The organism is Pseudomonas sp. LD120 (assembly GCF_009861525.1).
Taxonomy (GTDB): Bacteria; Pseudomonadota; Gammaproteobacteria; order Pseudomonadales; family Pseudomonadaceae; genus Aquipseudomonas.
The window spans coordinates 573,581-631,251 of sequence record NZ_WVHL01000002.1; the positions used below are offsets into that span (position 1 = coordinate 573,581).

The 57,671-nt window shown below is 62.7% G+C and carries 46 protein-coding genes and 2 pseudogenes (2 of these 48 running past the window's edge); 19 read left to right on the forward strand and 29 right to left on the reverse strand.

Annotated elements, in window-relative coordinates; translation table 11 throughout:
* A protein-coding gene (locus tag PLD_RS05560) for a lipase family protein (RefSeq protein ID WP_159890609.1) crosses the window boundary here: on the forward strand, window positions 1-1,560 show its 3' portion. It extends 747 nt beyond the left edge of the window; 1,560 of the gene's 2,307 nt are visible here — the last part of the coding sequence; its start codon lies beyond the left edge, outside the window; it ends in the stop codon at window positions 1,558-1,560.
* Window positions 1,561-1,648: 88 nt separating this feature from the next.
* On the opposite strand, the gene PLD_RS05565 is transcribed toward PLD_RS05560, so the two are convergent.
* The 7 genes from PLD_RS05565 to PLD_RS05595 all read right to left on the reverse strand — a co-directional run bounded on the left by PLD_RS05565 (window position 1,649) and on the right by PLD_RS05595 (window position 12,932).
* The gene (locus PLD_RS05565) at window positions 1,649-3,142 is read right to left on the reverse strand and encodes an efflux transporter outer membrane subunit (protein WP_159890611.1); all 1,494 of its coding nucleotides are present in this window, start codon (window positions 3,140-3,142) and stop codon (window positions 1,649-1,651) included.
* Complete coding sequence (locus PLD_RS05570; RefSeq protein WP_159890613.1) at window positions 3,139-6,246, reverse strand: efflux RND transporter permease subunit; 3,108 nt, start codon at window positions 6,244-6,246, stop codon at window positions 3,139-3,141. The genes PLD_RS05565 and PLD_RS05570 overlap by 4 nt, the downstream gene beginning before the upstream one ends.
* Window positions 6,247-6,361: 115 nt before the next feature.
* The gene (locus tag PLD_RS05575; RefSeq protein ID WP_159890615.1) at window positions 6,362-9,460 is read right to left on the reverse strand and encodes an MdtB/MuxB family multidrug efflux RND transporter permease subunit; all 3,099 of its coding nucleotides are present in this window, start codon (window positions 9,458-9,460) and stop codon (window positions 6,362-6,364) included.
* Window positions 9,457-10,764, reverse strand: a complete 1,308-nt coding sequence (locus PLD_RS05580) for an MdtA/MuxA family multidrug efflux RND transporter periplasmic adaptor subunit (protein ID WP_159890617.1) — start codon at window positions 10,762-10,764, stop codon at window positions 9,457-9,459. Before PLD_RS05580 ends, PLD_RS05575 begins: the two co-directional genes overlap by 4 nt.
* Before the next feature lie 178 nt (window positions 10,765-10,942).
* Window positions 10,943-11,443, reverse strand: a complete 501-nt coding sequence (gene tpx, locus PLD_RS05585) for a thiol peroxidase (RefSeq protein WP_159890619.1) — start codon at window positions 11,441-11,443, stop codon at window positions 10,943-10,945.
* Between the two features lie 312 nt (window positions 11,444-11,755).
* Window positions 11,756-12,433 carry a type 1 glutamine amidotransferase domain-containing protein gene (locus tag PLD_RS05590; protein ID WP_159890621.1) on the reverse strand — a complete coding sequence of 226 codons (678 nt, stop codon included), beginning with the start codon at window positions 12,431-12,433 and terminating at the stop codon, window positions 11,756-11,758.
* Between the two features lie 55 nt (window positions 12,434-12,488).
* Window positions 12,489-12,932: a polyketide cyclase gene (locus PLD_RS05595; RefSeq protein ID WP_159890623.1), complete on the reverse strand. Its 444-nt coding sequence runs from the start codon at window positions 12,930-12,932 to the stop codon at window positions 12,489-12,491.
* Window positions 12,933-13,322: 390 nt separating this feature from the next.
* Between PLD_RS05595 and PLD_RS05600 the strand changes: the two genes are divergently transcribed.
* Both PLD_RS05600 and PLD_RS05605 read left to right on the forward strand, forming a co-directional pair.
* The gene (locus tag PLD_RS05600) at window positions 13,323-14,948 is read left to right on the forward strand and encodes a J domain-containing protein (protein ID WP_159890625.1); all 1,626 of its coding nucleotides are present in this window, start codon (window positions 13,323-13,325) and stop codon (window positions 14,946-14,948) included.
* Complete coding sequence (locus PLD_RS05605; protein WP_159890627.1) at window positions 14,945-15,925, forward strand: DUF3829 domain-containing protein; 981 nt, start codon at window positions 14,945-14,947, stop codon at window positions 15,923-15,925. Before PLD_RS05600 ends, PLD_RS05605 begins: the two co-directional genes overlap by 4 nt.
* Before the next feature lie 42 nt (window positions 15,926-15,967).
* On the opposite strand, the gene PLD_RS05610 is transcribed toward PLD_RS05605, so the two are convergent.
* From PLD_RS05610 to PLD_RS05620, 3 genes are all read right to left on the reverse strand, one after another.
* Entirely contained in the window at window positions 15,968-16,639 is a 672-nt protein-coding gene (locus tag PLD_RS05610; RefSeq protein WP_159890629.1) for a DUF3313 domain-containing protein, read from the reverse strand.
* A 163-nt stretch (window positions 16,640-16,802) separates the two neighbouring features.
* On the reverse strand, window positions 16,803-17,297 hold the full coding sequence (locus tag PLD_RS05615) for a DUF934 domain-containing protein (RefSeq protein WP_159890631.1): 495 nt from the start codon (window positions 17,295-17,297) through the stop codon (window positions 16,803-16,805).
* Window positions 17,294-18,967 (reverse strand): nitrite/sulfite reductase, encoded by a 1,674-nt coding sequence (locus PLD_RS05620; RefSeq protein WP_159890633.1) that lies wholly within the window; start codon window positions 18,965-18,967, stop codon window positions 17,294-17,296. Before PLD_RS05620 ends, PLD_RS05615 begins: the two co-directional genes overlap by 4 nt.
* Before the next feature lie 267 nt (window positions 18,968-19,234).
* Here PLD_RS05620 and ccoN point away from each other — a divergent pair, with 267 nt between their 5' ends.
* Both ccoN and PLD_RS05630 read left to right on the forward strand, forming a co-directional pair.
* On the forward strand, window positions 19,235-20,662 hold the full coding sequence (ccoN, locus tag PLD_RS05625; RefSeq protein ID WP_159890635.1) for a cytochrome-c oxidase, cbb3-type subunit I: 1,428 nt from the start codon (window positions 19,235-19,237) through the stop codon (window positions 20,660-20,662).
* Between the two features lie 63 nt (window positions 20,663-20,725).
* Window positions 20,726-20,944 (forward strand): cbb3-type cytochrome c oxidase subunit 3, encoded by a 219-nt coding sequence (locus PLD_RS05630; RefSeq protein WP_159890637.1) that lies wholly within the window; start codon window positions 20,726-20,728, stop codon window positions 20,942-20,944.
* 123 nt (window positions 20,945-21,067) lie between these two features.
* Here the strand turns inward: PLD_RS05630 and PLD_RS05635 are convergent, their stop codons facing one another.
* The 6 genes from PLD_RS05635 to PLD_RS05660 form a co-directional block, all read right to left on the reverse strand.
* The gene (locus PLD_RS05635) at window positions 21,068-21,559 is read right to left on the reverse strand and encodes a hypothetical protein (protein ID WP_159890639.1); all 492 of its coding nucleotides are present in this window, start codon (window positions 21,557-21,559) and stop codon (window positions 21,068-21,070) included.
* Window positions 21,560-21,896: 337 nt separating this feature from the next.
* The gene (locus PLD_RS05640; RefSeq protein WP_159890641.1) at window positions 21,897-22,274 is read right to left on the reverse strand and encodes a response regulator; all 378 of its coding nucleotides are present in this window, start codon (window positions 22,272-22,274) and stop codon (window positions 21,897-21,899) included.
* Between the two features lie 73 nt (window positions 22,275-22,347).
* On the reverse strand, window positions 22,348-23,532 hold the full coding sequence (locus PLD_RS05645) for a hybrid sensor histidine kinase/response regulator (protein ID WP_159890643.1): 1,185 nt from the start codon (window positions 23,530-23,532) through the stop codon (window positions 22,348-22,350).
* Window positions 23,526-24,131 carry a chemotaxis protein CheB gene (locus PLD_RS05650; RefSeq protein ID WP_159890645.1) on the reverse strand — a complete coding sequence of 202 codons (606 nt, stop codon included), beginning with the start codon at window positions 24,129-24,131 and terminating at the stop codon, window positions 23,526-23,528. Before PLD_RS05650 ends, PLD_RS05645 begins: the two co-directional genes overlap by 7 nt.
* A complete protein-coding gene (locus PLD_RS05655; RefSeq protein WP_159890647.1) occupies window positions 24,128-24,943 on the reverse strand; it encodes a protein-glutamate O-methyltransferase CheR in 816 nt (271 codons plus the stop codon). The genes PLD_RS05650 and PLD_RS05655 overlap by 4 nt, the downstream gene beginning before the upstream one ends.
* Entirely contained in the window at window positions 24,943-28,437 is a 3,495-nt protein-coding gene (locus tag PLD_RS05660; protein ID WP_159890649.1) for a response regulator, read from the reverse strand. Before PLD_RS05660 ends, PLD_RS05655 begins: the two co-directional genes overlap by 1 nt.
* A gap of 253 nt (window positions 28,438-28,690) precedes the next feature.
* Between PLD_RS05660 and PLD_RS05665 the strand changes: the two genes are divergently transcribed.
* The 8 genes and pseudogenes from PLD_RS05665 (at window position 28,691) to PLD_RS05695 (ending at window position 36,491) form a co-directional block, all read left to right on the forward strand.
* Complete coding sequence (locus PLD_RS05665; RefSeq protein ID WP_159890651.1) at window positions 28,691-29,050, forward strand: response regulator; 360 nt, start codon at window positions 28,691-28,693, stop codon at window positions 29,048-29,050.
* An 83-nt stretch (window positions 29,051-29,133) separates the two neighbouring features.
* The gene (locus tag PLD_RS05670) at window positions 29,134-30,432 is read left to right on the forward strand and encodes a glycosyltransferase (protein ID WP_159890653.1); all 1,299 of its coding nucleotides are present in this window, start codon (window positions 29,134-29,136) and stop codon (window positions 30,430-30,432) included.
* Between the two features lie 33 nt (window positions 30,433-30,465).
* A pseudogene (locus tag PLD_RS31030) lies at window positions 30,466-30,585 on the forward strand (AraC family transcriptional regulator); the annotation flags it as partial.
* A 247-nt stretch (window positions 30,586-30,832) separates the two neighbouring features.
* On the forward strand, window positions 30,833-31,681 hold the full coding sequence (gene efeU / locus PLD_RS05675) for an iron uptake transporter permease EfeU (protein ID WP_159890654.1): 849 nt from the start codon (window positions 30,833-30,835) through the stop codon (window positions 31,679-31,681).
* Window positions 31,682-31,689: 8 nt separating this feature from the next.
* Window positions 31,690-32,889, forward strand: coding sequence for an iron uptake system protein EfeO (efeO, locus tag PLD_RS05680; RefSeq protein WP_159890656.1), 1,200 nt, complete (start codon window positions 31,690-31,692; stop codon window positions 32,887-32,889).
* A 15-nt stretch (window positions 32,890-32,904) separates the two neighbouring features.
* On the forward strand, window positions 32,905-34,215 hold the full coding sequence (gene efeB / locus PLD_RS05685; RefSeq protein WP_159890658.1) for an iron uptake transporter deferrochelatase/peroxidase subunit: 1,311 nt from the start codon (window positions 32,905-32,907) through the stop codon (window positions 34,213-34,215).
* 33 nt (window positions 34,216-34,248) lie between these two features.
* Window positions 34,249-35,073 carry an iron uptake system protein EfeO gene (efeO, locus tag PLD_RS05690; RefSeq protein ID WP_159890660.1) on the forward strand — a complete coding sequence of 275 codons (825 nt, stop codon included), beginning with the start codon at window positions 34,249-34,251 and terminating at the stop codon, window positions 35,071-35,073.
* Window positions 35,074-35,294: 221 nt separating this feature from the next.
* Window positions 35,295-36,491, forward strand: a complete 1,197-nt coding sequence (locus tag PLD_RS05695; RefSeq protein WP_159890662.1) for an MFS transporter — start codon at window positions 35,295-35,297, stop codon at window positions 36,489-36,491.
* A 266-nt stretch (window positions 36,492-36,757) separates the two neighbouring features.
* Here the strand turns inward: PLD_RS05695 and pssA are convergent, their stop codons facing one another.
* Window positions 36,758-38,101, reverse strand: a complete 1,344-nt coding sequence (gene pssA, locus PLD_RS05700) for a CDP-diacylglycerol--serine O-phosphatidyltransferase (RefSeq protein WP_159890664.1) — start codon at window positions 38,099-38,101, stop codon at window positions 36,758-36,760.
* A gap of 235 nt (window positions 38,102-38,336) precedes the next feature.
* Here pssA and PLD_RS05705 point away from each other — a divergent pair, with 235 nt between their 5' ends.
* On the forward strand, window positions 38,337-38,900 hold the full coding sequence (locus PLD_RS05705; RefSeq protein ID WP_102865197.1) for a TetR/AcrR family transcriptional regulator: 564 nt from the start codon (window positions 38,337-38,339) through the stop codon (window positions 38,898-38,900).
* A 58-nt stretch (window positions 38,901-38,958) separates the two neighbouring features.
* Complete coding sequence (locus PLD_RS05710) at window positions 38,959-39,438, forward strand: nuclear transport factor 2 family protein (protein ID WP_159890666.1); 480 nt, start codon at window positions 38,959-38,961, stop codon at window positions 39,436-39,438.
* A 137-nt stretch (window positions 39,439-39,575) separates the two neighbouring features.
* Here the strand turns inward: PLD_RS05710 and PLD_RS30600 are convergent.
* Window positions 39,576-39,769, reverse strand: a pseudogene (locus tag PLD_RS30600) (dimethyl sulfone monooxygenase SfnG); the annotation flags it as partial.
* Between the two features lie 485 nt (window positions 39,770-40,254).
* Between PLD_RS30600 and PLD_RS05715 the strand changes: the two are divergent.
* The gene (locus PLD_RS05715) at window positions 40,255-41,034 is read left to right on the forward strand and encodes a TSUP family transporter (protein WP_159890668.1); all 780 of its coding nucleotides are present in this window, start codon (window positions 40,255-40,257) and stop codon (window positions 41,032-41,034) included.
* Here the strand turns inward: PLD_RS05715 and nudC are convergent.
* The 4 genes from nudC to PLD_RS05735 form a co-directional block, all read right to left on the reverse strand.
* Window positions 41,002-41,832 (reverse strand): NAD(+) diphosphatase, encoded by an 831-nt coding sequence (gene nudC, locus PLD_RS05720; protein ID WP_159890670.1) that lies wholly within the window; start codon window positions 41,830-41,832, stop codon window positions 41,002-41,004. The two genes, PLD_RS05715 and nudC, sit on opposite strands and share 33 nt — an antisense overlap.
* Window positions 41,833-41,838: 6 nt before the next feature.
* Window positions 41,839-42,651 (reverse strand): crotonase/enoyl-CoA hydratase family protein, encoded by an 813-nt coding sequence (locus PLD_RS05725; protein WP_159890672.1) that lies wholly within the window; start codon window positions 42,649-42,651, stop codon window positions 41,839-41,841.
* A gap of 246 nt (window positions 42,652-42,897) precedes the next feature.
* On the reverse strand, window positions 42,898-44,202 hold the full coding sequence (locus tag PLD_RS05730) for an ATP-binding protein (RefSeq protein WP_159890674.1): 1,305 nt from the start codon (window positions 44,200-44,202) through the stop codon (window positions 42,898-42,900).
* A gap of 4 nt (window positions 44,203-44,206) precedes the next feature.
* Window positions 44,207-44,908, reverse strand: coding sequence for a response regulator transcription factor (locus PLD_RS05735; RefSeq protein WP_159890676.1), 702 nt, complete (start codon window positions 44,906-44,908; stop codon window positions 44,207-44,209).
* A 203-nt stretch (window positions 44,909-45,111) separates the two neighbouring features.
* Here PLD_RS05735 and PLD_RS05740 point away from each other — a divergent pair, with 203 nt between their 5' ends.
* Together PLD_RS05740 and PLD_RS05745 are read left to right on the forward strand one after the other, a co-directional pair.
* Entirely contained in the window at window positions 45,112-46,266 is a 1,155-nt protein-coding gene (locus tag PLD_RS05740; protein WP_159890678.1) for an efflux RND transporter periplasmic adaptor subunit, read from the forward strand.
* A gap of 10 nt (window positions 46,267-46,276) precedes the next feature.
* Window positions 46,277-49,375, forward strand: a complete 3,099-nt coding sequence (locus tag PLD_RS05745) for an efflux RND transporter permease subunit (RefSeq protein ID WP_159890680.1) — start codon at window positions 46,277-46,279, stop codon at window positions 49,373-49,375.
* Between the two features lie 55 nt (window positions 49,376-49,430).
* Here the strand turns inward: PLD_RS05745 and PLD_RS30605 are convergent, their stop codons facing one another.
* The 7 genes from PLD_RS30605 to PLD_RS05775 form a co-directional block, all read right to left on the reverse strand.
* Window positions 49,431-49,556, reverse strand: coding sequence for a hypothetical protein (locus PLD_RS30605; protein ID WP_256674552.1), 126 nt, complete (start codon window positions 49,554-49,556; stop codon window positions 49,431-49,433).
* Window positions 49,557-49,778: 222 nt separating this feature from the next.
* Complete coding sequence (locus PLD_RS05750; RefSeq protein ID WP_159890682.1) at window positions 49,779-51,098, reverse strand: transposase; 1,320 nt, start codon at window positions 51,096-51,098, stop codon at window positions 49,779-49,781.
* 441 nt (window positions 51,099-51,539) lie between these two features.
* Window positions 51,540-51,719 (reverse strand): hypothetical protein, encoded by a 180-nt coding sequence (locus PLD_RS05755; protein WP_159890684.1) that lies wholly within the window; start codon window positions 51,717-51,719, stop codon window positions 51,540-51,542.
* 155 nt (window positions 51,720-51,874) lie between these two features.
* A complete protein-coding gene (locus PLD_RS05760) occupies window positions 51,875-53,050 on the reverse strand; it encodes a lactonase family protein (RefSeq protein ID WP_159890686.1) in 1,176 nt (391 codons plus the stop codon).
* On the reverse strand, window positions 53,037-53,330 hold the full coding sequence (locus PLD_RS05765) for a DUF5629 family protein (protein WP_159890688.1): 294 nt from the start codon (window positions 53,328-53,330) through the stop codon (window positions 53,037-53,039). Before PLD_RS05765 ends, PLD_RS05760 begins: the two co-directional genes overlap by 14 nt.
* A gap of 215 nt (window positions 53,331-53,545) precedes the next feature.
* Entirely contained in the window at window positions 53,546-55,921 is a 2,376-nt protein-coding gene (locus tag PLD_RS05770) for an RND family transporter (RefSeq protein ID WP_159890689.1), read from the reverse strand.
* A gap of 32 nt (window positions 55,922-55,953) precedes the next feature.
* The gene (locus PLD_RS05775) at window positions 55,954-57,003 is read right to left on the reverse strand and encodes a YCF48-related protein (RefSeq protein ID WP_159890691.1); all 1,050 of its coding nucleotides are present in this window, start codon (window positions 57,001-57,003) and stop codon (window positions 55,954-55,956) included.
* Window positions 57,004-57,434: 431 nt separating this feature from the next.
* On the opposite strand from PLD_RS05775, the gene PLD_RS05780 reads away from it, so the two are divergent.
* A protein-coding gene (locus tag PLD_RS05780; RefSeq protein WP_159890693.1) for a SulP family inorganic anion transporter crosses the window boundary here: on the forward strand, window positions 57,435-57,671 show its 5' end (the start). The gene runs 1,395 nt beyond the window's last position; the window shows 237 of its 1,632 coding nt (coding positions 1-237); the start codon lies at window positions 57,435-57,437; its stop codon lies beyond the right edge, outside the window.

Genomic DNA, 57,671 nt, shown 5'->3' on the forward strand with positions numbered 1-57,671 from the left:
TCGACCTTGAGTTACAGCGAGTTTGGTCAAGAGCCGCGCTTTCACCCGGTGGATAGCCCGCGAGTGAGTTTTCCGGGGCAACCCAGCAGCGGCAACTGGTTTGGCGCCGTGCTGCCGAGCTTTGCCGAGTTGTGGCAGGTCGATGCCGACCAGGCCGGCGGCAAGGCCTATTACCCGCTGTATGAAGAGGTGCCTTACTCCAGGCGCCTGGAAATTGTCCCGTTCGACCCACAGCTGTACCCCGAGGTCAATCACCCGAGCCTGGGGGAAGCCCAGGAAAACCCGGCCAACATCCATTTCTTTGATGACAGCCAAGATAAGGACGGTACGGACACCCAGGCCTATATCACCCATCACGAAGAGTTGATTCTGATCGCCGTACGCGGCACGGCGGAAAAGGCCGATGCATTGCGTGATATGGACGCCGAGCAAGTGCCCTTCGAGGAAGGCGAAGGCAAGGTGCATAACGGCTTTTATGGTGCGGCCAAAGCGCTTCAGGGTTTTGTTACCAACTACCTGGACAAGTTCTACAGCGGGCAAAAGCTTGTGATCACCGGGCACAGCCTGGGCGGGGCCGTGGCGCTGATACTCTCCGAGATGCTGCGGCGCAGGGATGGGTTTACTTTTGACATTCTGCTCTACACCTATGGCAGCCCAAGGGTCGGCGATACGCACTTTGTCAACGGCGCCGAAGCCCTGGTGCACCACCGTTTCGTCAATCATAACGATCCGGTACCGAGTGTCCCCGCCACCTGGATGAGCACTTCCAAGCCCAAGGTGCTGGCGGCGCGTGGGGCGGTAACGGTGTTCAATGCTCCGGTGGGCTTGGCGTTGTTCATTACCGGGTTGATCAATTTTACCGGCGAGCCCTACGCCCATCACGGCACGTTACGCCACTTCCTGCCAGTGGATTTTGGCGCCGGGCGCAAATCAGCGATTCTCTGGGCGCCGGGTTGTAGCACCATTCTCGATCAGGGCTGTGCCAGGGTCTTGCAGGCAATCGACGGCCTGCCAGTGCGTGGCTCGCTCCTGCGGCAACTGCTGGATAATGCCGATCACAAGATGGTCGTCAGCTATATCCCTCACTGCTGGGCCACCCTGCGCCGTTGGCAGGAGTCACAGGCGTTCAAACGCCCCTTGGTGACCGAGCGGGAGCTCAATCGGGTCGACGGGGCATTGGCCAGTATCACCCAGCAATTGCGTGATTTGGACCGCAGCCTATGGGGGCGTCCGGATGCCTACCTGCGTTCTCAACAGAGCGTGCTCGCTGTTGACCGGCTGCGCAATGAAATCAATGCACTGGACATGACTCGTCAACGTCTGCGTGATTTGAGCGTTACCAGGGTCGATGAAAACGATGTGTACGGTGCTTTCGCCGGTCAAGCGCAATTGGTGGCCGAAGGCCTGCCGCGCTGGCTGGATCACCCGGAAAACACGGCGCAGGAGCAATTGGCGATGACTCCACCGCCAATTGTCGACCCTGACCAAAGCATCGCCGCGTTGATGGGGAACTATGTCGCGGGGGCCTCTTATGATTTTGATATTGACTCGATCATTTAAAGCCCATGGCAATCGGCAAGGTAGTGCTCGTCGCAGGGCCTTGTCTTGCAAGGGTGGCAGGAAGCGGGATCGCTAGCTTCCCCCGGGCCTATTTCTGCTCGCCGACCTGCAACTGGCCGTCCCAGCCGCCCCCCAATGCGGCAATCAATTGCACGCTGGCAATCAAGCGGCTCTGCAGCAGGCTCAGGACGCTGCGTTCGTTGCTCAGGGCGGTGGTCTGGCTATTGACCACATCCAGGTAGCCGATCAACCCGGCCTTGTATTGGTTCTCGGTCAGGCGCAGGGCTTCACGGGCCGAGTCCAAGGCTTGCTGACGGACCCTCGCCTCGTCCTCCAGAACCTTGAGCTGGACCATGTAGTTTTCCACTTCGCGGAAACCATCGAGCACCGTCTGCCGGTACTTGGCCACGGTCTGGTCATACACCGCCTCGGTGCGATCCACCTCCGCCGAGCGCTGGCCGCCGTCGAACAGGGTCATGGCCAGCTTGGGGCCCACCGACCAGAAACGGTTCGGCAGACTGATCCAGTCAGCGTAGGTACTGCTGCTGTAGCCACCGGCCAGACTCAGAGTCAGGTCTGGGTAATAAGCGGCCTTGGCCACACCGATCTTGGCGTTGGCGGCCATCACCGAGCGCTCCGCCGAGGCGATGTCCGGGCGTCGCTCCAGCAGTTGCGAGGGCAGCGCCAGGGGCACTTGGGGCAACCCGGGAATACGAGGATTTTCCACCAGGTTGAACTGCGCCGGCGGCACGCCGATCAACACCGCGATGGCGTTCTCGAACTGCGCTCGCTGCCAGATCAGGTCGATCAGGTCGGCCTGGGTACTTTTGAGCTGGGTTTGCGCCTGGGCCACCGCGTCCTTGCCGGACACCCCGGCCTGATACTGGTTCTGGGTCATGGTCAAGGAGCGCTGATAGGCCGCCACCGTGGCCTCCAGCAGGCGCTTTTGCTCATCGATCACGCGCAATTGCAGGTAGTTCTGCACCAGTTCCGACTGCTGGCTCAGACGCATCGCCGACAAGTCGGCAAAGCTCGCCTCGGCGCTGGCTTCATTGGCCTCCAGGCTGCGACGCAACTTGCCCCAGACATCCGCTTCCCAACTGACCCCCAACTGGGTGTTGTAGGTATCGCGAATACCACTGCTGGAACTGCTGAGCGCGGAACTGCTGCTGCCAGTGCCCTGGCTGGCGCGGGTTTTCCCGGCGCTGAGGTCGACACTGGGAAAAAAACCACCGCGGGCGCTACGCACCAAGGCCTGGGCCTGACGGTATTGCGCCTCGGCCTGGGCAACGGTCTGGTTGGCGTTGTTGAGCTGATCGATCAGGCCATTGAGCTGGGCGTCGCCATACAGCTCCCACCAGGCGCCACGGGCCATGGCGTCGCTGGGGCTGGCTTGGCGCCAGCCCTGGGCTGCCTTGTACTGCGGCGGCTCGGCCACCTGCGGACGCTGGTAGTCAGGACCGATGGCGCAAGCGCTGAGCAGCAGCACGCACAGGCTCAGGCTCAAGGTCCGGGAGCCCCGGGCCATGGCCAGGCGCGAAGCGGACAGCGAAGAAACGGGACGGGAGCAACGGTCAGTCATAGCGGCGTTTCCAAAGCAGCATCGGTACGGACCCCACGCCAGTGGTTGAACTTATGGCGCAGGCGATCGAGATAGAGGTAAACCACCGGAGTGGTGTAGAGGGTCAGGATCTGGCTGAAGACCAGACCGCCGATGATGGTCAGGCCCAGGGGCTGGCGCATTTCCGAACCTTCGGCATTGCCCAGCAACAACGGCAAGGCCCCCAGAATCGCTGCCAGAGTAGTCATGAGGATCGGCCGCAGGCGCTGCAAGCAAGCACTGCGGATCGATTGCAGCGGATCGAGGCCCTGCTGGCGCTCCAACTGCAAGGCCAGGTCGATCATCAGGATCGCGTTCTTTTTCACCACGCCGATCAGCAGGAACAGCCCCAGCAGAGAGATCAGGCTGAACTCGCCCCCCAGCACATAGATCGAGAGCAAGGCGCCAACGCCGGCCGAGGGCAAGGTGGACAGAATGGTCAGCGGGTGAATGTAGCTTTCATAGAGCACCCCAAGCACCAGGTACACCGCCAGCAACGCTCCGAGAATCATGAACGGCTGGCTCTTCTGGGTGGCGGCGAAGGCGTCGGCAGTGCCGGCCATCTTGATGATCACGTCCTCGGGCATGCCGAGCTTGGCGATCGCCCGCTCGATGGCGGCGGTGCCCTGCTCCACGGTCACGCCTTCGGCCATGTCGAAGGAGATGCTTTCCGAGGCGAACTGCCCTTCGTGGCTGACCCGGTCGTCTTCCAGGCTGTTTTCGTAGTGCGCGATGGCCGCCAACGGAATCCGCGCACCGTCTGCCGTGATCACCTGCACCTGATTCAGGGTGACCGGGTCGCGGGCGTATTTCGGATTGACCTCCATCACCACCTGATACTGGTTGAGGCTGTCGTAGATGGTGGAGATCTGCCGCTGGCTGTAGGCGTTGTTGAGCACCGCAGTGACCATGTCCATGTCCACCCCCAGGCGTTTGGCCTGGTCGCGGTCGACGATCAAGGTCACCTGCTGGGCGCCCCGTCCTTCCCGGGCGTCGATGGCGGTCAGCTCGGGCAAGGCGCGCAGCGCGGTCACCACTTTCGGGTACCACTGGCGCAGCTCGCTCAGGTCACCGCTTTGCAGGATGTAGCTGTATTGCGAGGTGGTCTGCTCGCGGCCACCGCCGAACTGCAGGTCCTGATCGGCCATCAGCATCAGTTGCCCACCCGGCACCTTGGGCATTTCCTTGCGCAGGCGCTCGATGACCTTCTGTGCCGAGATCTTGCGCTCCTTGATCGGCTTCAGGCGCACCAGCATGAAGGCGTTGTTGGTGCCGCTGTTGCCACCGATAAAACCGGCCACGCTCTGCACCGCGGCGTCCTGGAGCACAGCGCGCCGGAAGATCTCCATCTTCGGCTGCATCACGCTAAAGGACAGGCCATCGTCGCCACGGATAAAACCGATCAACTGGCCGGTGTCCTGCTGGGGCATGAAAGTCTTGGGTACCACCACGTACAGGGCCACGTTGACGCCGATGGTGACCAGCAGGCTGAACAGGGTCAGGCGTTTGTGCCGCAGCACCCAGTCCAGGCTGGTGGCGTACTTGCCCACCATCCACTCGTTGCTGCTCCGGCTCCAGCGTTGCAGGCGGTTTTCCTGGCCCGGCGTGTGGGGCTTGAGCCAGCGGGCGCAAAGCATCGGGGTCAGGGTCAGGGACACCACCAGGGAGACGACGATGGCCGCCGCCAGGGTGATGGAAAACTCGCGGAACAGGCTCTCGATGATCCCGCCCATGAACAGGATCGAGAGAAACACCGCCACCAGCGACACGTTCATCGACAGCAGGGTGAAGCCCACCTCCTTGGCCCCCAGGTACGCGGCTTTCATCGGGGCGATGCCTTCGTCGATGTACCGGGAGATGTTCTCCAGCACCACGATGGCGTCGTCCACCACCAGTCCGGTGGCAAGGATCAGCGCCATCAGCGACAGGTTGTTCAGCGAGAACCCGTACAGGTACATGATGGCAAAGGTGCCCACCAGTGACACCGGCACCGCCAGGGTCGGGATCACCGACGCACGGACATTGCCGAGAAACACGAACACCACCAGGATCACCAGGGCCACGGCGATCAGCAGGGTCATCTCGGCCTCGTGCAAGGTGGCCTTGATCACCGGCGAACGGTCCATCGCCAGGTTGAGCTTGACGCTGGCCGGCAACACCGCCTGCAACGCCGGCAACTGGGCCTTGATCTGGTTCACCGTCTCGATGATGTTGGCCCCGGCCTGGCGGTTGATCACCAGCAGCACCGCCGAGTCGTTATTGAAGAAGCCACTGTTGTAGCGGTCCTCGACGCCGTCGCTGACCTTGGCCACGTCTTTCAGGCGCAGGGCCGAGCCGTTCTGATAGCGAATGATCAGCGGCTCGTAGTCGCGGGCCTTCTCCAACTGGTCGTTGGCCTGGATCTGCCACCGCCGCTGATCATCTTCCACCGAGCCCTTGGGCCGACGCTGGTTGGCGTTGGCGATGGTGTTGCGCACATCGTCCAGGGCCACGCCGTACTGGTTGAGCAGTTGCGGCTCCAGCTCGATGCGCACCGCCGGCAGGGAACTGCCGCCGATCTGCACTTCGCCCACGCCCTGCACCTGGGACAGGCTCTGGGACAGGATGGTCGAGGCCAGGTCGTAGAGCTGGCCCTTTTCCAGCACATCGGAGGTCAGCGACAGGACCATGATCGGCGCCTGGGACGGGTTGACCTTCTTGTAGGTGGGCATGCTGCGCATGCCGCTGGGCAGCAGGTTGCGCGAGGCGTTGATCGCCGCCTGCACTTCCCGGGCCGCGCCATTGATGTCGCGGTCCAGGTCAAATTGCAGAATCACCCGGGTCGAACCCTGACTGGAGCGGCTGCTCATGGTGTTGACCCCGGCGATCGCGCCGAAGGAGCGCTCCAGCGGCGTGGCCACGGTAGACGCCATGACCTCGGGGCTGGCCCCGGGCAGGCTGGCCTGGACCACGATCACCGGGAAGTCCATCTGCGGCAGCGGCGACACCGGCAGCAGGCCGAAGCTCACTCCGCCCAGCAGCATGATCGCCAATGACAGCAGCATGGTTGCCACCGGGCGTTTGATGAAGGGACCCGAGAGGTTCATGGGCGACCGCTCCCAGTTTCAAGCGCCAAGCTGCAAGAGAAAAGCAGGGTCGGTGCACGCTCTTGCTTCTGCTTTAACTTGCAGCTTGTAGCTTGCAGCTTGCCACTGCGGCGCTTCATACCCCCTCCTCCTGGAGGACTTCGTGCTTGCCAAAGCGCCGGCCCAAGCGGTCGAAGTACAAGTAGATCACCGGCGTGGTGAACAGGGTGAGGATCTGGCTCACCAGCAGGCCGCCGACCATCACCAGGCCCAGGGGCTGGCGCAGCTCGGCGCCAGAGCCGCTGGCCAGCATCAAGGGCACGGCGCCGAACAGCGCCGCCAGGGTGGTCATCAGAATCGGCCGAAAGCGCAGCAGCGCCGCCTGATAGATCGCCTGCTCCGGAGCCATGCCCTGGTGGCGTTCGGCGTCGAGGGCGAAGTCGATCATCATGATCGCGTTTTTCTTGACGATGCCAATCAGCAAGATGATGCCAATGATCGCGATCATGCCCAGGTCATTGCCGCTGAGGATCAGCGCCAGCAAGGCGCCCACCGCCGCCGAGGGCAAGGTGGAGAGGATGGTGATCGGGTGGATGTAGCTCTCATAGAGCACGCCGAGCACGATGTACATGGTCACCACCGCCGCCAGGATCAGCAACAAGGTGCTCGACAGCGAGGCCTGGAAGGCCTCCGCCGCGCCCTGGAAGCGGGTCTGCACCCCCACCGGCATGCCGATCTCCTGCTGCACCTGCTCGATGACGTTCACCGCCTTGCCCAGGGCCACGCCCGGGGCCAGGTTGAAGGACATCATCACCGCCGGGAACTGGCCGATATGAGCGATGGCCAGTTGCGCCTGGCGCTCCTCGACATGGGCCAGGCTCGACAACCGTACTTGCCCGCCGTCGGTGGTCTTGACGTGGATCTGCTCCAGCGCCTGAGGCCCGATGCGCTCGCCGGCCTGGGCCTGGAGCACCACCCGGTACTGGCTGGCCTGGGTGTAGATGGTGGAAATCTGCCGCTGCCCGAAGGCGTCATACAAGGCGTCGGTGATGTTGGCCACCGAAACCCCGACCCGGGACGCCGCATCGCGGTCGATCACCAGGTACACCTGCAAGCCCTTGTCCTGCAGGTCGCTGGCCACATCGGTGAGTTCCGCACGCTGGGCCAGGGCTTCCACCAGGCGATTGCTCCACAGGCTCAGCAGCTCGGCATCCGGCGACGACAGGCTGAACTGGTACTGGGTGCGGCTGACCCGGTCTTCGATGGTCAGATCTTGCACCGGCTGCATAAACAGGCGGATGCCCAGCAGCTTGTCGACTTGCGGCTGGATCCGCGCGATCACCTGGGTCGCGCTCAGGTCTCGCTCGCCGTGGGGCTTGAGGTTGATCAGCAGGCGGCCGCTGTTGAGGGTGGCGTTATCGCCATCGACACCAATGTAGGACGACAGGCTTTGCACCGCTGGGTCCTCCAGGATGATCTTGGCCAGATCCTGCTGGCGCAGGCTCATGGCGGCGAAGGACACTGACTGCGGCGCCTCGGAAATGCCCTGAATGACCCCGGTGTCCTGCACCGGAAAGAAGCCCTTGGGCACCACCAGATACAGCAGCACGGTCAGGCCCAGGGTGCCGACGGCCACCATCAGGGTCAGGAACTGGTGCTTGAGCACCCACTGCAACTTGCGCCCGTAGCTTGCGATCAGCCAGTCGATCCAGGCCCCGCTGGCGCGGTAGAAACGCCCCTGCTCTTGTTCCTTGGGCTCACGCTTGAGCAGCCGCGCGCACATCATCGGGGTCAGGGTCAGGGACACCACCAGGGAAATCAGGATCGCCACCGCCAGGGTGATGGCGAACTCGCGAAACAGCCGGCCCACCACATCGGCCATGAACAGCAGCGGGATCAGCACCGCGATCAGCGACAGGGTCAGCGAGATCAGGGTGAAGCCGATCTGCTTGGCGCCCTTGAGCGCAGCCTGCAGCGGGCTCTCGCCCTCTTCGATGAAGCGCGAGATGTTCTCCAGCATGACGATGGCGTCGTCCACCACGAACCCGGTGGCGATGGTCAGGGCCATCAGGGTCAGGTTGTTCACCGAAAAACCGGCCAGGTACATCACGCCGAAGGTGCCGATCAGCGACAGCGGCACGGCAATCGAAGGAATCAGGGTGGCGCTGGCCCGGCGCAGAAAGAGGAAGGTCACCATCACTACCAGGGCAATGGCGATGAACAGTTCGTGCTGCACATCCTTGACCGAGGCGCGGATGGTCTGAGTACGGTCGGTGAGCACCGTGACATCCAGGCCCGCCGGCAGGTTGTCGGTAATGCTCGGCAGCAGCGCCTTGATCCGGTCCACCACTTCGATCACGTTGGCTCCGGGCTGACGCTGGATGTTCAGCAGCACCGCCTGGTTCTGGTTGGCCCAGGCTGCCAGGCGCTCGTTCTCAGCGCCATCGACGATCTCGGCGACATCCTTCAGGCGCAGGGGCGCGCCATTCTTATAGGCCAGGATCAGCTCGGCGTAATCCTTGGGCGAAGTCAGCTGGTCGTTGGCGTCGAGCATCGAGACCCGGGTCGGGCCGTCGAAGTTGCCCTTGGGCTGGTTGACGTTGGACGCGGCAATCAGGGTGCGCACGTCCGCCAGGCTCAGGCCGTTGGCCGCCAAGGCCTCGGGGTTGACCTTGATCCGCACCGCCTGGCGCTGGCCGCCGGCGATGCTGACCATGCCGACGCCGCTGATCTGGGCGATCTTCTGCGCCATGCGCGTGTCCACCAGGTCATTGAGCTTGGGCAGCAGCATGGTCTTGGAGGTGATGGCCAGGGTCAGCACCGGGGTGTCCGCCGGGTTGACCTTGTTGTACACCGGCGGCGCCGGCAGGTCCTTGGGCAGCAGGTTGGTGGCGGCGTTGATCGCCGCCTGCACCTGCTGCTCGGCCACGTCCATATTGATGTCGAGGCTGAAACGCAGAGTCAGCACCGAGGCGCCGCCGGAGCTGGTGGAGGCCATCTGGGTCAGGCCGGGCATCTGCCCGAACTGGCGCTCCAGGGGCGCGGTGACCGCGCTGGTCATCACGTCCGGGCTGGCCCCGGGGTACAGGGTCATGACCCGGATGGTCGGGTAGTCCACCTGGGGCAAGGCCGAGACCGGCAACAGGCGATAAGCGATCAGGCCGGCCAGGACAATGGCCAGCATGCTCAGGGTGGTGGCTACCGGACGGAGGATGAACAGTCGCGAGAAATTCATGCGCCGACCTTTTGCGCCTTGCCATCACCTGGTGCCACGGCCGCGCCGCCGGGCTGGCCATGCAACTGATCGGTCGGGCTGCTGGGCAGCTCATTGCGGTCGTTGACCACTTCCACCCGACTGCCGTCCTTGAGGCGGTCGGTGCCTTCCAGCACCACCCGGTCGCCGGCGTGCAGGCCGGCCTTGATCACCGTCAGATCGCCATCGCTGTCACCCACCTGCAGTTGCCGGATCTGCACCTTGTCGTCGCCATCCAGGGCGTAGACGAAAGTGCCATTGGTGCCGAACTGCACCGCTGCCGAGGGCGCCAGCACCACGTTCTTCAAGGTGTCGGCGAGCAGCCGCACATTGACGAACTGATTAGGGAACAACCCTTGGTCCTGATTATCGAAACGGGCCTTGAACTTCAGGGTGCCGGTGGTGGTGTCGATCTGGTTATCCAGGCTTTGCAGCACCCCCGTGGCCTGCAGCTTCACGTCGCTGCGGTCCCAGGCTTGCACGGGTAGCTTGGCGCCGCTGTGGTAACGCTTGAGCACGGTGTCGAGGCTGCCTTGCGGCAGGGTGAAGGCCACGCTGATGGGCTGGGTCTGGGCGATGATCACCAACGCCGTGGTGTCATTGGCCGACACCAGGTTGCCCACGTCCAACTGACGCAAGCCCAGACGCCCGCCGATTGGCGCACGGATGCGGGTGAATTCGAGGTTGAGCTTGGCGTCGTTGACTGCCGCCTGATTGGTCTTGACCGTGCCCTGGTACTGGCCAACCAGCGCCGCAGCGGTGTCCAGGGTCTGTTTGGCGATGCTGTCCTGGGCATACAGCCCGCGATAACGCTCAAGGTCGACCTGGGCGTTCTTCAACTGCGCCTGGTTCTGCAGCAAGGTGCCTTCGGCCTGGAGCAAAGCGTTCTGGTAGGGACGCGGATCGATCTGTGCCAGCAAGTCGCCGGCCTTGACCCTCTGCCCTTCCTCGAAGTTGACCTTGACCAGTTCCCCCGCCACGCGGCTGCGCACATTGATGGTGTTCAACGCGGTCACCGTCCCCAGCGCCTTGTAGTACAGGGGGAAATCACCCAGGATCACTGGCGCCACTCGCACCGGGATCGGTCCACTGGCGCCCCCAAAGCCCGGACGCACACTGCCACTACGCCCCATATGCCCGGCCGCCTGCCCTTCGGCCTCGTACTGGGGAGTGCCGGCTGGCCAGAATGTCCAGCACAGGCCCGCGACGAGCAGCAAGACGAGTAGACCGAACAGCCAGCGACGGGAGTTGCGGGGAGCAGAGGATTGCATGGATTGATCAACCATTGGGCGCGTGAATGTCTTCTTTGAGGGTGGCTGAACGATAAGCACCAGAGCGCTTTTAGCAAAGCGCCTTTACCGGCAATTTACCTTCGACTGACGTTTCAAGGTGCAGAGCTAAGCCACTGAAGCACAAATAAAAACGGCCTGGACAGAGCCAGGCCGTGAATAATTGTAAAACCTGTTACTTGAGTACGGCCAAGGCGGCGTCGTAGTTCGGCTCTTCGCCGATTTCCTTGACCAACTCGCTGTGCAGCACGGTGTCGTTTTCGTCCAGCACCACCACCGCACGGGCAGTCAGGCCCGCCAGCGGACCGTCGGCGATGGCCACCCCGTAGTTGTCGATAAACTCGCGGCCGCGCAGGGTCGACAGGTTCTGCACGTTTTCCAGGCCTTCGGCGCCACAGAAGCGGGCCTGGGCGAACGGCAGGTCAGCGGAGATGCACAGCACCACGGTGTTGACCAGTTCGCTGGCCTGGGCGTTGAACTTGCGCACCGACGTGGCGCAGGTCGGGGTGTCGACGCTTGGGAAGATGTTCAGCACCTTGCGCTTGCCAGCGAGGCTGCTCAGGGAAACATCGGCCAGACCTGCACCCACCAGGGTGAACGCCGGGGCTTTGGAACCGACTTGTGGCAGTTCGCCGTTGACCTGGACCGGGTTGCCTTTAAGAGTGACTTGAGCCATGAACGGAGTCCTTATTGAACAGTGATGATGAAACAGCAATGAGAAATTCTTGAGAGGCCGAAGTTAAGCATGAAACGGCCCGAGCACCTATTGCCCCATGGATAAATTGTCCGGCTACCTGGCCGATTGCAGGGACGGGCTTGCCAGCCAAGGCGGTTTGCAAGCTTGCATCCGGCTCACGGCCGTCTTCGCCGGCAAGCCGGCTACCACATAAGGCGAACTTGGCTATCGCGCGTAGGAGCTGGCTTGCCAGCGAAGACGCCCGCAAAAGCAGCGCAAGGCTCAAGGGCCCTTTCGCCGGCAAGCCGGCTCCTACAGGTGCGCCAGCAGCAGGTCCGCTACCGGGCCGCCGGAGGCCGGGTTCTGCCCGCTGATCACCCGCTGATCTTCCACGGCGAAGGGCGCCCAGGGCTCACCGGCCTTCTGGTACAGGGCACCACGCTTGAGCAGTTCGGTTTCGGTCAGGAAGGGCACGTACTGGTCAAGCTCGACCAGCTTCTCCTCCTCATTGGAGAACCCGGTGACCTGCTTGCCAGCGATCAGCAACGAACCGTCCGCCAGCTTGATGTTGAGCAAACCCACCGCGCCATGGCAGACCGAACTGACGTAACCGCCCTGCTCGTAGATGTCCCGGCTCAGGGCCTGCAACTCGGGGTTGTCGGGGAAATCCCAAACCACGCCATGACCACCGGCGTAATAGATGGCCACATAGTCCCGGGCCTGGACCTGCGACGGTTTCAGGGTCGCTCCCAGGCGGCTCATGAAGGCGCTGTCCTGGTACCACTGCCAGTCGGTGTCGTCGGCCATGGCCAGACTGTGGGGATCGATGGGCACGTAGCCGCCCTTGGGACTGACGTAATCCACCGCGAAGCCCGCCGCCTCGACCTTCTTCACAAAATGCACCGCCTCCCCCAGCCACAGGCCGGTGGCTCGGTTCAGGTTGGGGTATTTGGCCACGCTGGTCAGGACCACCAGTATTTTCTTGCTCATGGGCATGCTCCTTGAACGTTGAATGGGAATGGGCAAACACGGCACCGCGGCGCCATCACCCCGGCAAGCGCAACATGTTGCGGTGCCGGGCATCGAAAATCCGCGCCCTGTAGGCGTTGACCACCCAGCGTTCCAAAGGTGCGCCACCGATGGCCCGATAAATCACGCGGTCGGTGTACAGGGTGCCCCCTTCGGCGGCCTCGACCCGATGTTCATGACGAAAGGCGCGCAGCGGTCCCTTGAGCATTTCATCGACAAAATGCCGGTCGCTGACCTCGCGGATGACCACCGTCCATTTCGCCGGTATGACACCGAACATCCAGTGCAGGAAGCTGAACTGACGTCCGACACTGATGCGCAGGTCATTGATGTCGATGCCCCCCAAGGGGGTCACGCGCTCGGGAAAGATCTTGGGAAAGTTGGCCCCTTCGAGGCAGAAATCCAACACCTGGGCTGGACTGCGGCCCGGCAGAAAAGTCGTGCGCTCCACTACTGGCATAGCTGACAGCGCCTTGTTCAACCAACACAGTAATTACAATCAGCATCACATATGAACTATATCTATTTGTTTTTATTAGTTTTTTTCTATTCTAGAAACAACATTAACTCAACCATGCTAAGTACATGGAAATAATCACAAACCGCTTTAATAGCCATCCCCACTGCCGGGCAATCCGCTCGGACCTGCCCCACGCCCGCCCGGCGCAACAGAGCGCGGCACAGCAGAACCCGCGCGCCCCTGCCACTTGGACTGAATCGCCAGACGCCTGCCGCTGTTGAATAGACGGATTCAAGTCGGGGGACTTTTACCCGGGAAACCGGTAGGGTGCGCCCTGTCCTCCAGTCATGTCTGGATGTTGCTAGGGGTTGCATGGAGTTCTATCGCCCAATGAGTTGCTGGACCCTACTCGGCCTGCCGGTCACCGCTGATACCCGCACCATCAAGCGCCACTACGCCAAGCTGCTGAAACAGACCCGCCCGGATGAAGATCCGCAAGGTTTCCAGCGCTTGCGCGAGGCCTATGAACAAGCCCTGGCCCACAAGGACTGGGAGCAGAACCAGCCCCTGGAAAGCGATACCGACCACAGCCCGGCCGCCAGCGAGCCGCTGCTGTCGGCGCTGTCGCCCGTGCAGCGGGTGGCCATCCTGCTCAAGGAGCTGCACGTCGAGCAGCTCGACCAGCGTTATCAGCAGGCACAGGAACAGGACTGCGCCTATGAGTTCGAACTGGCCCTGCTGCGCCATTGCGTCGAACACCCGGCACAGGCCGAGGCGGTCCTGCACTGGGGCTTCGAGCATCTGCGCTGGATGAGCGCCTGGCAGCGCCTGGACCTGCCGGAATACCTGGTACTGGAACTGCAGCAACAGCTGTATCAACAGGTTCAGGCGCCGCTGGCCGCAGCCCTGCAGGCCAGGGATGAAACCGCGTTCCTGCAAGCCTATGCCCAGCGCTCGGCGCACCCCTGGCTGCTGCACCTGCAACACCGCCAATGGCTCAACCACTGGCTGGCGCAATTGCTGGCGGACAGTCCCTATTGGTCGGTGGCTATCTTCCAGGCGCTGTGCACAGGCCAAGGGTGGCGGTCCGCCGCCGACAACCACTGCCCAGAGGTGTTTTGGCCGCGCCTGCTCAAGCGCCATCAGGCCCCGCGATACCTGGCCCGCCAGCAACAACTGGCCAGCGAGCCGCCCATGACCCCGGAACACCGCGCCGCGCGCTTGTTGCTGGCACCCCTGAGCTTCAGCCAGCGCCGTGCCTGGGCCCGGCACCTGGGCAGCCAGGACTGGCAGGCCTGCCACAAGTTGGCGGCGAACCTGGCCGCGGACTATCCGGGAGTCGCCGCCGGCATGCCGGCCAGCAATCCCTACTTCTGGCGTGACTGGGAGCACGCCATCGACAGTTGGCCGATGCTCCTGGGCGTGGTCCTGGCGTGCCTGGCCGGCGCCTTAGGCCGGTACAGCGGGCAAGACGCCAGCCCCTGGGAGATTGTCGGGGTGACGCTGGTCTGGTCCTTGTGCTTCTGCGCCGCTGGCGAAGGGCTGCAGCGACTCTGGGGCCCTCTGAGCCAACGCCTGTACCAATGGGATGAACGCCTCAGCCGACGCCTGCCGTGGCGCCACGCGCCCTATCACTCCCTGCAACTGATCCGCGACCTGTTGCCCGTCGTGCTGCTCGGCGGCCTGCTGGGCGCGGTGATCCACCCGCTGGCCAGCCTGGCTTATCTCGGAGTCCAACTGCTGGTCGCCCTGGCCCGCCAACGCCGGATCGACCCGCTGAGTGCCTGGCAACGCATCAACCCCTGGCCGCGCCGCCTGTTGCTGGGCACGGCGCTGATACTGCTGGTGGCCGCCCTTGCCACCTTCAAATGGTTCGACGAACGCCACACCGCCGGGCGCTATCAGGGCCTGCAGCCCTGGACCGAGCGCCTGTGCGCACGCATGCCCGCCGATGCCCCCGGGTGCGCGGCGCCCGCCACCAAGGCCCAGTGGTACCCCCAGGAGGCCCGGCCATGAGCCAGCGTCCGTTACTGATCTTCGGTTGCGCGCTGATTGTCGGCTTGTTTGCCCTCCTGGGCGCCGGCGCCCCGATCGCCCGCTTCGAACTCTGGCTGGCCGGCCTGGACAGCCGCGCCAGCGCCGAGGCCGCGGCCCGAGCGCCACTGATCGACTGCGTCAACCAGTACGACGTGCCCTGGCGCCTGGGCTATTACACCTACGGCGCGCAATCGGCCTGGCGCCTGGCATTCGACGACCTGATGAACAATGCCCGGGACTTCGCCGACAGCGCGAAAACCAACATGGACGCCCTGCCCGCGCGCGAATGCGAACCGCGCATGCTCTATCGCCTGCGCCACCTGCAGCCCGATGCGCCGCTGATCGGCCTGGCCGAGCGCTACATAGACGCGCTGCACCAGGCCAACCTGGCCCGTCGTGCCCATTCCAGCGCGGTGCCCGGCGCCTACATGCCGGCCGAGGAGGACCCGGCCACCGTGGCCCGCCTCCAGCCCGACTTCGACCGCTACCTGCAAGCCTCCGCCGACCTGCGCGCCGCCCTGGCCAGCGCCGACATCGGCGCCCGGCGCGAACAACAGCGGCTGCTTGAACAGCGCCTGGGCCGAGACATCCACTGGCACCTCCTGGACTACATGATCCAGGCGCGGCTCACGGTGGAGCAGCTCAGTCAGGGGGTGCGCAAGAAAACCCTGACCCCGGTGCAACTGGCCAAGGCCAGCCAGGATCTGCAGCAGGCCTGGGATGCCGGACAACCCTTGCGCCACCGGCCGCAGAACGGCCGCAGCCAGTCAGCCCATTACCTGTGGAGCCAGATCACCCGGCCGGCCCTGCACTACCAACAGGCCTTGCGCACTTTGCACCAGGACTGGCAGGAACGGGCCGCGCCCGAGCGCTTGAGCGAGGACTATCACGCCGTGGTGCGGGCCTACGACTCGCTGCTCAGCTACTACAACAAGCAGGCCCAGGTGGATTACTGAAAGGGGCGGCAGTCCGCTGGACCGCCGCCGGATGGACGGCGGCTAACGCGCCTTGAGCTTGGCGAAAGATTGATGGAAGTCCGCCGCCCAACCGTCGATGACGTTCTTCACGTCTTCGACCTTCATCACCTGGGTGTCGTTTTCCAGAGGCTTGCCGGTGCCCTTGCGCACCACTTGGGCAATCACCTTGCCGCTGCCGCCATCGAGAAACACCGCCTCGGTGCCCAGGGTGGTTTGCTGATCACGAATCCCGGCGGCGGTGCTCACCGCTGCCGCCACCAGGGCCACGGGAATCACTTCATAAGGCTTCAGGCCTTCGGTCTTGCGCGTGACCGCGGTGATCGCCGCCCGCACCACCACCACGCCCGGACCGGGGCCTTGGGCCAGCGGCAGGCTGCGGACGGCCTCGCGCCGGAGGGCCTGGTCGTAGTACTGACTGATGCCGCTGAGGGTGCTCTGGGGAATCTTCGCCGTGGCGTGCGGCTGCGGGTAGAACTGGGTGGGCTCGATGTAGATCGCCCGATACTGGCCTGCATCCAGCTTGGGATCGATCCAACGCATCACTTCCACCCCGGAAGGTGACTTGACCTCCTTGAGCCGGCTGTAGTCCTGGAGAAAACCGGAGTATTCGTCGGGTTGGGTCAGGTTGCTGGAACAGCCGAGCATGGCCAAGGAGGCCAAGCACGCCGTGCCCATCATCAGTGCAAGCTTCATGGGTAACTCCTGTCGGCGAAACAGCCAGGAACTGGCCAGGGGGAGTTACAGGTATAGCCAAAGAACGCCAAACCTCACACCCGCCACAGGCACTGACTGGCCGGCGAAAGCGATCTTCAGGGCGGATAAAAAACCGTCCCGCCTTTCGCCGGCAAGCCGCCGTCTAGCGGCGGCGGAACAACGGACGCGGTTCGATCACCGAGCGACCATACAGCACGCTCATGCCCGCCAGGCCTTTGAGAGCGTCCAGCGCGCATTTGTCATCGCGGACGGCGAAGCTGTCAAAGCCGCATTGGCGCATGTGGCTCAATTGATCGCGCAACACATCGCCAACGGCCCGCAATTCGCCCATCCAGCCCAAGCGGGTCCGCAGCAGATAGGCCTGACTGTAGCCCCGGCCATCGCGAAAACTGGGGAAGTCCACGGCAATCAGCGGAATCAGCTTGAGCCAGGGCTTGAGGCTTTCCACCTCATCGTCCGGGCCGATCCACACCGCGTCACGGGCCGGATGATGCTCGATACGACGGATCAGCCAACGCGCCAGGGGCAGGATCAGTGGGCCATCAGGCAAGGGGTCGTCGCCCCCGCGCACCCAGGTCCAGGCGTCGTCCTCCACCAACTGGGCCTCCCCCTCATGCAGACGCAGCAGGTTGTTCATGCCAGAGCCTCCACAGCCTTGGGATAGACCCGCTCCTTGAACGGCTCCAGGCCAATGCGCTGCAGCGTATCGACGAAGGGCTCGTCGCTCTCGCGATAACGCACGAAGGTGGCGATGATGCGCTCGATCACCTCGGGGATTTCCTCGGCACTGAAGGACGGGCCGATCACCTTGCCCAGGGCGGCGTCGCGCCCCTTGGCACCGCCCAGGGTGACCTGGAACCACTCGCTGCCGTTCTTGTCGACCCCGAGGATACCGATGTTGCCGATGTGGTGGTGGCCGCAGGCGTTCATGCAGCCAGAGATGTTCAGGCTGATATCGCCCAGGTCGTGGAGGTAGTCCAGGTCGTCGAAACGCTGCTGGATGGCCAGGGTAATCGGCAGCGAACGGGCGTTGGCCAGGGCGCAGAAGTCACCGCCCGGGCAGGCGATGATATCGGTCAGCAGGCCGGCGTTGGCGGTGCCCAGGCCGTGCTCGCAGGCACGCTGCCAGAGCTCGAACAACTGCGACTTGGGCACATCCGGCAGGACGATGTTCTGCTCGTGGGCAATGCGGATTTCACCGAAACCGTAGTCCTCGGACCAATCGGCCACCGCTTCCATCTGCTGGCCGGTGACGTCCCCGGGAGGCGACGCCGGGCCTGGCTTGGTCGACAGCACCACACAGGTATAGCCCGGCACCTTGTGCGGGTGCACATTGCGCGCCACCCAGCGGGCGAAGGCCGGGTGCTCGGCCAAGCGGCTGCCGTAGTCCAGGTCAGTGTCCGCCAGGCGCTCGTAGATCGGCGGCACAAAGGCGCTGGCCACTCGCTGGTACTCGTCGTCGGTCAGCTGCGCCGGGCCATCCTTGATGTGCTGCCACTCCTCTTCCACTTCCTTGGCGAAGGCCTCGATGCCCAACGCCTTGACCAGGATCTTGATCCGCGCCTTGTACTTGTTGTCACGCCGGCCGTGGCGGTTGTAGACCCGCAGCACTGCCTCGACATAGGACAACAAGTGCTGCCAGGGCAAGCCTTCGCGGATCTGCAGGCCCAGGATCGGCGTGCGCCCCAGGCCGCCGCCGACGATCACCCGCAGCAGCATCTGGCCGTCGGCGGCACGGTACAGGTAGAGCCCAATGTCATGCATCATGATCGCCGCGCGGTCCTGCTTGGCCGAGCAGATGGCGATCTTGAACTTGCGCGGCAGGAACAGGAACTCCGGGTTGATGGTGGACCACTGGCGCAGGATCTCCGCCAGCGGGCGCGGGTCGAGGTATTCATCGGCGGCGACCCCGGCAAAGGCCTCGGTGGTGATGTTGCGCACACAGTTGCCGGAGGTCTGGATGGAGTGCATCTCCACCTCGGCCAGGCGCTGCAGGATGTCCGGCACCTGGGCCAGGTCGATCCAGTTGAACTGCAGGTTCTGGCGGGTGGTGAAGTGACCGTAACCACGGTCGAAGTCCCGGGCGATGCTGGCCAGGACGCGCATCTGCCGGGCGCTGAGGGTGCCGTAGGGAATCGCCACCCGCAGCATGAAGGCATGCTTCTGCATATATAGGCCGTTCTGCAGGCGCAGGGGCAGGAACTCTTCCTCGCTCAGTTGGCCGCCCATGAAGCGCCCGACCTGATCGCGAAACTGCGCCACCCGCTCAAACACCAGGGCCCGGTCATAGTCGTCGTACTGATACATATCCCTACCTCATCGAAGCTGATCGTGCTCTAACGGCGCGTGTTGTGAGGGGGCGACTATGCGCGTACGGCGCAGAACGTTACAGATTCAGGTAAAAACTAAAAAACCATATCAGCCACGACTTGAGTGCCGTAGTACATGAGATAAATCTGATCCGTATTAATGTGGTTTTTCTGAGCCTGTTTTGTTTCGTCGCTGATTCCTACAGTGCACCCCGTGCCAGACCGGGTGGCCTGGCAAGACTTTGCAACCGTGGAAGCATTGACCATGAACTCAGCAACAATCGGACAGGCTTACAACTACAAGGTGGTTCGCCAATTCGTCGTCGCAACCGTGGTATGGGGTGTGATCGGCATGGCCATGGGGGTGTTGATCGCCTCGCAACTGGTGTGGCCAGAAATGAACCTCGACCTGCCCTGGACCACCTTCGGCCGCCTGCGGCCGCTGCACACCAGCCTGGTGATCTTCGGTTTCGCTGGCAGCGCACAATTCGCCGCCAGCTACTACGCAGTACAGCGTACCTGCCAGGTGCGGCTGTACTCCGACACCCTGGCCGCCTTCACCTTCTGGGGCTGGCAATCGGTGATCGTGATCATGCTGATCAGCCTGCCCCTGGGCTACACCACCACCAAGGAATACGCCGAAATCGAATTCGCCGGCGCAGTGTGGATGGCAGTGGTCTGGGTAGCCTACGCAATTGTCTTCTTCACCACCGTGGTGCAACGCAAGTGCCGGCACATCTATGTTGGCAACTGGTTTTTCGGCGCCTTTATCCTGGTGATTGCCATGCTCCACGTGGTCAACCACCTGTCGATCCCGGTGGACTGGTTCAAGTCCTACCCGGTGTATTCCGGGGCCACCGACGCCATGGTCCAGTGGTGGTACGGGCACAACGCCGTGGGCTTTTTCCTGACCACGGGCTTTCTCGGGATGATGTACTACTTCGTGCCCAAGCAAGTCGGACGCCCGGTGTACTCTTATCGCCTGTCCATCGTGCACTTCTGGGCCCTGATCACCCTGTACATCTGGGCCGGCCCGCACCACCTGCACTACACCGCCCTGCCGGACTGGGCGCAGTCCCTGGGCATGGCCATGTCGCTGATCCTCCTGGCCCCCAGCTGGGGCGGCATGATCAACGGCATGATGACCCTGTCGGGTGCCTGGCATAAGCTGCGCACCGACCCGATCCTGCGCTTTCTGGTGCTGTCCCTGGCGTTCTACGGCATGTCGACCTTCGAAGGCCCGATGATGGCGATCAAGACCGTCAACGCACTGTCCCACTACACCGACTGGACCATCGGCCACGTGCATGCCGGGGCCCTGGGCTGGGTGGCGATGATCACCTTCGGCGCGATCTACCACATGGTGCCCAAGGTCTTCGGCCGCGAGCAGATGTACAGCGTGCCGCTGATCAACCTGCACTTCTGGCTCGCCACCATCGGCACCGTGCTGTACATCGCCTCGATGTGGGTCAACGGCATCACCCAGGGCCTGATGTGGCGCGCGGTCAACGAAGACGGCACCCTCACCTACTCCTTCGTCGAAGCCCTGGTGGCCAGCCACCCTGGATTCGTGGTGCGCTTCGCCGGTGGCGTGTTCTTCCTCAGCGGCATGCTGCTGATGGCCTACAACACCTGGCGCACCGTACGCGTGGCCGATGAAAAACTGGCCCTGAGCGACGCCCAGATCGCCTGATCCCCCCCCTCGCACGCCGGTCGCCTTGACCGGCGTTCTTCGTTTCAGGGAGCCTGCTCACCGATGGACATTTTCTTCAACCTACTGGGGGTGGCGTTTCTCTACCTCTGCATCGAGTACTGCCTGCGCCACCAGAGCGCCAAGAACCTGGACGACGCCAGCCTGATCCCCTTTGCCGACGACCCCGACGTCGCGCGCCGCGTGGAGTTGGCCACCGGTAAGAAAATCAACGCCATCGCACCGGAAGCGCCCAAGCCGGGATGGATCAACCTGGACATGTAGCTCAACGCGCGACACATGCCTCCCCCCTAGTGGCGGGCGTGCTGAGCAAAAAGTGCCGCCCCAGGCACATCGCGGCCGGCGCCGGCAAACGCAACCCGACCGGTCAGCGCCAGGCAGCGCCGTTCAAGCACGTTCACGGGGGATCAGGCTCTGCAATTGCGCGGCGAGGAAGTTGCCATCCAAGGCAACGATATCCGGATCCTTCAGGCCGTTGGTCTTGCGCCATTGCCAGCCGCCAGAAGCCTCGCCCACCAGGGATACACTGCCCAGACGCGCCGCCGTCAGGCCGATCACCGCCAGGGATATCGTGCCATTGCCTCCCATGACATCCGGAACGAACTCCACCGGCTTGCCGACAATAAGGAGAGTCAACTTCTCGCTCTTGAAGGTCGAGGCCTCCACCGGGAGCGCGGGGCTGAACGCCACATACGGCTCGCGATGCACCTCTAACAGGCCCGGCGACAGAACCGGGGCCAGCCAGGCTTCAATCTGCCCGAACAGCTCATGAATGCGACGGGCCCACACCTGCGACTGACTGTCGAACACCTGCTTCTTGTGGGCTTCACTGGCCGCGTAATGACCAAGCATCTCGCCCAATTGCTGGATATCGTCCATTGCCATGTTTCCTTGGCCTCGACCGTTGGGAACAGCAGGTCGCCGGCCCTGAGCATGGCAGATGCCAGCACCGAGCGTGGAGGTGTTTAACGGCTTGAAGATTGCCCGCCGAACCCCAGCCCCCCACCCAACATCACCGCGACCGTTCGCAGCCTGCGGCAGCGGCTACATGGTGTTGCTTGTGCCGCTGGCTACGAATGGTTTGGGCGGTATTCCGACGAGGGAGATGCGGTGATCCCAAGAGCGCTTGGGGGGGGGAGCTGGTGATCGCCTGGCAAGGTCCGGCGAGGCTGCGAAAACACCGCCAGCCGGGGATGATCCGCGACCAAGAATCAGGTCAAGCCAGCAGTTTCTGGATCTGCTCCTGCAGGCTGTTGAGGTCGAAGGGTTTGGCCAGGATTGGCGCCTTGCGGGTGATGGGGCTGCCGCACTCTAGGATTTCGTTGGGATAGCCGCTGATGAAAATCACCTTGAGGTCCGGGCGCAACTTGACCGCAGGTTCGGCGATCATCACCCCGGTAATGCCGCCAGGCAGCCGGTAATCGGTGATCATCACATCCAGGTGCGGCTTGCTGGCCAGGATCTCAAATGCCTGCTCGCCGTTTTCAGCCTGTAATACCCGGTAGCCCAGGCCTGACAGGTAATCCGCCAAAAGCATCAAAATCACCGGTTCATCTTCGACGATCAATACGACGTCTTGTGCATCTTCACTCATGGAAAACCTTCGCTCGGCCAACAGGCCCTATACGACCACTGGGTCACGCAGAGGTTGCGTCTGCGTGACACTTTTACTCAAGGGGCAGAGCCACGCGAAACAACGCGCCCTGACCCATGCGACTTTCAACCCGGATCGAACCACCGTGGGCGGTGACAATCTGCTCGGAAATGAACAGCCCCAAGCCCAACCCCGCCGCCGCATGGCTGGCGCTGACCCGTTCGAACTGCTGAAAAATACGCTTCTGATTTTCTTCGCTGATACCGATTCCATGGTCCTGGACGTCGATCCAGGCCTCACCGTTCTCGGCATACACTCTCACTTCGATCAGGCTCTTGGCACCGTAACGCAGAGCGTTGGTCAGCAGGTTGGAAATCACCTGTTCGATGCGAAACTCATCCCAGTTGCCTTCCACCGGCTGGTCGGCCTGCAGGCTCAGGGATGACTGCGCAGCCTCCACCTGAGGCGCAAAATTCTCCACCAGCCCACGTACCAGTTGCGCCAGATCAAAGCGCGACGGGCGGATCGACAGCTTGCCGGTGCGGATCCGCGAAATGTCCAGCATGTCTTCGATCAGGCGGATCAGGCTGTTGATCTGGCGCTCGTCGCGGTCAACCATGGCGTGCATCTTGTCCAGGCTGAAGGCCGCGGCGTTTTCCCGGGCCAGGTGCATCTTGCGCAGCTGGGTTTCCAGAATCAGACCGTTGAGCGGTGTACGTACCTCATGGGCAACGATGGACATGAAGTCATCGCGGGTGCGCACCGCCTGCTCCAGCTCGTCTTGCGTGGCCTGCAGCTTGTTGAGCAGCGCTTGTTGCTCGCGGCGGCTCTGCTCCAGGGCTTCGACCTGCTGCTTCATGGCCTTGCTCTGGCGATACAGATCGACAAAGACGTTGACCTTGCTCTTGACCGCGTGAATGTCCAGGGGCTTGTGCAGGAAGTCCACCGCGCCGCTCTCGTAGCCTTTAAAGGCATAGTTGAGTTCACGCCCGGCGGCGCTGACAAAGACGATGGGAATGTTCTTGGTCTTCTCGGTGCCGCGCATCAGCTCGGCCAATTCGAAACCGTTCATGCCTGGCATCTGTACGTCGAGGATCGCCATGGCGAACTCATGCTGAAGCAGCAGCGACAAGGCTTCATCCGCCGACAGCGCCTTGTACACCGTGCGGTCCTCACGCTTGATCAGCGCCTCCAGGGCCAGCAGGTTTTCCGGCAGATCGTCGACGATCAGCAGCTTGGCTTGAATAGTACTTAACATGCGATTCGTTCCAGCTCGGCGAGCAGACGGCTGATGCCGCTCAAAGGGAGAATGTAATCCGGTTGCTGCAAGGCCAGGGCGGCGTCCGGCATGGTGGACACATAGGCTTCGTCGGGGTCCTGGACAATGGTCAGCCCACCCCGGTGCTTGACTTCGGCCAGCCCCCGGGCGCCGTCCTGGTTCGCCCCGGTGAGCAGCACGGCGGCCAGGTTGCGACCATAGGCATCGGCGGCGGACTCGAACAGGTAATCGATGGCCGGGCGCGAATGGTGGACGCGCTCTTCCTGGCTCAGCGACAGACTGCGGTCCTGCTCCACCGACAGGTGATAACCGGGGGCGGCGAAGTACAGCGTGCCGGGCACCACCGGCTCCTTGTCGTCGGCCTCCTTCACCGTCAGCGCCAGGCGCCGGCCGAAGACTTCCGCCAACTGACTGCGGCGCTCCTCGGGCACGTGCAGCACCACGATCACCGGCAACCGGAAGCCCTGGGTGAAGCCGCTGAACAGCGCCAGCAACGCCTCAACCCCACCGGCGGAGGCGCCCACCACCACGGCCTCGACCCGGGGCAGAGGCCTCGGTCTGACAATGTCCTGGTTCATGTCTTGCGGTAGATCCGTTCTTGTTTGACCAAGGGCTCGAATTGCTTGGCGTAGGCGGAAAATTCCAGGGTTTCCTTGCTGCCCAACACCAGAAAACCACGATGACAGAGCGACTCATGGAACAATCCAAAAGTGCGATCCTGTAATTTTTTATTGAAATAAATCAATACGTTACGACATGAAACCAACTGAGTCTCAGAAAATACGCTGTCCGTCGCCAGACTGTGATCGGCGAAGGTCACGTTTTCGCGCAAGCTCTTGTCGAAAATCGCGTAGTCATAGGCCGCCGTGTAGTAGTCGGCAAACGAACGCTGGCCACCGGCCTGCTGGTAGTTGTGGGTATAAGCGCGAACGTTCTCCAGGGAAAAGATCCCCTGCTTGGCCTTTTCCAGCGAGCTGGGGTTGATGTCGGTGGCGTAGATGATGGTGCGCTCCAACAGCCCTTCTTCGCGCAGCAGGATGGCCATGGAATAGACCTCCTCGCCGGTGCTGCAACCGGCGATCCAGATCTTGATCGACGGGTAGGTCTTGAGCAGCGGCACCACTTCCTGGCGGATCGCCAGGAAGTGCGACGGATCGCGAAACATCTCGCTGACCGGGATGGTCAGGAACTGCAGCAACTGCATGAACGCGGCCGGGTCATGCAGCACCCGTTCCTGCAATGCGGAAATGGTCTGGCACTCAAACTGGCGCATCGCGTGGTTGACCCGACGTTTGATCGACGCGCCGGAGTAATCGCGAAAGTCGTAGCTGTATTTGAGATAAATAGCTTCGATCAGCAAACGCAGTTCGATCTCGGTATTGCGTTCCACTAAATTCTTTCCATCTTCGGCAACCACACACGAATAAGTGAAAACAGCCGGTCAAGGTCGATGGGCTTGGCCAAGTAGTCATTGGAGCCGGCCTGCAGGCAGCGCTCCTGGTCGTCCTTCATGGCCTTGGCCGTGACCGCGATGATCGGCAGCTTGCGCCAGCGAGGGTCCTTGCGGATCTGCACCGTGGCTTCGAAACCGTCCATCTCCGGCATCATCACGTCCATCAGCACCAGGTCGATGTCTTCGACTTCATTGAGCTTGGCGATGGCTTCATGACCGTTGCGGCCGATCACCACCACCGCGCCCTTGTGTTCCAGGGCGCTGGTCAGGGCAAAGATGTTGCGCACATCGTCATCCACCAGCAGGATCTTGCGCCCCTCGAAGACCTTGTCGCGGCTGCGGGCGGTCTTGAGCATCTTCTGCCGCTCATGGGACAACTGCGATTCGACTTTGTGCAGAAAAAGCGTCACTTCATCCAGCAGCCGCTCTGGCGAGCGCGCGCCCTTGATGATGATCGAGCGCGAATACTTGCGCAGTTCAGCCTCTTCGTCGCGGGTCAGGTTGCGTCCGGTGTAGACGATGACCGGCGGGAAGGAACGGATGTCCTCGGTGGACATGCGCTTGAGCAGGTCGTTGCCGAGCATGTCCGGCAGCTTGAGGTCGATGATCATGCAGTCATAGACATGCTCGCGGAGCAGGTCCAGAGCGTCTTGCGCCAGGCCCACAGCGGTGATTTCGATGTCATCGTCGCCAATCAGGCGGGCAATGCTGTCGCGTTGCAGATCGTCGTCCTCCACCAGCAGCACGCGCTTGACCTTCTGCGTCAGCTTGGCTTCCAGGCGGGCGAACACGTCCTTGAGTTCCTCACGGGTGGTGGGTTTCACCGCATACCCCACGGCGCCCATGTGCATCGCCGCCTCGACCCGGTCTTCCACCGAAATCACGTGCACCGGAATGTGCCGGGTTTGCGCGTGTTCCTTGAGCCGCTGCAGCACGGTGAGGCCGGAGTGATCGGGCAAGCGCATGTCCAACAGGATCGCGTCCGGAATGAACTGGGTGGCCAGGCTGTAGCCCTCGTCGGCACCGTGGGCCACCAGGCAGTGATAACCCAGTTCATGCGCCAGATCGAAGAGGATATTGGCAAAGTTAGCCTCATCTTCCACCACCAGGATGCAGCGGCGGCTGAACGGCGTCTTGTCTCGGTCGTCGGCGAAACGAGGAATCTCGCTGCCCTGGGCTTCGGCCACCACTGGCGCAGGGCTCGGCGGCGGCGGTGGCGCCACAGGCACGCCCGGCGCCGCCAGCGTCAGCACCGGCGCAAGCGCCTCGCTGTAGTGCTCCGGCAGTACCAGGGTGAAGAGGCTGCCACGCCCCGGCTCGCTGCTGACGCCGATGGAGCCTCCGAGCAGGGCCGCCAGGTCGCGGGAGATCGACAGCCCCAGGCCGGTGCCGCCATAACGTCGGTTGGTGGTGCCATCGGCCTGACGGAAGGCCTCGAAAATGCTTTCTTGCTGGTCTTCAGCAATGCCGATCCCCGAGTCTTGCACGGCAAAGGCGATGCCCGCCCCCGGCCGGGGCGAAACGCTCAGACTGACCTGGCCTTTCTCCGTGAACTTGACCGCGTTGGACAACAGGTTCTTGAGAATCTGCTCGACCCGCTGGCGATCGGTGAACAGCATTGGCGGGGTTCCCGGTTGCACTTGCACGGAGAACTCCAGGCCCTTGTCCTCGGTCAGAGGCTGGAACAGGCTGCGCAGGGCATCCACCAGGCGCGGCACGCTGGTGTTCTCCGGGCGCACTTCGAGCTTGCCCGCCTCGACCTTGGAAATGTCGAGAATATCGTTGATCAGGTTCAGCAGGTCATTGCCGGCGGAGTAGATGGATTCGGCGAACTTGACCTGCTCGGCGCTGAGGTTTTCCTGGGGGTTTTCCGCCAACAGCTTGGCCAGAATCAACGAACTGTTGAGCGGTGTGCGCAGTTCGTGGGACATGTTGGCGAGGAATTCGGACTTGTACTTGCTGGAACGCTGCAACTCTTCGGCGCGCTCTTCGAGCTGCACCTGCGCGGCGTTGAGCTCAGTGTTCTTGAGGTCCATGGCATCGCGCTGCTCGGCGAGGATCTGCGCCTGTTCGGCCAATTGCTCGTTGGTCTGTTCCAGTTCCACTTGCTGGGTTTCCAGGTGCGCCTGGGACTCCTTGAGAATCCGCGACTGCTCTTCCAGCTCTTCGTTGGCGGTCTTGAGCTCTTCCTGCTGAACCTGCAGCTCCTCGTTGAGCTGCTGGGTTTCGGCCAGCACTTCTTGCAGGCGCTGGCGATAGCGCGCCGCTTCGATGGAGGTGCCGATGTTGCCGGCAATCAGTTCCAGCAGCTCGACATCGCGATCGCTCAAGGCCCGCAGAAAGCCCAGCTCGATCACCCCGTTGACCCGTTCGTCGTCATGGGTCGGCACCACCAGCACGCTGTGGGGAGTGCCGTCACCCAGGCCGGAGCTGACCTTGAAATAATCCACCGGCACCTGGTCCAGGCGAATCAGCCGTTTGTGCTGCGCGGCCTGCCCCACCAGACCTTCATCGCCATACAGCGATTGCTCCTGCTGCTCCTGCTCGCGGGAGAAACCATAGGCAGCCACGCGCTTGAGGCCGCCGTGCTCCTCACGGACATACAGCGCCGCGACAGGCGACCCCAGGTACTGGGCGCAAAATTGCAGAATATTGCGCCCCAACAGGTTCAAGGTCAGTTGCCCGAGCATCTGCTCGGCCAGCTCGGTCTGACCGTTGCGCAGCCAGGCCTGCTGCTCCAGGCGTTGAGCGCTTTTTTCCTGGGCCCGGAGGTTGTCGCTGTAGCTCTCGGAGAGGCTCAACAGATCCCGGCGCCCAATGTAGGCCAGCAAGCCGCTGATGCCGGCGACGAACAGCAAGTACAAGGTCACACTGAAAATCGTGGTGCGACTGACGTCTTCATTGCGCTCCTGGCGCAGCCGCTGCTCCATGGCCACCGCGTCGTCATATTCGTTGCGCACCTCATCGGACAGGCGCTTGCCGCGCCCGGCCTGGACCGCGCCACGATAGTCGGCATTCTGCCGGCGCAGGGCGATCATGTCCTGACCGTAGCGGTTCCATTCCTCTTGCAGGGCTTCCAGGCGCTTGAACCGCTCCACCTGCTGCGGGTTATCGGCCACCATGGCCTGCAGGCTGCGCAGTTCACTGAGAATGCGGGGTTTGGCCACTTCATAGGGATCGAGAAAATGCTCGTCGCCGGTGAGCAAGAAACCGCGCATGCCAGTTTCCAGATCGATGCTCAAGCGCGCCGATTCGGTGATGCTGTTGATCACACGGTCCGTGTGCTGAGCCCACTGGATCACCGAGAGCAGGTAGGTGATCAAGGACACGAAAAAAACCGCGCTGAGTACGCCCACGCCCAGCGGCAGACTGATGTTGCGGGCCAGCAGTTTGCGAAAGCTTTGCTGATCAACCGAGGACGGACGGATCATTTGATGGACCTTGGCACCGTAAAGAAACGAAGTTTGCCCCACATCCGGCCATCGCCGCTATGTTTTATAAACCACGGGCCGGTCCCCTGCGATTTGTCCTGCCTTGGGACAAAGGAAGCGGTTATTCTTGCCGACGCTTGTACAACTGCGTTTTTTTGTACAGCTTCGGGAACTTGTGACAGGCGCAGGCTTACTGAAGAACAGGGCCCCTTGTCATGCCGCCCCACCGAATTCATTTCTTGAGAGTGTCCATATGCCCGCCAGCCCCTCCACCATCCTCGTCGTCGAAGACGACGCCATCGTGCGCATGCTGATTGTCGATGTCCTCCAAGAGCTCGAATTCCGTGTCCTGGAGGCCGACGGCGGCGAAGCGGCATTGAGCCTGCTGCAAGACATGCAGCAACGCATCGACCTGCTGATGACCGATGTCGGCCTGCCGGGCATGAACGGCCGCGAACTGGCGGAGCGGGCACGGGAGTTGCGCCCGCAGTTGCCGGTGCTGTTCGCCAGCGGCTACACCGAGTCCATTGAAGTGCCCGACGGCATGTCGGTGATCGGCAAGCCGTTTTCCATCGACCAACTGCGGGACAAGGTCCGCGGCATCCTCGGCTGAACCCGCTGCCGGGCTGATCAGGCGGCTCCACGCTGTGGTTTAATGGCGGCCTTTTTGCCCTTGCCTGCCAGGAATCACCGCTCATGAGCCCTACCGCCGCAACCAAAGTCCTGATCATTGGTTACGTCTGGCCCGAGCCTCGCTCCTCCGCTGCCGGCGGGCACATGATGCAGATCCTCCAGAGCTTTCTCGACCAGGGCTGGGAACTGACCTTCAGCAGCCCGGCCAACGAGGGCGAGCACAAGGAGGACCTGGCGGCCCTGGGCATCCGCGAATGCCCCATCGAACTCAACAACAGCAGCTTTGACCGCTTCGTCGCCGAGCTGGCGCCGGATATCGTGCTGTTCGACCAGTTCATGATGGAGGAGCAGTTCGGTTGGCGCGTGGAGCAGCACTGCCCGAACGCCTTGCGGGTCCTGGAAACCTCGGACTTGCAATGCCTGCGCCACGCCCGCCACCAGCGACTCAAGGATCACCTGAAGACCGGCGCCGACGAGGATGACTTCAGCGCCCTGTTCCGCCGGGCGCCGGTAGAAGAATTCCGCCACATGGCCGACACCGACCTGGCCAAGCGCGAGATCGCCGCCATCTACCGCTGCGACCTGAGCCTGATGATCTCCGAAGTGGAGATCGACCTGCTGGTGCGGCAGTTCTGCCTGCCCCCGGCCTTGCTGCACTGGTGCCCACTGATGCTGGACCGGTTGCCGGGCGAATTCCCGCCCTTCGAGCAAAGGGCGCACTTGCTCAGCATCGGCAACTTCCGTCACGCACCGAACTGGGACGCCGTGTTGTGGATGAAGAACCGCGTGTGGCCGCTGATCCGCCAGCAACTGCCCGGTGCGCAACTGCATCTTTATGGTGCCTACACCCCGCCCAAGGCGGTGGCCCTGCACAACCCGGCCCAAGGCTTTCACATCATGAACTGGGCCGAAGACGCACTGCAGGTGATGAGCGCGGCGCGGATCTGCCTGGCGCCGTTGCGGTTCGGCGCCGGGATCAAGGGCAAGCTGCTGGATGCGATGCTTTGCGGCACGCCAAGCGTGACCACCCCAGTGGGCAGTGAATCCATGTCCCAGGACGGCCTGCCGTGGCCGGGCGCGGTGGCTGAATCCGCCAGCGCCCTGGCGGCGGCCGCGGTGCGCCTGTATCAGGATCAGGCGTTGTGGAACCAGGCCCAGGCCGACGGCACCCGCCTGCTGGAAGCCCGCTACCGCCAGCAGGTGCATGGCCCGGCGCTGATCCAGCGCCTCCACCACTGCCGCCAGCACCTGGAACAACTGCGCCGCGATAACTTCACCGGCGCCATGCTGCGCCACCACCATCACAAGAGCACCCAATACATGGCGCAGTGGATCGAGGCGAAGAACCGCCCGGCCCCCTGAGCCCCGCCCCCTCCCCGCAGGAATCGGCTTGCCGGCGACGAACCGGCGACCGACCTGTGCCTTGAGTCGGGCGTCCAACCGCTCAAGGGCATGCCCCCTTCCCATTACCGCCGCCTGGCGGTGCAACGGCTGACCGAACAGAACCGCGTCTGAGCCGGGTCGACGCGCCAGTTGCCCGCTGGTTGCCTGCAGGCCGTTCGGGCCCCTTTCGCCACATGCCGCTCGAATCCCCTTGCCGGCAAGCCGGCTCCACCGGGGTCGCTCAGGACGGCAAAAACCGTTCGCAACGGTAAACGAATCCCGTTCAGCTTACGTTCAGCCGTTGTTAGTAACTTTCATTTAGCAATGAGTATCATTATGTTACAAATTGACTCCCTATCTGTTGCCCCGCCGGTGCTGAATGCTCGTTCCATTTCTGATCATGCTGCGCGAAGGGATTGAAGCCGCGCTTATCGTTGGCATCATCGCCAGTTACCTGAAACAGACCGGCCGTGGCCAGTGGATGCCCGCCGTGTGGATCGGCGTGTTTCTCGCCGCCGCCCTGGCGTTGCTGGTGGGCGGCGGCCTGGAACTGATGAGCGCCGAGTTTCCGCAGAAACAGCAGGAGCTGTTCGAGGGGGTTGTCGGCCTGGTGGCCGTGGGCATCCTCAGTTCCATGGTGTTCTGGATGCGCAAGGTGGCGCGCTCCATCAAGCACGCCCTGCATGAGTCCCTGGACCAGGCCCTGGCCGGCTCCCGACACCAGGTCACGGCGCTGATCGCCATGGTGTTCTTCGCCGTCGCCCGGGAAGGCCTGGAAACCGTGTTCTTCCTGCTCGCGGTGTTCCAGCAGAGCCAGGGCCCCGGCGCGCCCATCGGTGCCCTGCTGGGCCTGGTCGCGGCGATCATCATCGGTGTCCTGATCTACCGTGGCAGCCTGCGCCTGAACCTCGGGGCGTTCTTGCGCTGGACCGGGCTGTTCATCCTGCTGGTGGCCGCCGGCATCCTCGCCAATTCGGTGCAGGCCCTGCACGAAGCCGGAATCTGGAACCACTGGCAGACCGTGCTCTTCGACTTCAGCGCCAGCCTGCCCGTGGACGGCCCGCTGGGCTCGGTGCTGGCCGGCATGTTCGGCTACCAGGACGCGCCCACCCTCAGCACCCTCGGCGCCTATGGGCTGTACCTGGCGGTGACCCTGGTGGTGTTCTTCCTGCCCGCCGGCAGCGCGGCCAAGGCGCCCGCCCCGACCTCTTCCGTTTCCAGTCAATAGGCTCCCCCATGACCCCGCAAGCCTCTTCCCAGGCCTCGCCGTCCCGCGCCTTGCGCTGGGCGGTGGCCGGCTCGGTGATCGTGATGATCGCCGCCGGCGGGCTGTTCTATTACGCCGCGCAACTGGCCGCCGACAAGCGTCAGGCGCACCCAGGCGAAATCACCGTGACCCTCTACCCCAAGAGTTGCCAGCCCAACGCCCTGAGCGTTGCGGCCGGACACGCCAGCTTCCGCATCGTCAACCGCTCCGAGCGCGCCGTGGAATGGGAAATCCTCGACGGCGTGCTGGTGGTCGAGGAACGGGAGAACATCGCTCCGGGCCTGAGCCAGGTGGTCCACGCCGACCTGCAACCGGGCGACTACGCCATGACCTGCGGACTGTTGAGCAACCCGCGCGGCACCCTGCATGTGACGGCCAGCGCCGAGTCCGATGCCCAGGCCAAGGCCGGTCCCTCACTGCTGGCCTTTATCGGGCCGCTGTCGGAGTTCCGGGTCTACCTGAATACCCAGGGCAGCGCCCTGATCAAGGCCGTGGCCAGCTTGCAGCAAGCGATTGAGGCCGGCGACCTGAAACAGGCCCAGGCCCTGTACCTGCCGGCCCGCGCCGCCTATCAGCGCCTGGCCCCGGCCGCCCAGCGCCTGGCCGAACTGGACAACGGCATCAATGCCCGCGCCGACTACTTCGAACAGCGCGAACAGGACCCGGGCTTCAGCGGTTTCCATCGCCTGGAGTACGGCCTGTTCCAGAAAAATGACCTGGTGGGCCTCGCTCCCATAGCTCAGCGCCTGTCCAGCGACGTGGTCAGCCTCAAGCAACAGTTGCTGGCCCAGACCCTGCCACCGGAGCAATTGGTGAGCATCATCGCGCGCAACATGCGCAGCCTGGCCAACCTGCGGGCCAGCAGCGGTGAAGAGGAGCGCTACAGCCACAGCGATCTCAACGGTTTTGCCGCCAACCTGGAAACCACGCGCAAGGTCATCGACCTGCTGCGCCCGTTGCTGGTCAAGTCCGCCGCCCCGCTGCTGCCCCAGGTGGACAGCGCGGCCCAGGCCCTGGCCGCGCGCCTGGACAGCCTGCGCGATGGCTTCGGTTACGTGAGCTACGACAAGGTCAGCGCCGAACAACGCACAGAAATCGCCGACAAGGCCCTGGCCCTGGCCGACGCCCTCGACGCCATCGACCCCGCACTCGGCCTTTCCGGCCTGTAACCCGACGAGCCTTCCATGAACGATTCAGATCAAGCCAACCCCTTCTTCAGCGCCCAACGCCGACGCGTACTGCTGGGCATGGGCGCCGCCGGCGTGGCGCTGGCTGGCAGCAGCCTAAGTTGCCCGGCCCTGGCCGCCGCGCCCGCCCAGGTCGCCGAAGCCCCGAGCAGCGACAAGACCCAGGACCGCCACGACTTCCACGGTCGGCACCAGAGCGGCATCGTCACCCCACGTCCGGCGGCGGGCATGCTGGTGTCCTTCGATGTGCTGGCCAGCGACCGTGATGAGCTGGAGCGACTGTTCCGGACACTCAACCAGCGTATCGACTTTCTCATGAGTGGCGGCCCGGTGACCCCGATCGACCCGAAGCTGCCGCCCCTGGACTCCGGCATCCTCGGCCCGGTGGTGACCCCGGACAACCTGACCATCACCGTCTCGGTGGGCGCCTCGCTGTTCGACGAGCGCTTCGGCTTGACCGCGGCCAAGCCCAAGCGCTTGATGCGCATGGTGGGATTCCCCAACGACGCCCTGGAGCCAGCCTGCTGCCACGGCGACCTTAGCCTGCAGTTCTGCGCCAACAGCGCCGACACCAACATCCACGCCCTGCGCGACATCGTGAAGAACCTGCCCGACCTGCTGCTGGTGCGCTGGAAACAGGAAGGCAGCGTACCGCCCCAGGCCCCGGCCAAACCCGGGGAACCTGCGCAGAGCGCGCGCAACTTCCTGGGCTTTCGCGATGGTTCGGCCAATCCCGATTCCAATGACCAGCAGGCCATGCAGCAGATCGTCTGGGTCCAGCCCGGCAGCGACGAACCGGCCTGGGCGGCCCATGGCAGCTACCAGGCGGTGCGGATCATCCGCAACTTCGTCGAGCGCTGGGACCGCACCCCACTGCAAGAGCAGCAAAGCATCATCGGCCGGGTCAAGACCACGGGCGCACCCATGGACGGCCATAAGGAAAGCCAGGTGCCCGACTACGGCAAAGATCCCCACGGCAAGCTCACCAAGCTCGACGCCCACATCCGCCTGGCCAATCCGCGTACCGCGCAGACCCGACAGAACCTGATCCTGCGCCGGCCGTTCAACTACTCCAACGGCGTCAACAAGAACGGTCAGTTGGACATGGGCCTGCTGTTCATCTGCTACCAGTCCGACCTGGAAAAAGGCTTCATCGCGGTACAGACCCGCCTCAACGGCGAGCCCCTGGAGGAGTACCTCAAGCCCACCGGTGGCGGCTACTTCTTCACCTTGCCGGGGGTCACCGGCGCCGCGGATTTCATCGGCCGCTCGCTGCTCGATGCCAGCCGAGCGGAAACCACGGCCTGACGCCCCAACACAACACCTCCACGGAAACCTCCCATGAAAAACTCGCCGCTTGCTGTGTTACTGACCCTTGCCCTGCTCCACGCGCCGCTGTCGGCCTTCGCTGCCAGCGCGCCCCTGGAGCTGGTGGGGCCGATCTCCGACTACAAGATCTACGTCACCGCACAGCTCGACGAGCTGGCCAGCCATACCCAGCAATTCACCGACGCGGTGAAAAAAGGCGACCTGGCCACTGCCAAGCGGCTCTATGCGCCGACCCGGGTCTACTACGAGTCGATCGAACCCATCGCCGAACTCTTCAGCGACCTGGATGCGTCCATCGACTCGCGGGCCGACGACCACGAGCAAGGCGTCAAGGCCGAAGACTTCAGCGGTTTCCATCGCCTCGAATACGCGCTGTTCGCACAACACAGCACAGCTGGCCTGGGCGCGCTGGCCGAGCGTCTGAACAAGGACGTCAAGGACCTGCAGACCCGCGTCGCCGGCCTGACCTTCGCGCCGGAAAAAGTCGTGGGCGGCGCTGCGGCACTGCTCGAAGAAGTGGCCGCGACCAAGATCTCCGGCGAAGAGGACCGCTACAGCCACACTGACCTCTATGACTTCCAGGGCAACATCGACGGGGCGAAGAAAATCGTCGACCTGCTGCGTGGGCCGATCGAGAAACAGGATCAGGCCTTTGCCGCCAAGCTGGACAAGAACTTCGCCAGCGTGAACACGATCCTGGCCAAGTACAGAACCCCTGACGGCGGTTTCATGACCTACGACCAGGTCCAGGACAACGACCGCAAGGCCCTGATCGGTCCGGTCAACACCCTGGCCGAAGACCTCTCGACCCTGCGCGGCAAGCTGGGCCTGAACTGACCCGGTCCAAGCCAGAATCAGCCCAGGCCGCTGGCTTGTGTGAGCGGGCTTGCCAGTGCAAGCGATTGCCAGCCCCCCCACAAGCCTCGACACCCTATTGCTCTCGTCGCCGGCCAGCCGGCGCCCACCTGGCGTTGCCATCACGGCTGCAGATAAGGCTGGGCGTCAGCGCGTTATCCCGATAACGTTCACGGCCCAACGGCTTTCATGGAAGATTTTCTATGCCTCGCTCCACAGCGACCGCCGCGGCGCTGACTGCCAAACCCTTCTCGCTGCTACCACTGATGGCCGCCTACATCGCCTGCACCATGTCGATGATGGCTTTCGTCTCGCTGATCGGCCCGATCTCCCGAGCCCTGCACCTGGAGACCTGGCACGCCGGCGCCGCCGTCACCGTGTCCGGGGTGATCTGGATGCTCCTGTCGCGCCCCTGGGGCCAGGCCAGCGACCGCTTCGGCCGACGCCGGGTGCTGTTGCTGGGCACCGCCGGCTTCACCCTCGCCTACTGGGCGCTGTGCCTGTTTATCGACCTGTCGCTGCAGACGTTGCCCAGCGTCGCCATCGCGTTCTTCGGCCTGATGCTGGGCCGCGGGCTGATCGGTGCCTTTTATGCTGCTGTGCCCGTGGGAGGGCTCGCACTGATCGCCGACAACGTCGAACCGCAGCATCGGGCGCAGGCCATGGCCACCCTCGGCGCCGCTAACGCCGTCGGCCTGGTGCTCGGCCCGGCGGTGGCGGCGCTGCTGGCCCGCTACAGCCTGAGTCTGCCGTTCTACGCCATGGCGGTGTTGCCCTTGCTGGCGTTCCTGGTGCTGCGCTACAAGCTACCGCGCCAGGAACTGCACCTCAAGCACCTCCCCAGCCGGGTCCGCTTGAATGACCCACGACTGCTGCGGCCGATGACGGTGGCCTTTGTCGCCATGCTCTGCGTATCGATCGCCCAGATCACCGTCAGCTTCTACGCCATGGATCGCCTGCACCTGAACCCGGCCGATGCGGCGCAGGTCGCCGGGGTAGCCCTGGCCATGGTTGGCGTGGCATTGATCTGCGCACAGTTGGTGGTGCGCAAACTGGAATGGCCGCCGCTGCAGATGATCCGCTACGGCGCCCTGCTCTCCGCGCTGGGATACGCCGGCAGCATGCTGGTGGACAGCGCCTGGGGCCTGTGGCTGGCGTTCTTTGTCTCGGCGGCCGGCATGGGCGGTGTGTTCCCATCATTCTCGGCCCTGGCGGCAAATGCCGTGCAAGCCTCGGAACAAGGGGCGAGTGCCGGCAGCATCGGTGCCGCCCAAGGCTTGGGCGTGGTCATCGGCCCGCTGGTGGCAAGCCTGATCTACGCCATCGAACCGCGCCTGCCCTACCTGCTGGCGGCGGTGCTGCTGGTGCTGATCGCGATCTGGCCAAACCCGCGGACCTGATCCCGGTAACCGCTGCCGCAGGCTGCGAACGACTTGGGCGACATGCCGACGTAGCAGATGCCGCGCTTGGGCTCACTGAAGGTCCTGCGGACCTTGGCGCAGCTTCGCAGGCTCGGCAGCGGCTACAGATGTCACGCTGTTCTTGTAGCCGCTGCCGCAGGCTGCGAATGGTTTGGGCGGCATACCGACGTAGCAGATGCCGCGCTTGGGCTCGCTGAAGGTCCTGCGGACCTTGGCGCAGTCTTGCAGGCCGCGGTAGCGGCAGGTTACAGCATGCGGTAGAGCAGGCGTTCGATCCGCACACGGCTGACCCGACGCAGGAACTTGCCCACCGGCACGGGGTAATCCACCAGGCTTTCCAGGTACTGGAAGTGCTCGATGCGTCGGGTGTGACGGTAGATCTGCTCCTGCTCGACGCGGCGCGCCTCCAGCAACTCGCCTTGGGGGTCATCCAGCAACAGGGCATTTTCCAGGTCCAGACGGAAGGCCCGTGGGTTGAGGTTGTTGCCGGTGAGCAAGGTGTAACGCTCATCGACCCACATGCCCTTGAGGTGATAGGTGTTGTCGCCATCGCGCCACAGGTGCAGGTTGAGCAAGCCGCTGTCGATCACCTTCTGGTGGCGCTTGGCGAAACGCCGCAGGCTGATCTCGTACAGGTACGGCAGCGCGGCGATGACCTTGAACGGCTCGTTAGGCGGAATGTAGAAGTCGTTGGCGGTCTTGTCGCCGACGATAATGTCGATCTTCACCCCGCGCTCCAGGGCCCGGTTGATTTCCCGGGTCACCGGCAGCGGCAGGTTGAAATACGGGGTGCAGATGGTCAGTTGCCGTTGGGCCCCGGCGATCAGCTCACAGATCACCCGATTCAGCGGATTGCCCTTGCCTACCCCGAGCAACGGGCTGACCGACAACCCGCGCTTGTCCAGGCTGCCTGCGGTGGTGTCATAGGTGGCGTGCTTGAGTCGGCTGCGCAGGTCGCCAATATCATTGCGCAGGCTGCGGGTGGTCGGCAGGTTGGGCAGGTCCAGGCGATGCACCGCCCTCGACGCCACCAGACCGTGGCGCACCAGATGGTGCATGGAGTCGGCCAGGGCTTTGTTGTGCAGCAGGTGGTAACGGTCGAAACGGTATTTGTCGAACTTGTGCAGGTACACGTTGTTCAGGCTGGCGCCGCTGTAGAGCACGTAATCATCGATCACGAAACCCTTGAGGTGCAGCACCCCGAACAGCTCGCGGGTCTGCACCGGCACGCCATAGATCGGTACCTCGGTGGCATGGGTGCGAGTCATTTCCTGGTACCAGGCCGAGTTGCCCGGTTGCTTGCCGGCACCGATCAGGCCGCGCTGGGCCCGCAGCCAGTCCACCACGACCACCACCTCCAGTTCCGGGCGCGCGGCCTTGGCGGCGTGCAGCGCATCGAGAATTTCCTGGCCGGCTTCGTCCTGTTGCAGGTACAGGGCGACGATATAGATGCGCCGGGTGGCTTGGGCGATCTGCTCCAGCAGCGTGCGGCGAAATTGTGCGGCGCCTGTCAGCGTCGTGAAGGCTTCGGCAACCTGAGCAAAGCTGCGCAGTTTGGGCAGTGAGGAACGTTTGAAAAGCGACGGCATAGGGCTCGCGGTGGCTCCAATCCAAAGAGCGCAAGAGCTTACACCATGGAACAGGCTGAGTCCCCTGTCAGCCCGTTCTGAAGTAACCGGCTTGCTGGCGCAAAGCATCTTGAGTCTTGCACTGCCCTGGAAATTACCTTGGCCGGCAAGCCAGCACCTGTGAGAAAGATCGCTGAATATAAAAGTTTGAATTACAGGATTGACCAAGGAGAACGATCGTTCTACTCTTTGCGCCATGAACGAAATCACTCCCTCTGAAACACGCGACATCATCCTCGACGTCACCGAGAAGCTGATCTACAAGAGCGGCATTGCCGCCACGGGCATGGATCTGTTGGTGAAGACCGCCGGGGTCTCGAGAAAGAGCGTCTATCGCTATTTCAGCAACAAGGACGAACTGGTGGTAGCGGCCCTGGAACGCCGCGATCAGCGCTGGATGCACTGGTACAGGACTGAAGTGGGCAAGGCCGAAGGCTCTGCACAGCGGCTGCTAGCGCTGTTCAGCGTACTCAGGGATTGGTTCGGGTCCGAAGGTTTCCGCGGCTGCGCCTTTATCAACACCAGCGGCGAGACCGGCGATCCCCAGGACCCGGTGCGCCAGGTGGCCAAACAACATAAACAGAAACTGCTCGATTACGTGACCGAGCTTTGCCAGGAACATGGCGTGCAACATCCAAAGGAACTGGCAGCGCAACTGCTGATCCTGATCGATGGCGCCATTACCGTTGCCCTTGTCATGGGCGATCACAGTGCTGCTGATAATGCGCAATGCATGGCGCGAAAGTTATTGGACCTCTGATTGTTTTAAACAAGAGCAACTGCTTTGTTTGAACAGCAACTTTTATTGGAGACAAGTCATGTCGTCTAACGCTCAAGTACGCCCGCCCCTTCCACCTTTCACTCGCGAGTTGGCGATTGAAAAGATCCGTCTGGCCGAAGATGGCTGGAACTCCCGGGACCCGGAACGGGTATCCCTGGCGTATACCCTGGACACCCAGTGGCGCAACCGCGCCGAGTTTGCCCACAACCGCGAAGAGGCCAAGGCCTTCCTCGCCCGCAAATGGGCCAAGGAACTGGATTACCGCCTGATCAAGGAACTCTGGGCCTTTACCGACAACCGCATCGCCGTGCGCTACGCCTATGAATGGCATGACGACTCTGGCAACTGGTTCCGCTCCTACGGCAACGAGAACTGGGAGTTCGACGAACAAGGGCTGATGGCCCGGCGTTTTGCCTGCGTCAACGACATGCCGATCGAGGCAACCGAGCGCAAATTCCACTGGCCCCTGGGCCGGCGCCCGGATGAGCATCCGGGGCTTTCCGAGCTGGGGCTGTAACCCGCCGGCGTGTCCCGGCTCACGTCATAGCGCCGCCTGGAACCGTGCAACAGCCGTCGTGATTCGTGCCGGCCATCACGCCAGCGCCGGCGTTGCCCCCATCAGACGGCGTCCTGGTCCTTGAGCCGGACCAGGGCTTACAGCTCGCGCACCTGTGGCCATACGCGCTTGCCGCAACAGTCCAGCCCTTCCTGAACCGACAGAAAGCCCGCCAGTACCCGCCCCTCGCCGCCTTCAACTCGATAATGCGCTGGGCGATCTGCTGGGGGGCGTTCAGGTTGGCCTTGAAACCGTCGTTGTACTGCACCAGGTCTTCGAAGCTCGATTGGGCCCGGTGGCTTGACCGCCCATTGGGCACCCAGCAGGCGAATTTGTCGGCTTGCCGATGCATGACCCGGCCCTCGGGGCAGGCAAAGTGCAAGGACCCGAGCAGCAAACGCATCAGCGGCCGGCCAGGCCAGGATAAACCTGCGCCCGACCGCTCCGCAGTCCTTTACAAGCGTGGCAGCCGCGCTTTCAGCGTCTGTCGCGCCACCTGCACAGGGCCTGCGAGCACCGGTGCCGTCAGTCTATTTGCTGATGAGGTGTTGCTTGGGCAACTGTTGCCAAGCACCCACGCCCTCGGCTCGGCGTGTCGAAACCTGGGACTGCCCCCTGGGGCGAGTGAGCGGCTTCGACGCACAGTTCTTGCCGGCAAACCCGGGGCCAGCCCATCACGGGACAATGGTCACGGTCGCGCTGCAGACCGGGTTGCAGGTACTATGACGGCCTTTCGCGCAGCCCCCCTTTGCGCCTTTGCCGAAATAAGCCGACCTCATGCCTTTCGAACTCAGCGTAGACCTGACCACCCTCGCCATTCTTGCCTTCGTGGCATTCATCGCCGGTTTCATCGACGCCATTGCCGGCGGTGGTGGCCTGTTGACCACCCCGGCCCTGCTCACCGCCGGGCTGCCACCGCACCTGGTGCTGGGCACCAACAAGCTCAGCTCGACCTTCGGCTCGGCCATCGCCAGCTTCACCTTCTACCGGCGCAAACTGTTCCATCCCCGGCAATGGACCCACGCCATCGTCGGCACCCTGGTGGGCGCGTTGACCGGGGCGATCGTCGCTCATTACCTGCCGGCGGAATGGCTGAACAAGATGCTCCCGGTGATTGTCTTCGCCTGTGGCCTGTACCTGTTGTTCGGCGGCACACCCAAGGCGCCGCTGGACAGCGACGCACCGATCAAGAAAAAGTGGCAATCAAGCCAGGGCTTCAGCCTGGGCTTCTACGACGGCGTGGCCGGCCCCGGCACCGGTGCGTTCTGGACTGTCAGCAGCCTGCTGCTCTACCCCATTGACCTGGTCAAGGCCAGCGGTGTGGCCCGCAGCATGAACTTCGTCAGCAACGTCGCCGCGCTGTCGGTGTTCGTGTTTTCCGGGCAGGTGGATTGGATCATCGGCCTGAGCATGGGCCTGTCGGTGATGGTCGGGGCCTTCTTCGGGGCACGCACCGCCATCAGCGGTGGTGCCAAGTTCATTCGCCCGGTGTTCATCACCGTGGTTCTGGGGTTGACCGTGCGCCTAGCCTGGCAGCACTGGTTCAGCGTGGCCTAGACGGCGCGCCACGTAGAGGTCGATCAGGTAGCGGGCAATCGAGCGCGAGGCCGGCAACGGCGGCAGCGCATGGACGTTGAACCACTGGGCGTCCTCGATCTCGTCTTCCTGGGCGATGATTTCGCCGCCAGCATATTCGGCGTGGAAACCCAACATCATCGAATGCGGGAACGGCCAGCACTGGCTGCCCACGTACTGGATGTTCTTGACCGCGATGCTCACCTCTTCGCGCACCTCGCGGATCAGGCAATCCTCCGCCGACTCACCGGGCTCAGCAAAACCGGCCAGGGTGCTGTAGACCCCGGGGACGAAGCGCGGCGAGCGAGCCAGAAGAATCTCATCGCCGCGGGTGATCAGCACGATCATGCTCGGTGAAATACGCGGATAGGCCCGCAGATCGCAGGGCTGGCAATACATCGCCCGCTCCCCGGGCACTTGCACCTTGGGCCGTCCGCAACTGCCGCAGAAACGATGCTCGCGAGCCCAGGTGCCGATCTGTGCGGCATAGCTCAGGACCTTGTACAGGGTGTGATCGCCCTCCAGCATGAAGGCCCGCAGGCTTTTCCAGCCGCAGCCCGGCACTTCGGCGTGACCGCGGAGCTCCAGCAGGTACACCGGCTCGCCATCGAGGTGGCCGATGCCATGCTCGGCCAGCAGCGGCAGGTCCTGGCCCTTGAGCCAGTGCCGCGGGAACAGCGCGCCGTTGTCGTCATGGAGAAAGCCGTCCGGGCCACGGGCCACGGCCCAGCCGCCGGGAAGTTCGGTATCGAGTACTGCGGTGGTCCAGCGTTCAATCATCGTCAATCAATCCAGAAATTCGGGCTTCTGTTTGCTCATGTGGGCGGCAATGGCCACACGCAAGTCGGTGGATTGCAGCATCGCGGCGTTCCAGGTGGCGACATATTCCAGGCCGTCGTCAATGCGGTGGTCACGCATGTAGCTGAGCATTTCCTTGGTGCCGCTGACGGCGATCGGCGACTTGGCGGCAATCTCCCGGGCAATCTCCATGACCCCGTCCAGCAGGCTTGCGGCATCGCTGTAGGTGTGATTGACCAGGCCGATGCGACGCGCTTCCTCGGCACCGAAGGTGCGCCCAGTGTAGGCCAGCTCGCGCAGCATGCCGTCGCCAATGATACGCGGCAAACGTTGCAGTGTGCCGACATCCGCCGCCATGCCGATGTCGATTTCCTTGATCGAGAACTGCGCGTCATCGGTAGCGTAACGCATGTCACAAGCGCTGATCAGGTCGATGGCGCCGCCCAGGCAATAGCCCTGGATCGCCGCCAGCACCGGCTTGCGGCAGTGGTCCACGGCATTGAAGGAGGATTGCAACTGAAGAATCTTGCGCCGCAGCAGGCGCGCGTTGCGGCCCACGTCCTTGCCCAGTTCGTTGGCCACCCCCGCCAGCAGCATCAGGTCGATGCCCGAGGAAAAATGCTTGCCGGCGCCACTGAGCACCACCACCCGCACCGCGTCGGTGTCGTCGATCCAGCGGAAGATCTCGACGATCTCGCTCCAGAACGCGGCGTTCATGGCGTTGATTTTTTCTGGGCGGTTGATCTGCACATGGGCGATGTTGTCGGCGAGTTCGACGCGAAAGGCTTGGTATTCGGACATGGCCGTGATCCTTTACTGGGCAGAAAATGAGGGCCGAACTATAGCAAGCGACGGTGACGGGCCGTAAGGCTGCGCATTGGCCAAAAACAGGACTGGCTCCGGGCTGGCGCATTTTTTTGAAGGGCTCGGGTGACTGAAGAGCAGCGCCGCAGTCGCGGCGTTCGCAGCCTGCGGCGGCTACAGGGGCACGAACGCCGGGCGGCCCTTTCGCCGACTGGCCTCTACGACATGGGGTGACGGCGGCATTCAGCGGGTGGCCGGCGCCGGCAGGCTCAGGCGAAAACGCGCCCCCCCCAGCGGTGAGGCTTCCACCGTCAATGTGCCGCCCTGGGCTTCCAGCGCCCGACGACTGATGGCCAGGCCCAGGCCAAAGCCTCCGGTGGCACGATCGCGGCTGCGATCCAGGCGATAGAACGGCTCGAACACCCGCTCGCGCTCATCATCGGGAATGCCAATGCCATCGTCGTCGACCCAGATATCACAGCCGTCATCGTTCACCAACACCCCCACCTGAATGCGCTTCTCGCAATAACGCGTGGCATTACGCAGCAGATTCTGCAGGGCCCGGGCAGTCAGCCGCGGGTCCAGGGTGAAACGCTCCAGGGTGCCGTGCAGCAACACGTCGATGACAAGCTCCGATTCCAGTTCATCGTCGACGCTGCCCAGGATGCTGTCGATGAACTCGTCCAGCGAGACTTCGATCTGCTCCGGCAAACACCCCGGATTCTGCAGGCGACTGTAGGACAGCAGTTCCAACACCAGCTCGTCCAGTTCGCGAATGTGCGCCACCAGCCCTTGCAGGCGCTCGCGGCTGGCGGCAGGCAGGTCGTCTGAAAGCACCAGGGCCAGCCCGAAGTCCAGCCGGGTCAATGGCGTGCGCAACTCGTGGGACACCGCATTGAGCAGATCGCACTGCTGGTTGAGGAGTGCTTCGATGTCGCCGGCCATGGTGTCGAACACGTGCGCTAGGCTGCCGATATTGGAACTGTCGGGCAACTGCGTCCGCTCGCTCAGGAGGCCTTTACCAAAGCGCTCGGCGGTGCGTTTAAGGCGTTCCAGGTCGCGCCAGTGGGGGCGCACCCAAAGCAGCAGGCACGCCAGTAGCACGGCAACGATCAGGACGTTGATGCTCCAGTACAGCAAGTTGACGTCCAGCGGGTCCGGAGGCACCACCAGTTTCACCGCCACCTGGTCATCCAGCGGCGACACCGCCAGTGTGCGCCAGCCCCAATCGCCAACGCGCACGACCGTCTCGCCACGCTGCAGGCGGTCGCGCTCATCATCGTTGAAGTTCGGGTCGTCGATGCGTGCCAGGGCCACTTGCAGTGGGCGAAACGCCTCGTCCAGTTCTGTGGCCAACGCCGGCCACTGCGCCATTGGCGCGGCATGGAACTGCTTGACGATCAAGCCTTGCAAGCCCCGCGAATGCTCCAGGTTGTAGTCGACGAAGCGCTCATGAAAGACCTTGATCACCAAGTCGGGAATCAAGTAGATGGCTGCGCTGAACGCGACAATGGTGATCAGGTACAGCCGGAGCAGGATGCGCAGCATGGGTTCAGCATTCCCACTCGGAACGACTGAACAAGTAGCCCTTGCCCCACACGGTCTTGATCTTGCGTGCTTCGCCGGCGTGATCGTCGAATTTGCGCCGCAGCTTGGAGATCGCCACGTCCACCGAGCGGTCGGTGCCGTTGAACTCGATGCCCCGCAGGCGCTGTAGAATCTGGTCGCGACTGAGCACCTCGCCAGCATGCCGGGCGAGCACCACCAGCAGGTTGTACTCACCGCTGGACAGCTCAACCAACTGTTCACGCCAGGTTACCGTGCGCTCCGACAGGTCGATGCACAGGTTGCCCATCAGAATCTGGTCACTGGCGGTTTGCGGCTCGCTGAGGCTGCTGCGGCGCAACAAGGTACGCACCCGGGCCAGCAGCACTCGCGGCTCGCAAGGTTTTGTCACATAGTCGTCGGCGCCCATCTCCAGGCCCAACACCTGATCATGGCTATCATCGCGGGCGGTCAGCATCAGGATCGGCAACGTAGCGGAATCGGCCCGCAACAACCGGCAGACCTGCAGACCGTCCAGGCCTGGCAGCATCAGGTCGAGAATCACCAGATCCGGCGGACTGACTCTGGCCCGTTCGCGCACTTGATCACCACGACTGATCACACTGACGTGATAACCATTGCGTTCCAGATAGCTGGCAATCAGTTCGGAGAGCGCGGTGTCGTCTTCGACAAGCAGAATGTTGGGCATGACGAGTGATCTTTATTGAAGAAGTACAGAGTATCGGCGTTCTTGAACAAGGCACCGAGCAGAATCAGCAAGGCGCCAAGGATATACAACGCGGCCGTGCCCGGCGCGCCCGCTTCACACTTTTTCACACAGCACCTACAGAGCTTCACAGCGAGCCTTCAGGCGTGCACTTAGCATGCAGGGGTCATTATTGGGGTATCAGCATGTCGAATAAACTCTTTGCACCGCTCTGCCTGATGGTTCTGGCAGCGGCGCTGAGCGCCTGTGGCAAAACCGAAAACCAACAGACGCCACCTGCGGCCAAGGTGCGGATCGAAACGCTGCAAAGTCAGGCGCTGTCGATCAACAGCGAGCTGAGTGGACGTATCGCCGCACCGCGGGTCGCCGAAGTGCGTGCCCGAGTGGACGGAGTGGTGCTGCAACGGACTTTCCGCGAGGGCTCTGACGTCAAGCGAGGCGACGTGCTGTTTCGTATCGATCCGGCCCCATTCAAGGCCGATCTCGACAGCGCCCAGGCCAGCCTGAGCAAAGCCGAGGCCACCGCGTTCCAGGCCCGCCTGCAAGCGCAGCGCTATGCCAAGCTGATCGCCGACCAGGCCATCAGCGCTCAGGAATACGACAACGCCCGGGCCAGCAAGCGCCAGGCCGACGCGGAAGTCGCCGCCAACCGGGCGGCGGTGCAGCGGGCCAAGCTCAACCTCGGCTATGCCACCGTTACCGCGCCGATTTCCGGACGCGTCGGCCGCGCCCTGGTCACCGAGGGCGCCCTGGTGGGACAGAACGAAAGCACGCCGCTGGCGCTGATCCAGCAGCTTGATCCGATCTACGCCGACCTGACGCAGTCCACCCGTGAGCTCAACGAACTGCGTCGCGCCTTGCGTGCCGGGCAGTTACAGAAGATCGGCAAAGACCAGGCCAAGGCCACGCTGATCCAAGACGACGGCAGCCTCTACCCGTTGCCGGGCAAGTTGCTGTTCGCCGATATCAGCGTTGACCCGAGTACCGGGCAGATCATCCTGCGCAGCGAGTTCCCCAACCCCAACCTCGACCTGTTGCCCGGCAGCTTCGTTCGCGTGCGCCTGGAGCAGGCGGTCAACCGGCAAGGCATCAGCGTGCCCCAGCGGGCCATCCAGCGTGACAGCGCCGGTATTGCCCAGGTACTGCTGCTGGATGCCGAGAACCGTGTGGTGCAACACCCGGTGCAACTGGGTGGCGTGCAACAAGACCGCTGGATCGTTACCGAGGGGCTCAAGCCCGGTGACCGCATCATCGTCGAAGGCCTGCAGCACGCCCGTCCGGGCGAGCGGGTCGACATCGACGCCAGCCCCCTTCCGCTTGCCCAGAACCCCGGCCAGTAGGTAGTACGACATGCCGCAATTCTTTATTGACCGCCCAGTATTCGCCTGGGTCGTCGCCTTCTTCATCCTCTTGGGGGGCGCCCTGGCGATTCCCCAGTTGCCGGTGGCGCAGTACCCCAGCGTGGCCCCGCCGCAGATCGAAATCTACGCGGTCTATCCCGGTGCTTCGGCGCAAACCCTGGACGAGTCGGTGGTCAGCCTGATCGAGCAGGAGCTCAACGGCGCCGATCACCTGCTGTACTTTTCCTCCCAGAGCAGCCTCGGCAGCGCCACCATCACCGCCACCTTCCAGCCTGGCACCAACCCGGAACTGGCCCAGGTGGATGTGCAGAACCGCCTCAAGGCGGTGGAGCCGCGCCTGCCCCAGGCCGTTACCCAGCAAGGCCTGCAGGTGGAGAAGGTGTCCGCCGGCTTCCTGTTGCTGATCACCCTGACCTCCAATGACGGGCGCCTGGACAACGTTGCCCTCAGCGATTACCTGGCGCGCAACGTGATGAATGAGATCCGCCGCGTGGAGGGGGTCGGCAAGGCCCAGCTGTACGGCGCCGAGCGGGCCATGCGCATCTGGCTAGACCCGCAGAAGCTCATTGGCTTCAACCTGACCCCGGCGGACGTCAATGCCGCCGTCGCCGCGCAGAACGCTCAGGTGTCGGCGGGCAGCATTGGCGACCTGCCGAACCCCAGCACCCAGGAAATCACCGCGACCATCCTGGTCAAGGGCCAGTTGACGACTCCTGAAGAGTTTGCCGACATCGTTCTACGGGCCAACCCGGACGGATCAACGGTGCGCGTGGCTGACGTGGCCCGAGTGGAAATCGGCAGCCAGGAATACCAGTTCGGCACCCGCCTGAACGGCAAGCCCTCCACTGCGGTGGGCGTGCAACTGTCTCCGGGGGCCAACGCGCTGAGCACCGCGACCCTGATCCGCGCCAAGATGGACGAGCTGTCGCGCTACTTCCCGGCCGGCGTGGAATACAAAATCCCTTACGACACCTCACCGTTCGTCAAGGTTTCCATCACCAAGGTGATCTACACCTTGCTCGAAGCCATGGCCCTGGTGTTTTTGGTGATGTACCTGTTCCTGCAGAACATCCGCTACACCCTGATCCCGACGCTGGTGGTGCCGGTGGCGCTGATGGGCACCTTCGCCACCATGCTGGCCCTGGGTTTCTCCATCAACGTACTGACCATGTTCGGCATGGTCCTGGCCATCGGCATCCTGGTGGACGACGCCATCGTGGTGGTGGAGAACGTCGAGCGGATCATGGCCAACGAGGGCCTGTCGCCCAAGGAGGCCACGCGCAAGGCCATGAAACAGATCACCGGGGCGATTATCGGCATCACCCTGGTGCTGGTGGCGGTGTTCATTCCCATGGCCTTCATGCCCGGCTCGGTGGGGGTGATCTACCAGCAGTTCTCGCTGTCGATGGCCACCTCGATCCTGTTCTCGGCGTTCCTCGCCCTGACCCTGACCCCGGCCCTGTGCGCCACCCTGCTCAAGCCCATTGCCAAGGGCGAACACCATGAACGCAGCGGTTTCTTCGGCTGGTTCAACCGACGTTTCGAAAGCCTGAGCAACCGCTACGAGGGTGGCGTGAGCTATGCCCTCAAGCGCACTGGTCGCTACTTGCTGATCTACGCCGCGCTGCTGGCGATCATGGCGCTGCTGTTCAGCCGCCTGCCCTCGTCGTTCCTGCCGGTGGAAGACCAGGGCTACACCATCACCGATGTCCAGCTGCCGCCCGGGGCCAGCCAGAACCGTACGATCAAGGTGGTGGAACAGATCGAAGCGCACAACGCCGGCGAGCCGGGGGTGGGCGACAGCACCATCATCCTCGGCTTCAGCTTCTCCGGCAGCGGACAGAACGCCGCCCTGGCCTTCACCACTCTGAAGGACTGGTCGCAACGGGGCAGCGACGACTCGGCGATGGCCATTGCCGACCGCGCCAACGGCGCCCTCAGTGCAATCAAGGACGCCGTGGTGTACGCCGTGTTGCCGCCGCCAATCGACGGCCTGGGGACTTCCAGTGGTTTCGAGTTCCGTCTGCAGGATCGTGGCGGTGTCGGCCATCACGGCCTGATGCAGGCCAGGAGCGATCTACTCGCCGCCGCAGAAAAAAGCCCGATCCTGGCCAATGTCCGCGAAAGCGCCCTGGCCGAAGCGCCCCAGGTACAACTGGTCGTCGACCGCAAACAAGCCAACGCCCTGGGAGTGTCGTTCGCGGACATCGGCAACCTGCTGTCCACCGCCATGGGCTCGTCGTACATCAACGATTTCCCCAACCAGGGGCGCATGCAACGAGTGGTGGTTCAGGCCGAAGGCGATCAACGCAGTCAGGTCGAGGATCTGCTACGGATGAACGTACGCAACAGCGCCGGCAAGATGGTGCCGCTGTCGGCGTTCGTCAACGCCAGCTGGAGCCTGGGGCCGGCGCAGCTGACCCGCTACAACGGCTACCCGGCCATCGCCATATCCGGCGAGCCGGCGCCGGGTCATAGCACGGGTGAAGCCATGCTGGAAGTCGAGCGCCTGGTGTCCCAACTGCCGGCCGGCCTGGGCCTGGAGTGGACCGGTCTGTCGCTGCAGGAACGCCTCTCCGGCAGTCAGCCCCCCCTATTGCTGGGTCTGTCGCTGCTGATCGTGTTCCTGTGCCTGGCGGCGCTTTACGAGAGCTGGTCGATTCCGACCTCGGTGCTGCTGGTGGTGCCGCTCGGAGTGCTGGGCGCAGTGCTGGCGGTGAGCTTGCGCGGAATGCCCAACGACGTGTTCTTCAAGGTCGGCTTGATCACCATCATCGGCCTGTCGGCAAAAAACGCGATCCTGATCATCGAGTTCGCCAAGAGCCTGTATGACGAAGGCCACGACCTGGTCGACGCCACGGTGCAGGCAGCACGCCTGCGCCTGCGGCCGATCGTCATGACCTCCCTGGCCTTCATCCTCGGCGTGGTGCCCCTGGCGATTGCCACGGGGGCCAGCTCCGCCAGCCAGCAAGCCATCGGCACGGGCGTGATCGGCGGCATGATCACCGCGACCCTGGCGGTGATCTTCGTGCCGGTGTTCTTCGTGGTGGTGATGAAACTGGTCAAGCGCGGTTCAGCCAAGGGCTGAGGCCCTCATCGCGGGCCCCAGGGCGGGGCCCGCACCTTCTTCGCTCGAAAGCGTTTCAGTCCTGCAACAGGCTGGTCAAGCGCTCTCGGGAAGTTTCCGGCTCACCTTCGACAGGCTGCGCGGAAGACAGGATGGGAGTGGAATAGAGCAACAGCAGCACCACAGCCAGACGCATTACCATGCTATCGATCCTTGCTCGGGAAAGAGTCAATAATTCAGCGCCAAATTTAAACATATGGCGATGTGATACTACCAAGCAAAATTTGCCATGGGTGTGGATTGCGTCGCAAACACCCTACCCATTGGCGTCATCAATGGCGGTGCATGCCTTGAGGGCCCGCTCTGCCAGCTCCTTATCTGTTCTAGGCCCTTGAGAGGCAAATTTGGCCAGCCGTCGCAGGTTCTACACCGCCGCGGCCAGCGTGAATTCATCAGTCGCGCCACTCATGCCACGTAGGCGGAGGCGATCCAATTTCAGGATGCGCTTGAGGTGGGCAAACAACATTTCGACCTTTTTACGTTCGTGGCGAGAGCGCACATACGCCGGTGTCGTTGCGATTTGCCGAGCCACATCACGTGCGGCTTCATGGACGCTGCGAGCGATCTTGCAGAACGCAGTGTTCGGGCAGCATCGGGCTTTCATCGGACATTCAACGCAGTTGGCCTGCCGGGATCGGAAGATGATGGTGTTGGCCTTGGTGACGTGTGAACGCTCATTCTTGAAGGCTCGCCATCCGCTGCGCAATGCGTTGCCGGACGGACAGCGGTATTCCTCAGTCTCTTCATTCCAGTGGAAATCGGTGTTCGAGAAACTGTCGTTCTTGCGCTCGGTTTTGTCCCACACCGGCACGTGCGGCTCGATGTCTTTTTCCTCCACCATCCAGGCCAACATCGGCGCAGTGCCGTAAGCGGTATCGCCAATAAGGCGTTTCGACTTGATGTCCAACTGCGTCTCGACCCGGTCAATCATGATCTTGGTGCTCTCGACCTCGGCCGTGCGATGAGCCGGTGTGGGTTCCACATCCATGATCACACCGTGCTCGGTATCGATCAGATAATTCGTGGAGTAAGCGTAGAACGCTGGGCCACCTGGAGCTGCGGTCCAGCGGGCCAGAGGATCCGTCAGCGACAGGCGCTTCGGTAGCGTTTCGGCCAAAGCCTCTTCATCGAGGGCTTCAAGGTACTCACACACGGCGCGGGTGCTCAGGGCCGGATCGCTCCAATTGACCTGTTCATCACCTGGTACGCCGCGCTGCCGACTGGCATCCGCTTTGATGATGCTGGCGTCCACGGCAAATCCTTCACCCTTGACCAGACCTGCCTCCATGCAGCGACGCAGCACTTCATTGAACAACCAGCGAAACAGATCACTGTCCCGAAAGCGGCCGTGTCGGTTCTTGGAAAAGGTCGAGTGATTAAGGACTTCATCTTCAAGGCTCAACCGGCAGAACCAGCGATACGCCAGGTTCAAATGGGCCTCTTCGCACAACCGCCGCTCGGAGCGAATGCCGTAGCAATAGCCCACGATCAGCATGCGAATCATCAGTTCATGATCAATCGACGGACGTCCAATCGGACTATAGAAATCGGCAAGGTAATGGCGCAGGTCGCTCAGATCGAGACACAGATCAACGCTGCGCAGAAGGTGATTGGCGGGAATGTGGTCTTCAAGGTTGAACGAGTAAAACAGCCGATCCTGCCCACTCGATAACTGGCCCATCATGCTGCGTGCTTCCCTGCTGGCCAATGCAGCAATTTTGCCGCAGGCCAAATAGGGGAGCTACTTTTTCAACAGAATCGGACGTAAGCAGATGCCCGTCACAAACGACCGTTTTCATCCAAAGTCCACCCTTCCCCCCCCAAAAAACACAAACAAAACAAGTAGCTCAGAGCAACGCCAGCAACCTGCTTTCGCTGCACCGAGAACAACTGCTGAGATACGGTATCTCGCCATCGACCCACTCAGTCGGCCAGTTACTAATGCCGAACCAGCCCTCCCCTTGCGCCCTTCCCTATGAGATGGAGCAGACCTTGTCGATCTAAGCTCGGCAAGCCATGCAGGCTTGGGCGCGAAGGGTGCGAGGAACTCAGTGGTTCCAGGGCAACGTGGATATCGCGCTGGACATGCCAGCTGGCTCGCCAGCATAGGCGTAAAGCGACCCGGTCAGCCGTGGCTCTTGTGATCCAGGGCGGCGTAGAAGTGGGCGCTTTGTTGCAGGTATTTCTGGGTGTAGGTGTTGGTGCTGGATTTCTTCTGGCTGATTTCCACGTTGGCGCTGGCAGGCAGGGCCACGCTGGCGGAAATGGCCGAGGCGGCGATCACGGAGAAGAGATTGAAGTTCATCGGTATAACCCTCGGATTCAGTTGGCTTGCTTGCCCGTGTGGGCTGTTGAGCAAACTTACTCCCGAGGGTTGGCTGGAAAAAATGCTTTGCGGCAGTAGCTATTATCAGCGTGATTGATGGAAGCCGTCAGGCACCGGACACCGAGGCCTGTGGCTTACTGACGCACCAGAAACTTGATATCGCTGGGGGCGTCGAAGGGCAGCTTCTGCACTGTCTTGCCGAGGAACCCGGTCTTGGCATCGCGTTCGATCACCACGATCTCATTGCTCTTCTGGTTGCCGATCAGCACGTAGCGGTTGCTCGGATCAAGGCTGAACTCTCGCGGGTGATCGCCCTCCACGGAACGGCGCTGGATCTCTTTGAGCTGACCATTGTTCGGGTCGATGGCAAACACCAGCAACTGGTTGGCGGTGCCACGGTTGCTGACATACAGGTACTGGCCATCCTTGGAGGCGTGCAAGGCCGCCGCAGACTTTTTCTCCTTGGCGCCACTGGCGGCCAGATCCAGCAACTGACGTTGGGTCAGCTGACCGTCCTGATAGTCGAAGACCGCTACCTGAGCGCTCATTTCCAGGGTCAGGTAGGCACGCTTGCCATCGGCACTGAACAGCAAGTGACGCGGGCCGCTACCCGGCGGCAACTGGACGAAAGCCGGCTCGGCGGGGCTCAGTGGACGCTCCGGGTTGGCCTTGGGGTCGTAACGGTAGACAAAGATCTTGTCCGCCCCCAGGTCGTTGGCGAAGACAAACTTGCCGTCCGGCGAGGACGTCGACGAATGCACATGGGCCGACTGCTGACGCTCGGCGTCGACCCGACTGCCTGGATGACTACTGAGCTGCACCACTGGCGATAAATGGCCCTCGGCGCTGACCGGCACCACTGCCAGACTGCCACCTGGGTCGACATCCACTGAGTAGTTGCTGACAAACAGATAACTGCCGTCGACGCTCAAGCTGGAATGGGTAGGGTCATTGCCCTGACTCTGGACCTGGTTGATCAGGTTCAATCGATGCGTCTTGGGCGCCAGGCTGTAGCTGCTGACCCTACCGACAGGGTCGGCATGGCCGGGGCTGTTTTCATTCACCACGAAGACAAACTTCAAATCCCTGGACAAGGTCAGCCAGGACGGATTGGAGCTGTTGACCACCTGCAACGGCTTGGGATTGATCTGCCCGGTGCGGGCATTGAAGTTCAGGCGATACAGGCCCTGGCTCTGCCCTTGGGTGTAGGAGCCCACCAGAAATTCCTGAGTGTCGGCCGGTGCAGCCTGAACCGACATGGCACCGACACTCCCAGCCATCAACAGGGGCCAGACATTACGCATCTTCATGCTCACCCTCCTCTTCGTCACGGGCACTGAACGCGCTCATGCACACCAAGCGGTGCTCACCAGAATCGCCGACCAGGGTCCAGCTCTGCAGCGCCTGATCGAAAGTCGCGGCCTGCAACTGGGCCAAGGTAAAACTCCAGCGCTTGGCGGCGCGACCATCCATGCATTCGATCAGCAGGCGTTGCTCATCGAGGGTGAAATCGAAAGCGTGCAAGCCGTCGATTTCCAGCATGTCGCAGGCGTCAAGGGCGGTGAGCAAGGTGTCGGTAGCAGCGGTCATAGCGATCAATCATCAATTGGAAAGGCGCAATCATAGCTGATCGGCGCCCAAGGATCGGGGCCGTATTACGCGCAATCAGCGCTTGGCGCCGTTGCAGCCTGCGAGCGCTGCCGCAGGGACCTGGAAATGCTTTGCTGCGCCAGCCTGTCGATGCCCAGGAGCAGGCATGAAAAAGCCGCCCCCGAGGGTGCGGCTTGGTGTTCAAAAGGCCCGGATCAGTGAGCGAACAGTGAGTTGCCCTTCTGCCCGGCGAGCTTTTCCGGTTTGATCAGGAACCGCGCCAGCGCCGGCAGCAGCCACAGGGCGCCGAACATGTTCCACAGCAGCATGAAGGTCAGCATCAGGCCCATGTCGGCCTGGAACTTGATGGCCGAGAAAATCCAGGTGCACACGCCGATGGCCAGACACAGGCCGGTGAACAGCACGGCTTTACCGGTGGAGCGCAAGGTCTGGTAGTACGCCTCTTGCAACGGCAATCCGGCACGCAGGAAGCTCTCCAGGCGGCTGTAGATATAGATGCCGTAGTCGACCCCGATGCCCACCCCCAGCGCCACCACCGGCAGAGTCGCCACCTTGACGCCAATGCCCATGAACGCCATCAGTGCGTTACCCAGCACCGACGTCAACACCAGCGGCAGGACAATGCACAGGGTCGCCGCCCAGGAACGGAAAGTGATCATGCACATGGTGGCCACACAGAGGTACACCAGGATCAGGATGGTCAGTTCGGACTCCTTGATCACCTCATTGGTGGCTGCCTCGATCCCGGCGTTACCGGAGGCAAGGATGAACTCCAGGCCGTCCTTGTTGTGCTCCTTGGCGAACGCCTGCACCGCATGCACGGCGCGATCCAGGGTTTCGGCCTTGTGATCGTTGAGGAACACCAGCACCGGCGCCAACGAGCAGTTGTTGTTGTACAGACCATCGGCCCGGGCAATGGAGCTGTTGAGCACGTCCGGGTTGCGCGACAGGGTTTCCCATTTCAGGTTGCCCTCGTTCATGCCCTTGATCATCTGCTTGGAAACGGTCACCAGAGAGATCGCCGACTGCACCCCCTCGGTGTTCTGCATCTTCCACATCAATTCGTCGATGGGCGCCATGGCCTCATAGCGAGAACAGCCTTCGGCCGCGGTCTTGACCATCACCACCAGCACATCGGAACTGGTGGAATAGTTGCTGATGATGAAGTTGTTGTCCTTGTTGTAGCGCGAGTCGGGACGCAGTTCGGGAGCGCCCTGATCGAGGTCGCCGATCTTCAGGTTCTGGCTGTACCAGAGGCCGCCACCAAAGGCCACCAGGGCCAGGGTCACGGAGATCGGGGCAACTTTGGGGTTGGCAAAATTCGACAGCAGGCGCCAGAACGGATGCTCGCGGGAGGCGTCCTTCTTGCTGCGTTCGATGGCGCGCTTGCTGATGCCGACGTAGGAAATCGCTACTGGTAGCAGGATCAGGTTGGTGAACACGATCACCGCCACACCGATGGAGGCGCCGATGGCCAACTCGCGGATCACCCCGATGTCGATGATCAACAAGGTGATGAAGCCCACGGCGTCGGCGAGGATCGCGATCATCCCTGGCAGGAACAATTGCCGGAAGGTGCGCCGCGCTGCAGTCAGGGCATTGTCGGCGTCGCTCGATTGCAGGGCAATCCCGTTGATCTTCTGCACCCCGTGGGAAATGCCGATGGCGAAGATCAGGAACGGCACCAGCATCGAGTAAGGATCCAGCCCGAAACCAAAGAAGTGCATCAGCCCCAACTGCCAGCCCACCGCCACCAGGGTGGTGATCAGCACCGCGATGGTGCTGCGGATGCACCAGGTGAACCAGTACAGCAACACCAGGGTGATGATGAAGGCCACGCCGAAGAACATCACCACCATGATCAGGCCATCGATCAGGTCACCGACCTTCTTGGCGAAGCCAACGATGTGGATCTTCACATTCGGGTTCTGCGCCTCGAACTTGTCGCGGATCTTCTCTTCAAGCTGATGGGAAAAATTCTGGTAGTCCAGGGCCAGCAGCTTGCCCTGATCCTTCGGGTCCGGGTAGGACTCCAACAGCGGTATCTCGACAATGCTGGACTTGAAATCATTGGCCACCAGACGCCCAACCTGACCGGACTTGAGGACGTTATTGCGCAACTGCTCAAGGCTTGCCAGCGAGCCGTTGTAGCTCTGGGGGATCACCTCGCCACCGGCAAAGCCCTCTTCGGTCACCTCGGTCCAGCGCACGCTGGGACTCCACAGGGACTTGAGCCCCGAGCGATCGACGCCGGAGATGTAGAACACCTCGTCGTTGATCTGCCGCAACGTCTCCATGTAATCCTTGGTGAAAATGTCGCCATCGCGGGCTTCCACCGAAATACGCACGGTGTTGCCCAGGTTGGCCAGATCGTTGCGGTGCTCCATCATCCGTTCGATGAACGGATGCTTGAGCGGGATCATTTTTTCAAAACTGGTGGACGGCCGGATCAGGGTCGCTTGCCAGAACAGGAAAACGCTGACCAGCAGGCAAATGAAGATCACTGCCGGGCGGTTGTTGAAAATCAGGCGCTCTAGAAAATTCGCCTTGTCCTGGTGATGACTGCTCATGGAATTCCCCACCTTCTTATTATGTGCCCGGCTTATTGGCCGAGTTCAGCGCCCGTTGCTGCAGAAACCCGCACCCCGCCCTGCCCCGCGAGGATCAGTCGGCCATTGCCGGCGGCCGCCACCGCCGACAACGAGACGCGATCCTGGCGGTTGAACACACTGAAGCTCTGGCCGTGGTCGGTGCTGCGGATCACGCTGCCACCGTTGCCGACGATCACCAGCGAACCGTCATCCAGCAGCGTGGCGCCGGACAGGCCGAACTCCAGGGCGCCACGAGCGGCCTTCAACGGCACCTGCTCCCAAGTGCCGCCAAAATCCGTGGAGCGATAGAGGTTGCCGCGCAAGCCGTAGACCAGCAGCGTGGCCGGCTGGCCAGTGCCAATCACCCCGAACAGCGAGCCCTCATAGGGACCTTCGAGACGCTCCCAGGTTTGCCCACCATCGGCGGAGCGGAACATGCTGCCTTGCTCACCGACGATGAACAGGCCGGAGCCCTTGATTTCGGTGATGGCGTTGAGGTGGAACTGGTCTTCATTGTCCAGACGTTCGCTGACGTCCTCCCAATGCTGGCCACCGTCGGTGGTTTCCAGAAAGGCGCCATAGGCGCCGACGGCGTAGCCGGTCTGAGTGTCCTTGAACCACACATCCAGCAACGGCGACTCACGCTTGAGGTCCTGGAACTGCCGGCTCCAGGTCGCACCGCCGTCGCTGCTGGCCAGCACCTGGGCATCGTGCCCCACTGCCCAACCGTGCTGTTCATCGACAAAATACAGCGCCGTCAGCATCTGCCGGGTCGGCACCTTGGCCTGGGTCCAGGTCTGCCCCTGGTCATCGGAATAAAGAATGTGTCCGCGATCGCCCACGGCTACCAGGCGCTTGCCGGCGTGGACCACATCAAGCATCAAGCTTTTCTCGGCCTTGGACGACTTGATGGAATAGACAGTATCCGCTGCGTTGGCAGCGGCCAGAACCGGCGTCGACAGCGTCACGACACCCAACAGCGAGAGCGCTGTAGCCAGCAGTGCGAACGTGCGCAGCGCCGGCGGGCGGCCAACAACCACACCCATGACAGGCTCACTCATAGACCATTCCCCCATTATTATTGTCAGGTCACTTGACCTCTCAGGGCGCCGTCCAGGGTCTTCGCAAACAGTAACAATCTCGACGATCGTCCTGAAACCTGCAATCTAGAGCCCCTTCGGCTGCGAGCTATCCTATCGGGCTTTCGAAAGGTCTGACAATCAACGCAGCGTTATCTTTTGTTAATCACCATCCCTATCCGAGTTCCTGAATACGCCGGCATTCGCTGCGCTGATCAAAAGCCCAACCGCGCATGACGAACATGCGCCCGAGTGCCGAAAGCCTTTCCAATCTAGTTGAATCTTGCCGACCTGCACGGTGCGGGTGAGCCCCACACGACTAAAGACTGATCCAGCGCAAAGGCGTCCACCCCCTGGCGTTGACTATGATGAGCGGCGTGGGCAATGCGCCCGCCGACCTTCAGGAGTGAGCCATGATTGCTATACGCGAGGCGTGGAAAGCCGGGTTGCTGAGCCCCAAACACTGGGCGCGCAACCTGCTGTCCGGGGTGGTGGTCGGGGTGGTGGCGCTGCCCCTGGCCATGGCGTTCGCCATCGCATCTGGAGTCAAGCCCGAGCAAGGGATCTACACCGCCATCGTTGGCGGGCTGCTGGTATCGCTGTTCGGCGGCAGCCGCTTGCAGATTGCCGGCCCCACCGGGGCGTTTATC

Coding starts and splice junctions, on each gene's coding strand:
- PLD_RS05640 (WP_159890641.1), bottom strand. CDS start 22,274: ATGAGTGAAGATGCACAAGACGTCGTATTGATCGTCGAAGATGAACCG.
- PLD_RS05765 (WP_159890688.1), bottom strand. CDS start 53,330: ATGACCGCTGCTACCGACACCTTGCTCACCGCCCTTGACGCCTGCGAC.
- PLD_RS05615 (WP_159890631.1), bottom strand. CDS start 17,297: ATGAACAACCTGCTGCGTCTGCATGAGGGGGAGGCCCAGTTGGTGGAG.
- PLD_RS05620 (WP_159890633.1), bottom strand. CDS start 18,967: ATGTATCAGTACGACGACTATGACCGGGCCCTGGTGTTTGAGCGGGTG.
- PLD_RS05775 (WP_159890691.1), bottom strand. CDS start 57,003: ATGAGTGAGCCTGTCATGGGTGTGGTTGTTGGCCGCCCGCCGGCGCTG.
- PLD_RS05715 (WP_159890668.1), top strand. CDS start 40,255: ATGCCTTTCGAACTCAGCGTAGACCTGACCACCCTCGCCATTCTTGCC.
- efeO (WP_159890660.1), top strand. CDS start 34,249: ATGAAAAACTCGCCGCTTGCTGTGTTACTGACCCTTGCCCTGCTCCAC.
- PLD_RS05630 (WP_159890637.1), top strand. CDS start 20,726: ATGGACATTTTCTTCAACCTACTGGGGGTGGCGTTTCTCTACCTCTGC.
- nudC (WP_159890670.1), bottom strand. CDS start 41,832: ATGATTGAACGCTGGACCACCGCAGTACTCGATACCGAACTTCCCGGC.
- PLD_RS05610 (WP_159890629.1), bottom strand. CDS start 16,639: ATGAAGCTTGCACTGATGATGGGCACGGCGTGCTTGGCCTCCTTGGCC.
- efeB (WP_159890658.1), top strand. CDS start 32,905: ATGAACGATTCAGATCAAGCCAACCCCTTCTTCAGCGCCCAACGCCGA.
- PLD_RS05725 (WP_159890672.1), bottom strand. CDS start 42,651: ATGTCCGAATACCAAGCCTTTCGCGTCGAACTCGCCGACAACATCGCC.
- PLD_RS05565 (WP_159890611.1), bottom strand. CDS start 3,142: ATGACTGACCGTTGCTCCCGTCCCGTTTCTTCGCTGTCCGCTTCGCGC.
- pssA (WP_159890664.1), bottom strand. CDS start 38,101: ATGCCGTCGCTTTTCAAACGTTCCTCACTGCCCAAACTGCGCAGCTTT.
- ccoN (WP_159890635.1), top strand. CDS start 19,235: ATGAACTCAGCAACAATCGGACAGGCTTACAACTACAAGGTGGTTCGC.
- PLD_RS05635 (WP_159890639.1), bottom strand. CDS start 21,559: ATGGACGATATCCAGCAATTGGGCGAGATGCTTGGTCATTACGCGGCC.
- PLD_RS05665 (WP_159890651.1), top strand. CDS start 28,691: ATGCCCGCCAGCCCCTCCACCATCCTCGTCGTCGAAGACGACGCCATC.
- efeO (WP_159890656.1), top strand. CDS start 31,690: ATGACCCCGCAAGCCTCTTCCCAGGCCTCGCCGTCCCGCGCCTTGCGC.
- PLD_RS05575 (WP_159890615.1), bottom strand. CDS start 9,460: ATGAATTTCTCGCGACTGTTCATCCTCCGTCCGGTAGCCACCACCCTG.
- efeU (WP_159890654.1), top strand. CDS start 30,833: ATGCTCGTTCCATTTCTGATCATGCTGCGCGAAGGGATTGAAGCCGCG.
- PLD_RS05735 (WP_159890676.1), bottom strand. CDS start 44,908: ATGCCCAACATTCTGCTTGTCGAAGACGACACCGCGCTCTCCGAACTG.
- PLD_RS05570 (WP_159890613.1), bottom strand. CDS start 6,246: ATGAACCTCTCGGGTCCCTTCATCAAACGCCCGGTGGCAACCATGCTG.
- PLD_RS05600 (WP_159890625.1), top strand. CDS start 13,323: ATGAGTTGCTGGACCCTACTCGGCCTGCCGGTCACCGCTGATACCCGC.
- PLD_RS05590 (WP_159890621.1), bottom strand. CDS start 12,433: ATGAGCAAGAAAATACTGGTGGTCCTGACCAGCGTGGCCAAATACCCC.
- PLD_RS05760 (WP_159890686.1), bottom strand. CDS start 53,050: ATGAAGATGCGTAATGTCTGGCCCCTGTTGATGGCTGGGAGTGTCGGT.
- PLD_RS05580 (WP_159890617.1), bottom strand. CDS start 10,764: ATGGTTGATCAATCCATGCAATCCTCTGCTCCCCGCAACTCCCGTCGC.
- PLD_RS05740 (WP_159890678.1), top strand. CDS start 45,112: ATGTCGAATAAACTCTTTGCACCGCTCTGCCTGATGGTTCTGGCAGCG.
- PLD_RS05710 (WP_159890666.1), top strand. CDS start 38,959: ATGTCGTCTAACGCTCAAGTACGCCCGCCCCTTCCACCTTTCACTCGC.
- PLD_RS05595 (WP_159890623.1), bottom strand. CDS start 12,932: ATGCCAGTAGTGGAGCGCACGACTTTTCTGCCGGGCCGCAGTCCAGCC.
- PLD_RS05750 (WP_159890682.1), bottom strand. CDS start 51,098: ATGATGGGCCAGTTATCGAGTGGGCAGGATCGGCTGTTTTACTCGTTC.
- PLD_RS05645 (WP_159890643.1), bottom strand. CDS start 23,532: ATGTTAAGTACTATTCAAGCCAAGCTGCTGATCGTCGACGATCTGCCG.
- PLD_RS05695 (WP_159890662.1), top strand. CDS start 35,295: ATGCCTCGCTCCACAGCGACCGCCGCGGCGCTGACTGCCAAACCCTTC.
- PLD_RS05660 (WP_159890649.1), bottom strand. CDS start 28,437: ATGATCCGTCCGTCCTCGGTTGATCAGCAAAGCTTTCGCAAACTGCTG.
- PLD_RS05650 (WP_159890645.1), bottom strand. CDS start 24,131: ATGAACCAGGACATTGTCAGACCGAGGCCTCTGCCCCGGGTCGAGGCC.
- PLD_RS05670 (WP_159890653.1), top strand. CDS start 29,134: ATGAGCCCTACCGCCGCAACCAAAGTCCTGATCATTGGTTACGTCTGG.
- PLD_RS30605 (WP_256674552.1), bottom strand. CDS start 49,556: ATGGTAATGCGTCTGGCTGTGGTGCTGCTGTTGCTCTATTCCACTCCC.
- tpx (WP_159890619.1), bottom strand. CDS start 11,443: ATGGCTCAAGTCACTCTTAAAGGCAACCCGGTCCAGGTCAACGGCGAA.
- PLD_RS05770 (WP_159890689.1), bottom strand. CDS start 55,921: ATGAGCAGTCATCACCAGGACAAGGCGAATTTTCTAGAGCGCCTGATT.
- PLD_RS05745 (WP_159890680.1), top strand. CDS start 46,277: ATGCCGCAATTCTTTATTGACCGCCCAGTATTCGCCTGGGTCGTCGCC.
- PLD_RS05755 (WP_159890684.1), bottom strand. CDS start 51,719: ATGAACTTCAATCTCTTCTCCGTGATCGCCGCCTCGGCCATTTCCGCC.
- PLD_RS05730 (WP_159890674.1), bottom strand. CDS start 44,202: ATGCTGCGCATCCTGCTCCGGCTGTACCTGATCACCATTGTCGCGTTC.
- PLD_RS05605 (WP_159890627.1), top strand. CDS start 14,945: ATGAGCCAGCGTCCGTTACTGATCTTCGGTTGCGCGCTGATTGTCGGC.
- PLD_RS05705 (WP_102865197.1), top strand. CDS start 38,337: ATGAACGAAATCACTCCCTCTGAAACACGCGACATCATCCTCGACGTC.